A 57,671-nucleotide genomic window follows, 5' to 3' on the forward strand; every position below is an offset into this window, starting at 1 on the left:
TGATTTAGAAAAAGCGTACAATTTATCTGATGGCCTGAGGAAAATTTACAATCAAAACATTCAAAAATCCGTTGCACTGTTGAAATTGGCACATTGGTTTAAAGAGGTGGAAGAATCAGGATTTAAAGCTTTCTCAGTGCTCAGAAAAACCATAATGAATCATTACAATGAGATTCTCAATTATTTTGAAAGAAGAAGCACGAATGCTTCCGCCGAGTCTTTCAATGCTAAAATAAAAAACTTCAGAGTACAATTAAGAGGCGTGCGGGATAAAGCATTTTTCCTCTTCAGGTTGTCTAAACTTTTTGCCTAGTCCCCAAGTTTTGAGATTGATCCGCCACCATCCCTAAAATTCTAGCCCCGATTGAAGAGAAAATCCTTTTTTGAAAAAAAAGATTGTAACGGAAAGCGGGAAATAGCTTCAAATAAAAAGAGACTGCTCAAATATGAACAGCCTCTTTTTGTATGTATTGTTGTCTGAATTATTTCTTCTTGTAAGAAGCATCTTTAATTCTAGCTTTCTTACCTCTAAGATCTCTGAAGTAATAGATTCTAGATCTTCTAACTTTACCTTTTCTGTCAAGCTCAATTTTTTGAAGAGCCGGCATGTTGATAGGGAATACTCTTTCTACACCTACATCACCAGACATTTTTCTGATTGTGAAAGTTTTTGTAGAACCAGTACCTCTTAATTGAATAACTGTTCCTTTGAAGAACTGAGTTCTGGTTTTTTGACCTTCCTTAATTTCGTAATAAACAGTGATTGTATCACCAGCTTTGAATTCAGGAAATTCTTTTTTTGTAATGTACTTGTCTTGTACGTACTTTAATAAATCCATTTTTAATAAAATAAAATGTTAAGGCTAAGCAACTTACACGTTTTTCGTCAGAGGTTGAATAACAGGTTGCAAATGTACAAAATACTTTTTGAATATGCCAAATAATTTTTTGTTATTAAACTACATATTTTCAGAGTTTTTGGCTCCAAAAATTAACATATCCTTTACGCAGACGGCAGATTGAGTTTACATGGGAATTCTACTTTTGCCCGAAATAAAAACGACAGTAACCTTTTCCTCAAATCATTGACACACAATTTAAAACTTTATACACTACTTATTATGAAACACTACTTATTTTTTTTCTTTTTTGTCGTCCAGATGACATTTGGGCAGGCTTTGTATCCGTATTTACAAAATCCGACACCAAATTCTATGATTGTTAATTGGAAGACTTCTTCTAATAATGAAACAACCGTTATTTACGGAAATTCTCCGACAAGTTTGAATGTTACTGTTACAGGAACTACCAACATTTTTTCGGATACAGGATATAATAACAACTATTATTATCACACGGCAAAGATCACGAACTTACTGCCCAACACAAAATATTATTACAAAATAAAAACAGGAACCAGCGAATCTGCGGTTTACAACTTCAGAACATTGCCTTTGCCGGGGCAGCCTGTAACAGCGAATGGGAAGATCCGTTTCCTGATTATGGGAGACAACCAGATTAAAGCTGAGCCGAGATATGACACCTTAACTTTAAATGCCTATAAGAAGTTAAAACAAAAATTCGGAGCGACTTCAGATCCTTCTGATAACGTGGCTTTGACTTTTATGGTTGGAGATCAGGTAGATGTGGGGACATTGGATCATTACGAAAATGTGCATTTTAAGAAGAATATCAATTTGTCGCCTTATCTTCCAATTCAAACTACCGTTGGAAACCATGAAACATACGGAACGATGGGGATGAATTCTTATTACGCTCATTTCTATATTGATGAAATTAAATATAAAAACATCAGTTCAGGAAATGAGAATTATTATGCTCAACAAGCTGGAAATGTTTTATTTATCAGTTTAAGTTCTGAGCATACAGGTTCGGCTCAGCAAACTTGGCTTCAACAGATTTTAAATGAAGCAAATAACGATCCGACAGTAGATTGGATTATCTCGTTAAGCCACAGACCATATCAGGCTGAACAATATGTAGGAGATATCTCAACTTGGGTGAGGAATAATGCAGTTCCGCTTTTAACTACATCTAGCAAATATTTGATGCATGTTGGAGCGCACCATCATTTGTATCACAGAGGACAGTTGAAAGATTCACCGAATTATCAGCTGATTTCCGGGGGGGTGGCCTGGGATCAGTATTGGGGAATGTCTACCGAGCAGGATTTTGATGATGTTCAGAAAACATTGACGGATTGGACGTATCAGATCGTAGAAGTTGATGTTACCAACGGAAAAGTTGATGTTGAATGTTACTCAATCGGTGGCGTTTACAATAAAAAGAATAATGAATTAATTGATACATTCCACAGGTATAAAAATCAGCCAAAACCTGCAAAACCATCAATTACCAATACTTTTTCAGCACCGATGACGTTGCCTTTGACATTAAATGGAAGTGCTTTTTCGTCATCAAGCAACGAATTATTAAATACAACTCAGTTTTTAATAAGCAAAGCAGCCAATTTTTCTGTTATTGAAAAGGAATTTTACAGAGATTATGAAAACTGGTTTGGGAAAGACGGAAACGGAACGCCTGATAAAACTAAAAACTTAAATGCCGGAGTAGATATTACCAAAGCTACTATCGCAGCCAATTCAATTTCAAACGGAACTTATTATGTAAAAACCCGTTACAGAGACAGAAACCTAGAATGGAGCGACTGGAGTGATGTGAAACAGTTTGAAGTTACAGGAAGTGTGGTTTCTAATCCAACATTTGTTTTAGATAAAACTGAATACACGCAAAATTCACCGATCACAGCTACTTACACGGGAGGTCCCGGAAATCAGCAGGATTGGGTTGGCATTTATAAAAAAGGTCAAAGCCCTGCAGGAGTAACATCTCAAGGTTTTATCTATACAAACGGACAAACTGCCGGAACAGCTCTTTTCACGAATGGCTTGCCTAACAAGGGTCAATATTTCGCAGGATTTTTCGCCAATAACGGCTATACAGAAATTACACCTAGAAAAAATTTCTATGTAGGGCCAAAAGTAGTGTTACAGGCTTCTGCAGATACTTATCCTGTTGGCGGAACAGTAACTATTAATTTCAGTAATGGTCCAAATTTAGTAAAAGACTGGATCGGAATTTACAAAATGGGACAAACTCCCGGAACGAATACTTCGATCAAATGGGATTATGTAACGACAGCTTCAGGAGCGCTTAATTTCACAGGACTTCCGAAAGGATATTATTATGCTACTTACTTGCTTGAAGATGGATATACATCAATCGGTGAAAAGGTTTTCTTTAAAGTTGGAGACATTGTTACCGAACTTTGGACGAATAAACCTGTTTATACTTTAGGTGAAAGCATCACGGCTTCTTGGACGGATTCTCCGGGAATTATCAAGGATTGGTTGGGTATTTATCCTCAAAATATCCAGACGCCGGATGATAATTTTGTTTCTTATACGTATTTTGATGGGGTTACGCAGGGAACAAAAACAATTCAGGGGACTGCAATTCCTGCGACGCCTGGGAATTATTATATGGTCATGTTTACTAACGATTCTTATACAGAGGTTTCAAACAGAGTACAGTTTCAGGTTTCAGGCCCAACGTTAGGAACGGATGAAGTTCATAACAGCACAACTAAAAACGTAGTTTTATATCCAAACCCTACAAAACCGGGTGAACCGACATTCATTAAAAGTGATTATCCGATTGATAAAATTGAATTACTTTCTGCGAATGGAGATCTATTATATGAATCTAAAAACATCAACAATCAAAGATTTTCTTTGGTGAATGAAAACCTTCCAAAAGGAGTGTATTTCGTAAAAGTTCATACAAGAAAATTATTTACGTTGAAACTGATTATTCAGTAGGTGTTTTTAGCTGGAGTTTCCAGTCTTGAGCTTTTGCTTCTTTTATTATCAAGATAAAAGAACATGTAATTAACTTAAAAATTAAAAAAGCAGGAAATTATTTTCCTGCTTTTCTGTTATATATAAGGATCAGCTTTTTTTCGTTTAATAAATCTGTCAACACCAAAAGCTTTATAACCATAGAATGAAAATAATCCTAAGATCATAATGTATAAAACCTGCGGAAGATAGAAGAAATAGCTCAGCCAAGTAAAACTATCCATCGGACGATTTCCAACTTTAGCGTCTATAGGAATTAATTCTGTCGGGATAGAATGAATATCCTTTGTAAAAAGGGCAACAAGAATCACAACAATTAAAGCAAATGAACTTAATCTTGTCAGCAATCCTAAAAGCAGCAATAATCCCCAGAACATTTCGTTAAAAGCCACAAAATTGGCCATAAACTGAGGGTTTGAAAAGCCCAGACTTGTAATAGTCTTCAACATATATCCTTGAAAAACAGGATGAAATAGTTTGTTGAAACCTGTAATAAAAAAGAACAAACCGATGCTTATTCTGCAGATTACATAAAATACGTCTCCAACTTTAATTAGATTTTCTTTTTCCATTTTGTATTAATTATTAATTAAAAATTTTATGTTATAGAGGGACTTAACATAATGTATGATTGCCAAATGTATAAAAAGTTAGATGAAAATTCAAATAAATTCCTTGATACTGTAGTTATGAGAAAAATTATTAAATTTAGCCAACAGAAAAATCTAATGTTTCATGATAGATAAAAGAGTAAAAAATGCAAAGGAAGCCATCGACGGAATTAACGATGGAATGACTTTAATGTTGGGTGGTTTTGGACTTTGCGGAATTCCTGAAAACTCAATTAATGCTTTGGTAGAAAGCGATGTAAAAGATTTAACATGTATTTCAAATAATGCAGGAGTTGATGATTTCGGATTGGGATTATTGCTTCATAAAAGACAAATCAAGAAGATGATTTCTTCATATGTAGGAGAAAATGCAGAGTTTGAAAGACAAATGCTTTCGGGAGAATTAGACGTTGAACTGACTCCACAGGGAACTCTTGCCGAAAAATGCAGAGCTGCACAAGCTGGAATTCCTGCTTTTTACACGCCTGCAGGTTTCGGAACTGAAGTAGCGGAAGGTAAAGAAGTAAAAGATTTTAAAGGAAAACCTCATATTTTAGAACACGCTTACGAAGCAGATTTTTCTATCGTTAAAGCTTGGAAGGGAGATCACGCAGGAAACCTTATTTTCAAAGGATCTGCAAGAAATTTCAATCATCCGATGGCTGGAGCAGCAAAAATTACGATTGCAGAAGTGGAAGAATTGGTGGCACCGGGAGAATTAGATCCTAATCAGATTCACATTCCGGGAATTATGATTCAGAGAATTTTCCAGGGTGAAAAATTTGAAAAAAGAATTGAACAGAGAACGGTTAGAACGAAAGAATAGTCATCTTTAATCGGAAATATTTTAACCACAAAAGACACAAAAGATTTTAACACATGAGTTTATTTGAAGTTAAAATTTTCTTACAAAGAAGATCACATTAGTTTTTGAAAATCTTTGATTTTCTTCTTACGTGATCTTAATTATTTTCAAAGTTTTAAACTTTCTTAAGTGTCTAATGTATTAAAATCTTTTGTGTCTTTTGTGGTTAAACATAAACAAGGCGCTGAAATAATTCAGCGCCTTGTTTATGTTATGATTCTGGTGAAATAAGCATTTTTCTTTCCCCGATCTGTTGTCGCCACATGGCGTAATACAATCCTTTTTCGGCAATTAAATTATCATGAGATCCCATTTCTATGACTTGTCCGCGTTCCAACACATAAATTCGATCTGCATGCATAATTGTACTTAAACGGTGTGCAATAAGAACCGTAATTTGTTCCTTTTCTTTAGAAATATCTTTTATAGTAGAGGTTATTTCTTCTTCGGTAATGCTGTCCAACGCTGAGGTTGCTTCATCGAAAATCAATAAATGAGGCTTTCTTAAAAGCGCTCTGGCAATGGCGATTCTCTGTTTTTCACCGCCGCTTAATTTCAGTCCGCCTTCACCGATAACGGTTTCGATGCCTTTTTCTGCTCTTTCAAGCAACGCGGTACAGCTTGATTTCTGTAAAGCAATTTCCAGATCCGATTCTGTAGCGTCAGGATTTACAAAAAGTAGATTTTCTTTTATGGTTCCTGCAAAAAGTTGCGTGTCTTGGGTTACAAAACCGATTTGATTCCTCAGTTCATCAAAATCAAACTCTTTTCCGTTAATCGAATTGTAAAAAATATTTCCTTCCTGAGGTCTGTATAATCCAACAAGCAACTTCACTAACGTACTTTTCCCTGAACCGCTTGGCCCGACAAAAGCAATGGTTTCCCCGTTTTTAACATCAAAAGAGATGTTATTTAATGCTTTATATTGAGCGGATTGATGTTTGAAAGAAACGTGTTTAAATTCCAATTCTTCAATCGCACCAATTTGCTTTGGATGAAGTGGTTTTTCCTCTACGTCTTTTTTCATTAAATTATCAAAATTAAAAAGAGAAGCTTCTGCTTCACGGTAAGAAATGATGATATTCCCGATTTCCTGCATCGGACCAAAAATGAAGAATCCATAAAACATTAGGGACAAATATTGTCCGGGAGTTACAATGTTTTTAAAAATTAATAATAATAAGGTCATGGTAATCATCTGTTGAAGAAAATTCACCATCGTTCCCTGAATAAAACTTAAAGAACGGATACTTTTCACCTTTCTAAGCTCAAGTCCAAGAATTTTGTACGTATTATTATTCAGACGGATCACTTCCTGATTGGTTAGCCCTAAACTTTTTACAATCTCAATATTTCTTAAACTTTCCGTGGTACTTCCGGCTAAAGCTGTAGTTTCCGAAACAATATTTTTCTGAATACTTTTTATCCTTTTACTTAATAAATTGGTGATAAATGCGATCAGAAAAATCCCACAAATATAAACAGGCATAATCGACCAGTGCAGACGAATTGCGTACACGGAAACGAAAATAATACTCACCAAAATCCCGAAGAAAATATTAATAAAACTCGTAATAAACTTTACGGTGTCTTCTCTTACTTTAGTTAAAATGGACAGTGTTTCACCGCTTCTTTGGTCTTCAAATTGCTGATAAGGCAACGCCATTGAATGTTTTAAACCGTCCGTAAAGATTTTTGCACCAAACTTTTGAGTAATCACGCTTACTGCATAATCCTGAAAAGCTTTAGCTATTCGGCTGACCATTGCTGTTCCGATCAATAATGTTAAAAAGTAGAATACACCATGATAAATTCCTTCTCCATATAGATATTGATCCATATTTCTGGGTAGAAGTTTTTCTTTATCAAAAAAATTGGGATGTGTAACCAGTTTATCAAGAATATTACCTGTAATGGCTGGAGCAAATAAAGAGAAAACCTGATTGATGGTGGCCAAAAATAAAGAAAGGGCGATCAACCATTTATAAGGCTTTAAGTATTTTAAAAGTATTTTCATTTGTATAAATAATGTTGCAAAATTAAAGATATTATTTTGACTTATGATGTTAATAATTTTGAATAATAAGAGCTTTTGTATTCAAGTGAAAATATTTAAATTGCAGTCTAAGTTTTTAATATGCTCACAAAAGAACAAATTGCTAAAAGAATTTCAAAAGAACTCAAAGACCGTTATTACGTAAACCTTGGAATAGGGATCCCAACTTTGGTCGCTAACTACGTTCCAGACGGTATTTCCGTAGAATTCCAGAGTGAAAACGGAGTGCTGGGAATGGGGCCTTTCCCTTTTGAAGGCGAGGAAGATGCGGATGTCATCAACGCCGGAAAACAAACGATCACTATTCTAGAAGGTGGTTCATTCTTCGACTCTGCATTCAGTTTCGGGATGATCAGAGGTCAGAAGGTAGATCTTACTATTCTTGGAGCAATGGAAGTTTCAGAAAACGGAGACATCGCCAACTGGAAAATCCCTGGAAAAATGGTAAAAGGGATGGGTGGTGCCATGGATTTGGTAGCTTCTGCAGAAAATATTATCGTTGCGATGATGCACGTAAACAAAGCTGGAGAAAGCAAAATCTTAAAAAAATGTACCCTTCCTTTAACCGGAGTTAATTGTGTGAAAAGGGTAGTGACAGAATTAGCTGTTCTGGATGTTACTCCTGAAGGTTTCAAATTGGTGGAAAGAGCACCGGGAATCTCAGTGGAACATATTGTAAAATCTACAGAAGCAGATCTGATCATTGAGGGTGAGATTCCTGAAATGCAATTCTAAATAAAGCAAAAACCTTGTCACTGACAAGGTTTTTTTAGCTATATACTGTAATTAAGACAAATAAATTATTCTGATATTTTTACCATTATTTTCTCATGGCTATGCTTAAAATCTTTTATTGGAATTACCCATAATTTAAAATCCAAATCCGAACTATAAAGTTTACAGCTTTCATCTATAAATGATGATGGTGAATTTTTAAAATCGGTAATATATTTTGTAGCCTCTTCTTCTATTGTAGGAATTATTAAACAGTGATAAAGGGTTTGCATAAAATTACTGGAATTGGCAATGAATTTTTTCTTACTTCTTAAAGCTTCACTGAATGTCATAATGATTAGTTTGTGCAAAAATAAAGAATAAAATAAAAAGATACCTCATATAATTACCAATTTTCATGATTGATTTACTGATTGTTAACTTGTAAATTAGAATGTCTTTTATTCAATAAAAAATAAATAGTTTAGCACTAAATAATAAAAGTAATTTATCATTTTTAATAAATGCTTGAAAAATATTCAATATTATGTGATTTATTTTTAAGTTAAAATTTGTTAAACACCTTTCAAATGAATTCATTTTATAATAATCAAATGATGTTTCGTGGTATTTTGCAAGATGTAAACTTTAAAAAAAATAAAAAAACTCTGCCGGTATGAGCAGAGTTTATAGGTGTAAGATTTTATTAAATATAGAGAACTAGATTTATTTTCCGTCCTGCGCTCCAAAAACCTTCTGTAAAATAGAGGTTGTTCTCATGGCTGGAGTATCTCTGATTCCGCTTTCTTTTTGGGCTACCATTTTAAAAACTCCGTTAATAGTTTCTGTCGTAACGTATTCATTAATATCCGTGGTTACAGCTTGTCCGGTGAAAGTGTTGTATTTTGTAATGATACTTTTCCAAACCGAATCAGCACCCACTTTTCCTAACGAAGCCTTCACTTTCGGCTGAAAAGCAGTAAATAACTGATTTTGAGTTTTGCCTTGCAAATAAGTCGTTGCAGCATTATTAGATCCTAATAAAATATTTTTTGCATCTGTGATCGTCATCGATGTAATTGCATTGGCGAAAATAGGAGTAGCTTCTGTCACTGCATCTTCTGCAGCTCTGTTCAATAATTTCACACCTTGATCTGCTAAGCTTCCCAAACCAATGGCACGAAGTGTTGTATCAATTTTTCTGAGTTTTTCAGGCATTAAAATTTTTACGGCTTCATTTTTAAAAAATCCGTCTGTAACACCTAATTTTTTCACCCCTTCAGTTACTCCAAGATTTAAGGCTTCCTTTAATCCTGATGAAATTTGAGTAGAAGTTAGGCTGCCTAAATTGATAGGAGATGTAGAAGTTGATTTTGTAGGAGTTGTCGTGGTAGTTGAGGTTGACGTGTTTGTTTTTACAGGATTATTAAGGTCAATACCTGTTTTATCTTTTACTGTAGATTTTAGAATATCTAAAATTTGTGCCTGTGCAGAAACTGAAAATAGCAGTACGCCGGCTAATAAAATTGTTTTTCTCATTGTATATTTTTCTGCAAAATTAGATGTTTTATTTTTTAATAGGTTAAAAAGGTTGTTGAAGTTTTCAGAAAATAATTATATTAGCTAAAACCTTAATCAAATCCAATGATACGAGCTTTTTTACTACTTTTTATATTAGTTTCGACTACAATTTTTTCTCAAAAAAAACTGAATTTAATTCCATATCCTCAAAAAGTTCAGATAAATGAGGGAAATTTTACTATTCCGGACATCATTATGTTAAGTAGTGATTTGCCAAAAGAAGAAACAGAATATTTTAAAAAAAAGGAAGGCTCAAATCTGAAATTTCAAAATTCAGGGAAATCAGACGCCCATTTGGTATATTCCCAGTTGCCAAAATCGACTAATTCTCAACAAAATGATGAGTTTTACTCTCTGGAAATCAATTCAAAACAGATTGTAATTAAATCTTATACAAAACAGGGATATTTTTTAGCACTTCAAACTTTGAATCAATTATTTGAAGAGTTTAAAAATGATAAACAAATTCCAGCGTTAAAAATCGAAGATCAACCCAAATTTGCGTGGCGCGGAATGCATTTGGATGTTTGCCGTCATTTCTTCACGGTTGAGGAAGTGAAGCAGTACATTGATTACTTGGCAATGTATAAATTGAATATATTTCATTGGCACTTAACAGACGATCAGGGATGGAGAATTGAAATTAAAAAATATCCGAAATTAACGCAAATTGGTTCAAAACGTAAAGAATCAATGATCGGAGCATATGTTGATAATACCTTTGACGGAAAACCTTACGGACCTTATTTTTATACGCAGGATCAAGTAAAAGATGTTGTAAAATATGCTCAGGATCGTCATATTACGATAGTTCCGGAAATTGAAATGCCAGGTCATGCGTTGGCAGCGTTAGCTGCGTATCCTGAATTAGCTTGTACAAAAGGACCTTTCGAACCTGCGACAAAATGGGGCGTTTTTGATGATGTTTTTTGTCCGAAAGATGAGACTTTTAAATTTTTAGAAAACGTTTTAGATGAAGTTATTGCACTTTTTCCGTCAAAATATATTCACATCGGAGGTGATGAATGCCCGAAAACGAGATGGAAGGAATGCGCTCATTGTCAGGAATTAATCAAGAAAAATAATTTGAAGGATGAACATGGTTTGCAAAGTTATTTTATTCAGCGAATTGAAAAATATGTCAACAAAAAGGGACGAAAAATAATCGGTTGGGACGAAATTTTGGAAGGAGGATTGGCGCCAAATGCAGCCGTAATGAGCTGGACAGGCGTAAACGGTGGAATTGAAGCCGCAAAATCGAAACATTTTGCCGTAATGACTCCCGGATCTTTTTGTTATTTTGATCATTATCAGGGAGATCCGCAGTCTGAACCAAACGCTTTTGGTGGATTTACACCTTTGGATAAAGTTTATTCTTACAACCCGATTCCGACAGAATTAAATGCTGAGCAGACAAAATATATTTTAGGCGTTCAGGCCAATTTATGGACAGAATATATCGAAGATTTTAAACAGATTCAATACATGATTTTTCCAAGATTGATGGCACTTTCGGAAGTTGGTTGGGGAACGTCTGATCCTGAAAATTATAAAGAATTTGAAGGCCGTGTGATCAGCCAGTTCAAAGTTCTGGATAAAATGAATGTGAATTATGCTAAAAGTATTTACAACGTTTCCGGAAAAGTAATTTCAAATAATAGCGGTATGTTTTACGAGCTTTCAACCTCACAAAATCCAGGCGGAATTAGATATACTTTAGATGGAACAGACCCGAATGCAAATTCGCAGGCTTATCAAAAACCGATTCCTGTTTCAAAATCAATGACTATTAAATCTGCTTATTTTGAAAACGGACAATTGAAAAGCGCAATTTCTTCTCAACAATTTACAATCTCAAAAACTACAGGAAAAACTATTACGTTAGAACAACAACCAAGCGAAAATTATTCTTTCGGTGGAGCTTTTACTTTAATTGATGGAATTATTGGAAATCAAAGGCTGTTAGGGAAAACATGGCTAGGTTTTCTGGGAAAAGATGTTGTGGCAACGATCGATTTAGGAAATAAAACTCAATTTTCTGAAGTATATTTTAATACCTTAGAAAATAAAGGAAGCTGGATTCATATGGCAAAATCTGCACAGATTTTCGTTTCTGATGATAATAAAAATTTCAAAATGATTAAAGAAATAGGAAAAGACGAGATCCAAAATGCAAAAGGAAAGATTAAATTAAATGTAGGAAATCAAAACTCAAAATACATCAGAATAAAAATAGAAAATGCAGGAATTATTCCGGCAGGAAATCCTGGAGCAGATTCAAAAGCCTGGCTTTTTGTCGATGAAATTGGAGCAAATTAAAAATTCGAATTACCTACGCCCCAAATCCTGAAACCCAAACCCTGAAAATAACAATGAACTCACGCAGAAAATTTCTAAAAAATACAGCATTAGCATCTTCAGCTTTATTGTTGAATCCGTTGGATTTAATGGCTAAAAATGTACCTGAAGCAAATAATAAAATTGTAAATAAACCAATCGTACTTTCAACCTGGAACTTTGGATTAAAAGCCAATGAAGAAGCTTGGACAATACTAGGTAAAGGAGGACGAGCTTTGGACGCAGTGGAAAAAGGTGTTCGTTTGGTAGAAAATGATCCTACTGAAAGAAGTGTAGGTTACGGCGGTCGCCCTGACAGAGATGGAAGAGTAACATTGGATGCCTGTATTATGGATGAAAATTACAATATAGGTTCGGTTGCCTGTATTGAAAATATTAAAAATCCGATTTCTGTAGCAAGAGCGGTGATGGAAAAAACGCCACACGTCATGTTAGTTGGCGACGGAGCTTTACAATTTGCAGTTTCCCAAGGTTTTAAGAAAGAAAATATTTTAACTTCAGAGTCTGAAAAAGAGTGGAAAGAATGGTTAAAAGACAGTAAATATCAACCTATCGTAAACATTGAAAATCATGACACGATCGGAATGATCGCTTTAGATGCTCAGGGAAATCTTTCCGGAGCTTGTACAACCAGCGGAATGGCTTTCAAAATGCACGGCAGAGTAGGAGATTCACCAATTATTGGAGCAGGTTTATTTGTTGATAATGAGATAGGTGCAGCAACGGCTACGGGTCATGGTGAGGAAGTAATCAGAATGGTTGGAACTCATTTGGTGGTGGAGTTAATGCGACAAGGAAAAAATCCTCAACAGGCTTGTAAGGAAGCAGTTGAAAGAATTGTGCAAATTACGAAGAAGAGAAATAAAAACTTAAAAGATATTCAGGTTGGTTTTATTGCCATTAATAAAAAAGGGGAATATGGTGCATATTGCATTCAGGACGGATTTAATTTTGCTGTTTACGACCAAAAAGGAAACCGTTTGGAAAAACCTGAATTTGCTTTGAAATAGATTAAGAAATTAGAAATTAGAAATTAGAAATTAGAAATTAGAAATTAATTTTGCTAAACCCTAAACCCTAAACCCTAAACCCTAAACCCTAAACCTCAAATGTCAAAAATAGAAATAGCTTGCTTCAATCCCGAATCTGCAATCATTGCTTTCGAAAACGGAGCCGACAGAATAGAATTATGCGACGGATTAAGTGAAGGCGGAACAACGCCAGACTTCGAAACCGCAAAAGAACTTAGAGATAAAATAAACATCCCGATTTTTGTGATGATTCGTCCGCGTGGCGGAGATTTTATCTATTCTGATGCTGAATTTGAACAAATGAAGGAAGAATTAATTCAATTAAAATCTTTAAATGTTGATGGTTTTGTTTTCGGAATTTTAGATGAAAATGATGAGGTGAATATTAAACAAAATAAAGAAATGGTTGAACTGGCAAAACCTTATCAATGTACTTTTCACCGTGCTTTCGACAGAGCAACAAATTTAGAAAACTCTTTAGAAAAAGTAATTGAATGCGGTTTTAAAACAATTCTTACTTCAGGTCAAAAACCAAATGTTTCTGAAGGGAAAGAAAACCTTAAAAAATTAGTTGAATTATCCAACGGAAGAATCGAAATCCTTGTCGGTGGCGGTCTTCGCTCAACAAATATTGAAGAGGTCAGAGGATTTACAAAAGCTAAGTATTTTCATTCTTCTGCGATTACTGATGGTGGTGCTTTCGCGAATGCTGATGAGGTTGCAGCTTTGAAAAATAGATAATACTTAATAATTTTAACGCAAAGATTTTTATTGTTAGTGTAAATATTTTAAGGAAGCAAAGTATTGCGACAAAGTTGCTGATTAAGCGATATGGATAAAACGTTCGCTTCATCAAATCAATTTTAATTGATTAAACTCTTGGCTCACTTAAAAATATGGAATATAATAGAATAAAACTTTGCGTTGAAAATATATAAAAACACACAAATGAAAGAAAATGAATTATCCTACAAAATAATAGGATCAGCAATCGAAGTGCATAAGAATCTCGGAGTAGGTTTATTAGAAAGCACATACGAATTAGCCCTAGCCTTTGAATTGAAAAAGTTAGGATTCGATATAAAACAACAAATTAATCTGCCTTTACAATATAAAGAAGTGAATATTGAAAATGCTTACAAGATTGATTTGCTTGTGGAAAATAAAGTTATAATTGAAGTAAAGGCTGTATTAGAAATGCATTCAGTTTTTAAAGCTCAATTGCTAACCTATTTGAAATTGACAAATTTAAAACTTGGACTTCTGATTAATTTTAATACACCACTTATTAAAGATGGGATTCATAGAATTGTAAATAACTTATAATGAACAAAATTCTACTTTTTGCTTTCCTTTTCATTCAAAATATACTATTTGGGCAGTTTTCAGAACGAAATTTATCTTCTGAAAAGTGGCAATTCAAAAATGCAAAAGAAAATTCTTGGATGACTGCCACAGTCCCGGGAACAGTTCATTTGGATTTGATGAATAATAAAATCATTCCCGATCCTTATAAAGATGAAAATGAAAAGAAAGTTCAATGGATAGAAAATGAAGATTGGGATTATCAAACAACTTTCAAAGTTTCAAAAAAAGAACTACAGAGTCAAAATATAGAGTTGGTATTTAATGGATTAGATACTTTTTCAGAGATTTACCTGAACGGAAAATTATTGAAAAAAACGGATAATATGTTCCGGAAATGGGAAATTCCTGTTAAAGAATATTTGAACGCTGGAGATAATTTATTACAAATCAAATTCAAATCTGCTGTAAATGTTGGAAAAAAATTAGCAAAAAAAGTTCCTTTTATAATGCCGGAATCCCCGAGAAGCTTTGTGAGAAAAGCACAATATCAATTTGGGTGGGATTGGGGACCAAGATTAGTTACAGCCGGAATCTGGAAAGATGTTAAGCTGAATTTTTGGGACAATGCCAAACTTGGAAACATAAAAATCGAGCAAAAAAGTGTAACAAAACAAAAAGCAGAATTAAATATTGAGACAGAAATTTTTGCCAAGAAAAAAGGGAAATATGCTGTTTTAATTAACAATCAATCAAATAATTTTCAATTTAAAAAAGGAAAAAATACAATTCAGATTCCTTATACCATTAATAATCCGAAACTTTGGCAACCTAACGGCTGGGGCGATCCGAATTTATATGATATAAAGATTTCTCTACAAAAAGATTCAAAAATTATTGATGATAAAACTGAGAGAATTGGATTAAGAACTATTGAATTAATTCAGGAAAAAGATGCAAAAGGAAAATCTTTTTATTTTAAAGTCAATGGAAATCCGATGTATGCAAAAGGTGCAAACTGGATTCCGGCAGACAGTTTTTCACCAAGAATTACCAAAGAAAAATATCAAAAATTAATTAAAGATTCTAAAGAATCGAACATGAATATGATTCGTATCTGGGGTGGCGGAATTTACGAAGACGACGAATTTTACAAAGCCTGCGACGAAAACGGAATTTTGGTTTGGCAGGATTTTATGTTTGCAGGAAGTTTTTATCCGTCTGATGAAGCATTTTTAAATAATGTAAAAGAAGAAGTAAAAGATCAGGTTAACCGACTTCAAAATCATGCGTCGATTGCTTTGTGGTGTGGGAATAATGAAATAGATGAAGCTATCGTCAATTGGGGATATCAGAAACAATTTAAATATTCAAAAGAAGATTCTCTACAGGTTTGGAAAGATTATAAAAAAGTTTTCCATGAATTAATTCCCAATACGTTAAGAGAAAACTTAACGGCTGATAAAAATATCTATTGGCCAAGTTCACCATCGATTGGTTGGGGGCACAAAGAGAGCCTGACCGAAGGAGATTCCCATTATTGGGGCGTTTGGTGGGGCGAGCAGCCGTTTGAAATTTACAACGAAAAAGTTCCTAGATTTGCTTCAGAATATGGTTTTCAGGGAATGCCAACATTGGAAACTACAAAATCCATGTTTTCTGGAGTTCCTAATTTAAGCATAGAAAACGGAACAATTAAGGCTCACGAAAAACACGCCAGAGGGTGGGAAATTATTAACTCGTATATGAAACGAGACTATAATGTTCCGACAGATTTTGTGAAATATAACTATGTTTCTCAATTGCTGCAAGCCCGTGGAATGCAGATTGCCATTGAAGCTCACCGCCGTGCAAAACCTTACAATATGGGAACTTTATATTGGCAGTTAAATGATTGTTGGCCGGTTGTTTCATGGTCTTCGATTGATTATTTAGGTAATTGGAAAGCGTTACATTATCAAATTAAAAGGAGCTTTGAAAATCAGGTAATTTTGACGGAAGAAAAAGATGGAGATTTAAATTTTTCTTTAGTTAATGACGGATTGTATACATATAAAGATGTTCGTTTAGGAATTCAGGTGATCAAATTTAATGGTGAAATTATTAGGCATCAAGAGATAAACTTTTTTAGTAAAGATTTTGAAAGTATTTTAAAATCTGATCCCGTAAAAGTGCAGGATCTTCTTCAGAATTTGAATAAAAATGAAGTCTATTTAAAATTAGAATTATGGACTGGCAATAATATTCGTTTGTCGGAAAACCACTATTTTTTCAGAAAACCGAAAGATTTAAAATTAACAAAGCCAAATATCAAAATCAAAAAAATCTCCTCGCTTCAAATAGAGATTTCCACTGATGTTTATGCAAAAGATGTTTATTTAATGGGTGATAATCATTTCAGCGATAACTTTTTTGATTTGTTTCCTAATGATTCAAGAATAATCACTTTTTCCAAACCTATGGATAATTTTGAGGTGATAAGTCTTTGGGATACAATGAATAATTAATATGAATTGAAAATTTTATTCAATCAAAACAACAAAAAATACCAGTTTTCATCCTCAACTAAAAAATCAACAGTAAATTTGCATTATATTTCTCACGTATGGTAAATTTTGTTCTGATCGCAGTCTGCATTTTGGCGGGAATGATTTTCAAAGCAACAAAATCTATCCATCCTGATGCTCACAAAGGCATCAATACCTGGATTTTATATCTTGCGCTTCCTGCGGTTTCGTTTAAATATTTACCAAAAATTCATTGGACAGCAGAAATGCTTTTTCCGATTACAGCCACTTTTTTAACGGCAGTTTTTTGCTTCTTTTTCATGATGTTTTATAGTAAAAGCAAAGGGTATTCAAGGCGGTCCAGAAGTACATTGGAGCTGGTGAGCGGTTACAGCAATACTTCATTCATCGGATTTCCTTTGATCTCTGCTTTTTATGGAGAAAGTCTTTTGAGTATTGCGGTCATTTGTGACCAAACCATGTTTTTTTCCCTTTCAACATTAGGAATTATTGCTGCAGTAAGGGGGGGAAGCAGATCAGGACAAGTAAGTGCTAAATTTATTTTAAAAAGATTGATTACCTTTCCTCCGCTTGTTGGTTGTATTGCGGCTCTCATTTTGTCTCAGTTTATAGATTTTACTTTAGCAGAACCGTTTTTTGATAAATTGGCTGCTACTGTAAGTCCGCTGGCGTTATTTTCTGTCGGATTGCAGCTAAAATTCAATGGTTGGAAAAAATTAATTCCGCAAATGTCGGTTTCGATGTTATACAAATTGATTTTGGCTCCTGCAATCATGTTAGGATTAGCTTTATTAGTAGGAATAAAAGGAAATATTGCAAAAATCACCATTTTTGAAGCCGCAATGCCGGCAGTTGTTACGGCAAGTATTATTGCAGAGCAATTCAGGTTAAATACCAAACTGACGAATTTAACGATAGGATTTAGCATAATTGTAGGATTTTTTACAACAGCAATTTGGTATCAAATTATTGAATTCTTCTTCTGAAAAACTGATTCTTATTATTTTTTTTGAAGCTATTTGACTACGTCGAATTGCAGTTTTATTTTTTTTTGAAGCAATTTCCCGCTTTCCACTGTATCTTTTTTGTTACGGCCTCCGCTTCGCTCCGGCCGCAACAAAAAAGGATGTCGTTTCAATCGGGGCTAGGGTGTTTGTCGTCTTTTCAATTATTCCCGTCATTGCGAGGAGCGAAGCGATGAAGCAATCTCTTAATAATCTTAACAACTTAAATAAATCTTAATGTTTCAATTTTATAGCCATTAAGATTAAAAAAAAATTAAACATTGTTTCTTAGTCGAGATTGCTTCGTCGCTTCGCTCCTCGCAATGACTCCAACAAAAAATTGCAGTTCTCTAAAGAAACATTTAATTTTACACTTTAAATATTTTCCCTTGCGATACGCCCAGATTGTTTTACCGTTAAATTTAAAAGGTTCTTTCACCTATAAAGTTCCTGAAGAGCTGATGTCTGAAATTCAGACCGGAATGCGTGTGCTGGTTCCTTTTGGCGGGAAGAAAATTTATACTGGACTTGTATTTGAGCTTCATGACAACGAACCGGAAAATTTTGTTGCCAAAGAAGTAATAAGTCTTTTGGATGATGCTCCAATTTTACCGAAAGAGCAGATTAACTTCTGGAATTGGCTTGCCGACTATTATTTATGCGGTCTTGGCGAGATTTATCGTTTCGCATTTCCTTCTTCTTTGAAATTGGAAAGTGAAACCTATTTAAAATTAAGACCAAACGTAACGGTTGATTTTGAAAACCTGGATGTGAATGAAATGTATCTCATTCAGGCCTTAGAAGTAAGACAGCTCATCAATCTTACGGATATTGAGGCTTTCATTCAAAAAAAAGATATAATTAAAACCATCAATTCTCTGATTGATCTTCAATACATTGAAATTGATGAAAAAATAACGGAAAAATACAAAGCAAAGGAAGTTGCTTATGTAAGGATTAATCAATCGGTTTTAAATAATCAAAATCTTACGGAAATCCTTTCAAAGCTGAACAAAGCTCCAAAGCAAAAAGATCTTTTTCTTATTATTTTAGATAAGCAGACTGAAGATCCATCAGGTTTTATAAAGAAATCCGACTTGTTTGCAGATGGCAATTTTGGAAGTTCGCATTTCAAATCTTTAGCAGATAAAAATCTGATTGAAGAATATTACATGCAGAAAGATCGAATCGAAGGCTATGAAGGCGAAATTGAAGAGATTGAAGAACTTTCTGAACTGCAAAAAATTGCAAAAGCTGAGGTTGATGAAGCATTTGAAGCGAAAGAAAATGTTTTGCTTCACGGCGTTACTTCTTCCGGAAAGACCCACATTTATTTAGATAAAATTGAAGAGTGCATCAATGAAGGAAAAAATGTATTGTTCTTACTTCCTGAAATCTCTTTAACCAAGCAAATCACTCAAAGATTAGAAAAAAAATATGGGCGACAAATAGGTTTTTATCATCAGAAACTGACTGATTTTGAGCGTGTAGAAGTTTGGAGAAGAATCAAACAAAACGATATCCGAATTCTTATCGGAACGCGAAATTCATTGTTTTTACCATACCAAAATTTAGGATTAATTATTGTTGATGAAGAACACGATTCTGCTTATAAACAGTTTACTCCTTATTTTAATGGTAAAGATTCGGCGCTGGTTTTGGCGAATTTTTATGATGCAAGAGTGATTTTAGGATCTGCAACACCGTCTGTTGAAAGTTATTATCGGGCAAGAAAAGGGAAAATGAAGTATATTTTCCTGACAGAACGATTCGGAAATGTCAACTTACCTGAATTTGAGTTAATTAATTTTAAGGAAGCTCAGGATTCTAAAAAAGTAACAGGAAATTTTTCCTTACAATTAATTGAAGAACTCCAGAGAACATTAGACGATAAAAATCAGGCTATCATTCTTCACAATCGCCGTGGTTATGCCAATGTTATTGAATGTGAAAGCTGTGGTTACGTTAATTACTGCTCCAACTGCGATGTTGTAATGACGTACCACAAGGCAGCGAATGAGATGAAATGTCATTATTGTGGCCAAAGAGCATCGAAACCGAAAGCCTGCCCAAAATGTCACTCTGAAAAACTGAATGAAAAAGGAGTTGGTGTAGAACAGATTCACGAAGAAATCTCTAAAATTTTCCCTGAAAATGAAGTAGACCGAATGGATGTAGATTCTATGCGCAAGAAATTTGCGTACGAAAAATTATACGAAAAGATTGAAGACCGGGAAACTGACATTGTGGTTGGTACTCAGATGATTTCCAAAGGGTTAGATTTTGATCATATAGAATTGGTAGGAATTCCAAAGGCGGATTCCTTATTATATGTTCAGGATTTCAGAGCGGAGGAAAGAGCATATCAGTTGATTACTCAGGTTTCAGGAAGAGCGGGAAGAGTTTCCGGAAAAGGTAAGATTTTAATTCAGACTTATAATCCGGATCATTCTGTTTTTCAGTTGATTAAAATGAATAATACGGCTAAGATCTATAAATATTTCCTCACAGAACGTCAGAAATTCCATTATCCACCTTTCACAAAGCTGATTATGATTGAGATGAAACACAGGAGAGAAGATAAAGTAGACCGTGCTTCACAGTTTTTAGGCTCTATTTTAAGAAAATATCTTCCGGAAGACTGTGTTTTAGGTCCAGAAAGAGCGCAGATCGCAAGATTGAATAATCTCTATCAATTCCAAATTATGCTGAAGCTTCCGAGAGGGAAAAACTATGAAAAATTCAAGGCGATGGTTTTGCTAAGTTTGAAAGAATTTGACGAAATCACTGCTTACCAAAGCATTAAAAAAGACGTTTTAGTGGACTTTTAACAATTTTTAACATAATTTACGGTCTTTTATCACCAAAAAAAGCCCAACCTATGACAATAATTTCTACTTTTGGACGTTGATTAAATGTTTGAGTCTTATATTGAATGATTTTTAACAAATCGTTTTTATAGGAATCAGATAAGAAACAAAAACAAAATAGATGGTAAATTTCAGAAAATATGTTTCAAGTGCTGCAGTATTGGCTTCTGGTTTATTCCTCGCTCAATCTACTGTTTCTACCGTTCTTTATTCTCAGGCTTACGACAATCAAAAGAGTAGTTTAAACTTGCCTTCTCCCATTACTTCGGTTGTGGAGAAAACGGTTTTGTCGGCCAAAGAACTTGTAGATATTAATGTAAACACAATGATGGCAGATCCTGTGCTGAAAAATGCAACTTGGGGATTTGTAGTGTATGACCCGAAAACGAAGAAGATAATTTCTTCGTACAACGAAAATACTCCTCTGGTTCCGGCGTCTACAACGAAATTATTAACCACCGAAACAGCTTTGAACCTGTTGGGTGAAAATTATCGTTGGATGACTCAGTTGGAATATTCAGGAAATATTGACGAAAATGGAGTTTTAAATGGAAATCTGTATGTTGTAGGCAGTGGTGACCCGTCTTTGGGGACAAATAAAGCCGGAGCTTATTCTTACAGGGATATTATTTCAGACTTCATCAGTGGGATGTCTCGTGAGGGAATCAAAAAGGTAAATGGTGATATTATTATTCAGACAGCGCTTTTCAAAGGTAACATTTCGAGACTTCCGGAAAATGTTGTTTGGTTAGAGAACAATAATTACTACTTGCCGGTTGGTACAACTCGTGAAATAAATCCTGCCAACGAAAAACTGATCGTTAAAAAAGGAAACAGCTTCTCAGGAGAGAAGAAATATTTTTATGTTTCTCCTTACAACAGCCAAATGGTTTTTGCCGATAAATACGAAGGCGACGGAATTTTAACGACAAAATTACCCGATGCACCAGCTTATTTGGCAAATACTTTGAGAGCTACAATGGTAAAAAGTGGAATAGGCATTACTGGAAAAGTAACTCCAAAAATGACTGATGCCAATCCTGAAAGCCGAAAATTGGTTTCAGCGTACAAATCTCCGACGTTAGGTGATATTATTTATTATACAAATCAGCACAGTGATAATTCTTTAGCTGAGGCTTTATTGAAAACTGTAGGTTTCCAGAGTAAGGGTGATCAGACTTCTGAATCTGGCAGAGTAGTAGTAACCAATCACTTGAAAGCAGAAGGATTTGATATGATGGGATTAAATTACATCGATGGTAGCGGACTTTCAAGAAGCAATAATGTAACGCCGATTTCTCAGGTTAAATATTTAACATCTTTAATGGATGAAAAATATTATAAGACTTATTTAACTTCATTACCGATCGGAGGACAGTCAGGAACGTTGAAAAGAATGTTCGTAGGAACAGGAAACGGACAGATCTTTGCGAAGACAGGAACGTTAAATAAAGTAAAAGCTTTAGCTGGATATATGAAAACAAACTCAGGTAAGACTTTAGTATTTTCGTTATTAGTTAATAATTATTCAGGATCTGTAGATATGGTGAAGAAAAGAATGGAAAAAATTCTTGAGCCGGCATTAGATCTTTAAAAATATTCCTATTTTAAATAATATAAGAACCTTTTAATCAATGATTAGAAGGTTTTTTTTATCTTTGATATTGTAATAAACTGAATATGAAAAAATTTTATCTGTTAGTTTTGTATGCTTTAGCCTTCCAGCAATTCTATAGCCAGAATCAGAATATAGAAATGAAAGGTTTAATTGCAAAGGAAGCTAAATCTTTTGCGAGTAAAATGACTGCTTACAATATAAATCCTAATACTTTAAATTACGATCTGCAGTATCAGAGAATGGATGTTACTTTAAATCCAACTGTGTATAATATTTCGGGTTCGGTAACTTCCCATTTTAAGCCGACTCAAAGTATGAGCAGTATCTATTTTGATTTGGCTAATACTTTAACGGTTTCTCAGGTTCAGTATCACGGAACAAATCTTGTTTTTCAACAACTTCCCACAAAGGAACTGAAAATTGATTTTCAATCTACTCTTCCTGCTAATGTTCTGGATTCTTTAACGATACAATATGCAGGGCCTCCTGCAACGAATAATAACGCTTTTGCAACGGGTTCTCAAAACGGAACGCCAATTCTTTCAACATTAAATGAACCTTACGGCGCACAAGACTGGTTCCCGACCAAGCAAAGTATGAATGATAAAATTGACAGGTTTGATTTTAAAATTACAACACCTTCTCAATATAGCGTGGCTGCCAATGGAAAATTAATGTCAGAAACAGCGCTTTCAGGTGGTCAAAAATTGACATTCTGGAGAACAATGTACCCAACATCGGCTTATTTGGTTGCTCTTTCGATCACTAATTTTGTTAAATTGAACGATACAATGGGAAATCCGCCTTTTCCTTTTGTAAATTATTTGTATCCTACTTCCGCCAGCAATCCGTCTATTATGGCTGATATTGATTGGACGAAGCAAATCATGAATACTTTTGAAACTTATTTTGGATTATATCCTTTCAGAAATGAAAAATACGGCCATATGGAGTTTCAGTATGGAGGTACCTGTATGGAGCATCAGACGATGTCTTCTATGAGTGGCTGGAGTAAAATAGTCATTGCGCACGAGCTTGCTCATCAATGGTTCGGAGATAAAGTAACCTGCGGTGCATGGAATGATATTTGGCTGAACGAAGGTTTTGCAACATTTGGTGAGCATTTGGCTAATGAAAAATTATTAATGACGAATACTCAGTTTATGAATTATTTGTCTGGTCAGAAAGATTATATTACCAGTGCAACAGGTGGAAGTACGTATGTTCCGGATTCGAAATTAGGAAATATAGGAGATATTTTCAGTGGAAGATTGTCATACGCAAAAGGTGGATATGTTGTAAGAATGATCAAATGGATTTTAGGGGATACCGTTTTTTATCAGGCCTTGAAAGATTATCACGCAAGACCGAATTTAGCGTATAATTATGCGAAAACACCAGATTTGAGTGCCTCTTTATTACAATCTACAGGAAAAGATTTTACAGAATTTTTTAACGATTGGATTTACGGAGAAGGATATCCTACGTATGACATCAAATGGAGACAGGTTGGAAATCAGGTGACATTGAGAGCGTCGCAAACACAAAGTAGCCCTACAGTAAGCTTTTTTGAAATGCCTTTGCCTATAAAAGTAACAGGAACAGGAGGTGAAACAGCTTATTTTGCTTTAAATAATACAACAAACAATCAATATTTTACACAATCTGTTACTTTTCCGATAGCAAGTGTTCAGTTCAATTATGAATATCAGATATTGGAGAGGAATTCTACGGTAACACAAGATAATACGTTGTCTACAGCAGATCTTAACATTGATAAATTCTCATTATATCCAAATCCTGCGAAGAACGAATTGTATTTAAAAGGAATTGACAAGCCAACAGATTTCACAATCCATTTTGTAGATGGAAAATTAGTGAGAAAAGATACTTATCAGCCTAATAAAGCTATTAATATTTCAGAATTGGTTCCCGGAACTTATATATTTACGATAAAAGAAAAGAATATTAAATTTATTAAGCATTAAAATAAAATTTATTTTCCGAATCTATAAATAACAAAGCTGTTTCATAATAATGAAATGGCTTTTTTTCTTAAATTAGCGCATCTAAAAAATTACTAAAAATGATCTCTGAAAAATATCTTCAAAATTTACAGGATGAGCTTAAGAATATTGAGAATGACGGACTTTACAAAAGAGAAAGAATCATTACTTCTCAACAAAGTGCGGAAATTGAAGCCAACGGAAAAAAGCTGTTGAACTTCTGTGCCAACAATTATTTGGGATTATCAAACAATCCGGAAGTGATGAAAGCGTCTCAGGACATGATAGGATCTCATGGTTACGGGATGTCTTCTGTACGTTTCATCTGTGGGACTCAGGATATTCACAAGCAATTGGAAGAAAAAATTGCTGAATTCTTAGGCCTTGAAGATACTATTTTATATGCTGCATGTTTCGATGCAAACGGAGGTGTTTTCGAACCTTTATTCACAGAAGAAGATGCTATTATTTCAGATGAATTGAACCACGCTTCAATCATTGACGGTGTTCGTCTTTGTAAAGCGGCAAGATACCGTTACAAAAATAATAATATGGCTGATCTGGAAGCGCAGTTAATTGCTGCTTCTGAAAAGAATCACCGTTTCAAAATTATTGTAACAGACGGCGTTTTTTCAATGGACGGAATTGTTGCAGACTTGAAAGGAGTTTGCGACTTGGCGGATAAATATGATGCTTTAGTGATGGTTGACGACTCTCACGCAACAGGTTTCATCGGAAAAACAGGTCGTGGAACTCATGAAGCCAACGAAGTAATGGGTAGAGTAGATATTATAACTTCTACGCTAGGAAAGGCTTTGGGTGGTGCTTTGGGCGGATTTACTTCCGGTAAAAAAGAGATTATTGATATGTTGAGACAACGTTCAAGGCCATATTTATTTTCAAACTCATTGGCTCCGGGAATCGTAGGTGCTGCTTTGAAAGTATTGGAAATGATCTCAGACGACACCTCTCTTCGTGATCAGGTAATGGAAAATGCAGAATATTTCAGAGCAGAAATGAAAGCTAAAGGTTTTGATATTCCTGATGGTGATGCTGCAATCGTTCCTGTAATGTTGTATGATGCTCCATTAGCTCAAAAAATGGCCGAAAAATTAATGGATGAAGGAATTTACGTAATCGGATTCTTCTATCCGGTTGTACCAAAAGGAAAAGCAAGAATCAGAGTTCAGCTTTCTGCAGCGCATACAAGAGCGCATTTGGATAAGGCAATCGTTGCTTTTGAGAAAGTAGGAAAAGAACTAGGAGTTATTTCTTAATGATTATTAGCAATTTTATATTGTTGAAAAATCTTTATGAACTTAAAAATAAGCGAACTTATTTGCAAAAAACTTTGCGACCTTTGCGTTAAACAATATGAGCATTAAAAGCAGACAATCAAAAATTTCTTAATTATTAAAATTTAAAAAGCAGGTTATGAAAAAAATATTGCTGGTTATTGGTTTTGTTTGTTTTCAGAGCTTCTTTGCACAAAATATTATGGATCTTGATCTTAAAAATGTTGAACTGCAAGGCATGAAACCTGCTAAAATAAATAAGGAAATGAAAGACATCGGGATCACTCAGATCCCTTTTGTGACGGATAATCCCGATGTTATTTCTAAAATTGAGGAAAAGGAAGTTGGTTCTTCGATCAAGAAATTATATGCCTTTATTTATAATAATGGAGAAAGAGGTGATGGTGGAGTTATTATAAATGAATTTAAAACTAAAGACGATCTTGATGCTTACCTTGCTCAAACTTTCGAGCAATCGAATTACAGAGTTCTAGTGAAAGATCTATTTTTCATTCGCATCTGGAGTGATTACAGTTTGCATGTAGAGGGAAAAGAAACGAGCGAAGATCACTTAAATAAATTGGAAAAGTATTACACGAAATTAGGGGCAAAAAGAATACAATTAAAGCCTAATGAATCTATCATTACTGAGGTTGCTGATTCTGTAGCTGAATAATATATATGAAAATAAGGGTTTTGATTTTAATAAGTTGTTTCGTTTTAGTTTCATGTAAAACTAAAATGAATCAATACGTAAAAGATCAGAATAATTTGAATAAGAGAGACGGAAAGTGGAGAGAAGAATATTCTGCTGATGAAGGAACTCTTGTTGCTATAGGAAAATATAAACTAGGAGAAAAGGGTGGAACTTGGAAGACATTTCTTGATAAAAAGATGTATCAGAAAGATAAAGTCAGAAAAGATATCACAAGGACTAAAAAATATTATTCCAATGGAAATATCATGGAAAGAGGGCAGACAAAGTTAGATATTTCTAAAACTGAACGCCACTGGTATTACTTTGGAGAATGGAAATATTATAATGATCAAGGAAAACTGTTGTACATGAAAATATATGAACAGGGTAAAAAAGCCGATAGTATTTCCTATATAAAATAGAACGTTTAGAATGCTTTATACAATAATAAAAGCTTTACATATCATTTTTATGGTAAGTTATTTTGCGGGAATTTTTTATCTCGTAAGGATTTTCGTTTACTATAAAGATACCGATGAATTTTCCGAAGAAAAGAAGAGGATCTTAAGAGAACAATACACTTTCATGGCTCGCAGATTATGGAATATTATTACCGTTCCTGCAGGTGTTATTATGACGGTGTGCGGATTGGTGATGATCTTTTTGAACCCGGGTTTAATGAAAATGTCCTGGTTTCATTTAAAATTAACCTTTCTGATCGGTCTGGCAATTTATCATTATTGGTGCTGGAAAAAAGTTTTACAATTAAAAGAACTGAACGGGAATACATTAGAAACAGCCAATATAAAACTAAGACAGGCGAATGAGATCGCAACCTTTATTTTGTTTCTGGTGGTTTTCACAGTCATCTTAAAATCAATGGCGATTGAATACTGGTGGCAATTAATTGCCGGATTTTTCGCTCTGGTATTTTTAATTATGATGACCGTTAAGTTGGTTAATAAGAGCAAAAAAAAGAAATAATAGCTAATGGTGAATAGCGAATGGTCAATTGTGAATTTTTCCAATACCTGATTCCTAAACCCTATTACCTAAACCCTAAATAAAACTATGATTGCAATTTTTAAGAAAGAACTTTGGAGTTACTTTGGGAATTGGAGCGCGTGGATCATCATTGCGGCTTTCAGTTTGATAGCGACTCTTTTTCTGTTTTTTTTCGATAACGATTTTAATATTTTCGATATCGGAATGGCTTCTCTACAAAGCTATTTTGTGTTGGTGCCGTGGCTGTTGATGTTTATCATTCCGGCATTGTCTATGAAAACTTTTGCGGAAGAACAGCAGACAGGGACATTAAACTGGCTGTTTTCTCAACCGTTGAAAGTTTCAGATTTAGTTCTTGGAAAATTTCTTTCCGTTTGGATAGTTGGGATCTTGTGTTTGATTCCTTCATTAATTTACCTTTATACAGTCTATGTTTTGGGTGTTCCTGCCGGAAATATCGACCTTGGAATGACCTTCGGAAGTTATATTGGAATGATTATTTTGATCGCCGCTTTTTCAGGCGTTGGAATTTTAGCGTCTTCACTTTCTCAAAATCAAATCATGGCTTATCTGTTGGGTGTTTTTATGTGTTTCATCATGTATTTCGGGATCGAGCAGTTGGCAAGTTATAAATTATTGGGCGGAGCAGATTTCATCTTGCAGAATGTTGGTTTTTATCAGCACTTTTTAGGTTTCACAAGAGGTCTTATCGATTTCAAGGATGTAGCCTATTTTGTTTTTATCATTGGGCTTACGCTCGCCTTGTCTAATCATTTTATCAATAAAAAGAAGTAGAATTATGAAGAAGATACAATTTAAATCTCCATTAGGAATTTTACTTTTTGTTATTTTACCCTTAGTCATTATTCTGGCAATTTCCGGGATCAGATTAGATTTAACAAAAGAAAAAAGATACACTCTTTCTGAGAATACGATTAAAGTATTGAAATCAGTAAAGAAACCATTGACAGTTGATGTGTATTTGGAGGGTGATTTTCCCGCAAGTTTCAAACAGCTTCAGGGCGAAACGAAATTTATGCTGGAAGAATTCAGAAAGATCAATTCAAACATAGATTTTAAATTCATTGATCCTATTAAAACCAAAATGTCTCAGGACACGTTGATGGCAATGGGAATGCAGCCTTCTGTACTTCCGGACATCAAAGACGGCAAGGTTTCTCAGATCATGCTTTTCCCGTATGCGGTGATCAAATATAACAAAAGGGGAGTTTCTATTCCGTTGGTGGTACAGCAGGCAAATATCAACGCAGACGAGCAACTGACGAAATCCATTGAAAATCTTGAATATAATCTCGTTTCAAATATCAAAAATATTGCAGCCGATAAAAGAAAAAAGATTGGAATCCTGGTGAATCAGGATGAATTAAATCCGCGTGAATTTCATGGTTTTATGGAATTAGCCTCTGAAAGCTATGATGCAGGGCCTGTGATTCCTAAAAATCAGGTTGAATTGACTGTTGCTGATGTTCCTTTATTGAAACAGATGAGCGCCCTGGTGATTGCAAAACCTAGAAAAGCATTTACTGATGGAGAAAAGGTAATTCTTGATCAATACATCATGAATGGCGGAAAAACTTTATGGATGATCGATGCTGTGAACGCCGAAATGGATACTTTGATGAGGTCTCAAAAAGTAATGCCTTTCCCTGTGGATGTTAATATGACGGATTTCTTTTTCAATTACGGACTGAGAATCAATCCTGCTTTGGTAAAAGATTTGAAGAAATTCGCTTTGTTGAAATTGGTAACAGGAGAAGTAAGCGGAAACCCGCAATACACAAGCCTTCCGTGGCCGTATTATCCTCTTGGAATTGCTGAACACAATAATCCGATCACTAAAAACATCAATCCTGTAAAATTTGAATTCCCGACATCAATTGATACGTTAGGAAGAAAAAATATTAAGACTAATATTCTTTTTGAATCGAGTGAAAGAACTTTATTAAAGCAAGTTCCAAACTATGTTGATCTGAAAGAAATTGCAAGCGTAGACAGTCTTGGGCAAATGGAAAAACCAAGTACTCCGAAAATTTATGCTGTTGCATTGGAAGGGAAGTTCACTTCTGCTTACGGATCTAGAATTGAAAGAAAATCGTATCCCGGATTTAAAGCACAAAGCCCTGAAAACAAAATGATCGTCATTGCAGACGGTGATATCGGAAGAAATAAAGTGATTAAAGGCGAACCTTTACCTTTAGGCGTTGACCTGATGACGAATGAACAATTCGGAAACGAACAGTTTTTAAGAAATGCTTTAGATTATCTTTTAGACGACAGCAATCTTATGGAATTAAGAAACAGAAACATTGAAGAAAGACTTCTTGACCGACAAAGAATTACGGAAGAAAAAGGCAATTGGCAGTGGTTGAATCTGTTGCTTCCTTTAGCAATTATCGGATTGTTAGGAGGATTGTTCTTCTGGTTGAGGAAGAAGAAGTTTGGATAAATAAAATTGAAAAGAGAAACTGGAAGGTTTCTCTTTTTTTATTGTAAATAAATATATATTCAATTAAAATGCGAAAAATTTTAAACGGATGTTTGAGTTTATGGTTAAATTTTAATTAAAATTGCCTTTTGTTACCACATTTTGGACAAAAAGTAACTTCATTTGTTCTGTAAGGTTTTCCACAGTTTTCACAATCAGGGCCATATAAATCAATAATATGATGTAGGATAGCATTAGGTTCAGTTTCTCCAAAACCTGTTAATTCATTATAATAATCCAGAAGTTTTGTAAAGTTTTCCTTGAGAGGAACTTTTTTTGACCTTTTAAATTCCTGAAAACCTTCTGCATAAAGCTTTGAAGCAATTTCACTTTCTTCTTTATCGAGCATAGGAACTTCCATTCTGCATCTCCAGCAATATCTGATTTTCATTTAAACATCCTTTATAAAATCCTCATATTCATAATAAAACCTTTCAAAGCCGTCCATTTTTTCTACAAAGAATTCAAAAATTTCCTGCCATGTATTTTTATTGAAAACAGAAACGTTGTGTTTTTCAACCCAGATTTTAGCGATAACCTTTCCGTTTTCTAAAGTAAAATATTCTTCCTTTTGAAAATCTCCAATAAAATCTTTCAGAATATCTTCCAACGACCAGATCTTTTCATAATAGGCATTTCTGAAAATCTCATCTTTCATTTCTATATCTAAAGAAACTTCTGCTTTTTTACTGTCTGCATTGAATTTGAATGAAAAATCCTTAACCTTGGTATTATACAACAGCCATTTTCTTGGAAATGATTTCCCAAAAGCGGTCCAAAAGTCTTTTTTTATTTGTTGTGCCTCTTGTTTACTGAACATGGAGCAAATTTAGTGATTTTTAGTTGGAAGACAGAAAGAAGAATTTAGAGTTTTATCATCCGTATCGGCTTCCAGCTCCCATCTTCGAACTTCCAACCTTACTATTACACATCTCAAACTATTTTCTTATTTTTGCTGTAATGCTATCTAAAAAATCTCAATATGCTTTTAAGGCGCTTTCATATCTTGTAGAAAAAAGAAATGACGGCCCTGTTCTTATTTCCGAAATTGCGGAACGTAAAAAAATTCCATTAAAATTTCTGGAAAACATTTTGCTTGAATTAAAAAAAGCCGATGTCCTTGATAGTAAAAAAGGAAAAGGAGGCGGGTATTTTTTACGGGATCATCCTGAAACTGTAAAGCTTGCAAAAATCATTCGTTTAGTGAATGGCCCGATTGCGCTTTTACCTTGTGTAAGTTTAAATTTTTATGAAAAATGTGAAGATTGTAATGAAGAACACTGCAGTTTGCATGATGTTTTGATTGAAGTTCGGGATGCATCACTTAAAATTTTAGAAGAAAAAACTTTACTGGATTTGATCGATTGATCTGATCCATTTTTTTTGAATAATTAGTCTACTTATTTGGTAGGATAATTATTTTATTAGATATTTGCAAGACTTCAAATGAATAAATATGATTTCAACAGAAGATGCAGATACACTAAAACAGTTTACGGTAGAGGAAGGATTGAAATTTATTTCAGAAAAATTCTCGGAAGGAGTTGTTTTCTCAACATCGCTTGGTCAGGAAGATCAGGTCATTACGGATGTAATTTTTAGTCAAAAATTACCGATCAAAGTTTTCACATTAGATACAGGAAGACTTTTCTATGAGCATTACGAACTGCTTTCCAACAACAATTCAAAATATAAAGCAAAAACAGAAGTTTATTTTCCGGAAAGCTCTGATGTGGAGAAATATGTGAATGAAAAAGGGATCAATGCCTTCTATCATTCCGTTGAAAATAGAAAAGAATGCTGTTTTATCAGAAAAGTAAAACCTTTGAACCGTGCACTGGAAGGTGCAAAAGTGTGGATCACAGGGCTTCGTTCCGAACAATCTGAAAACCGTGAAAATATGCCGATCATCGAATGGGATGAAGACCGAAAATTATATAAATACAATCCGCTGATTCACTGGTCATATCAGGATGTTTTAGATTATTTAGATCAACATAAAGTTCAGGAATTGTCTTTACATAAAAAAGGGTTCATCAGTGTTGGATGCCAGCCTTGTACAAGAGCGATCGAAGAAGGAGAAAATCCGCGTGCAGGACGTTGGTGGTGGGAAAGTTCACACAAAGAATGCGGTCTGCATACGCATTAATTTAAATTTTAAGTAGTAAAAATGAGTACACATAAACTAGACTATCTGGAACAACTGGAAGCCGAAAGCATTTACATTATGCGCGAAATTGCAGCTCAGTTTGAAAAACCTGCGTTGCTTTTCAGTGGCGGAAAAGATTCAATTACATTGGTGCATTTGGCGAGAAAGGCTTTTGCTCCGATGAAGATTCCGTTTCCGTTGGTTCATATCGATACAGGGCATAATTTTCCGGAAGCTCTGCAATTCAGAGATTATTTGGCAGAAAATATCGGCGCGGAATTAATTGTAAGAAAGGTTGAAGATACCATTAAAGCAAAGAATTTAACGGAACCTAAAGGAAAATTCGCTTCCAGAAATTGGCTGCAAACGCATACTTTATTAGATACGATTGAAGAATTTCAGTTTGATGCCTGTATCGGAGGTGCGAGAAGGGATGAAGAAAAAGCCAGGGCAAAAGAACGTTTTTTCTCTGTCCGTGATGAATTTGGTCAATGGGATCCCAAATTACAACGCCCGGAATTATGGAACATCTACAACGGAAGAATCAATAAAAGTGAAAATGTACGAGTTTTTCCGATTTCCAATTGGACAGAACTTGATGTTTGGAGCTATCTTAAAAAAGAAAACATCCAGCTTCCACCGATTTATTTTGCGCATGACAGAGATGTGATTGAATATGACGGACAATTAATTGCAGTTTCCGATTTTATTCAAATTGATGAAAATGATACCATTGTCAATAAAAGAGTTCGTTACAGAACCGTTGGCGATATGACCTGTACTGCCGCGGTTGAAAGTTCTGCCGAGACTTTAGATGAGGTTGTGAAAGAAATTACTGCTTCCAAAATTTCTGAGCGTGGCGAAACGAGAATTGATGATAAAGTGACGGAAGCTGCAATGGAGGATAGAAAAAAAGGAGGATATTTTTAACATAAATGATAAAATATAATTGATAAATGATTTTAGGTATGCGTAAAGAAGGAATGATTTATCATTGATCAATTATCATTAATAAAATAAATATGGACATATTAAGATTCATCACTGCGGGAAGTGTAGACGACGGAAAAAGTACGTTGATCGGAAGACTTTTGTACGACAGCAAAAATATATTGATCGACCAACTTGAAGCGTTGGAAAAACAATCAAAAAATAAAAACGAGGACGGAATTGATCTTGCGATTCTTACAGACGGTTTAAGGGCCGAAAGAGAACAGGGAATAACGATTGACGTTGCTTACCGATATTTTTCGACTCCGAAAAGAAAATTCATAATTGCGGATGCTCCGGGACATATTCAATACACAAGAAATATGATTACGGGAGCTTCAAACTCGCAGCTGATCGTGATTTTGATTGATGCAAGACAAGGTGTAATCGAACAAACGAGAAGACATTCAATCATTGCTTCATTGTTAAAGATGAAAAATGTAGTCGTTGCGATTAATAAAATGGATCTGGTGGATTATTCTGAAGAAGTTTTTAATGATATTAAATCGCAGTATCAATTGGTTGCTCAGAAATTAGGGTTGCCGAATGTGAATTATTTCCCGATCTCAGCATTCAATGGAGATAATATTGTTGAAAAATCTGAAAAGACGAGTTGGTATAGTGGTTCGACACTTCTGGATTTCCTTGAAAATGTTGAAATTAATCAAGATAAAGACGTTGAAAAACCTAGATTTCAGGTGCAATACGTCATTCGTCCCCAAACTGAAGAGTTGCATGATTACAGAGGTTATGCGGGTGAAGTAATTTCGGGAGTGTATAAAAAAGGGGATGATATTACGGTTCTTCCTCAAAATATTCAGACCAAAATTTCAAAAATAGAAACGGGCGGAAAAGAAGTGGAATCTGTTTTCACCAATCAGCCTGCGGTTTTACATGTTGAAGATGATATTGATATCAGCCGAGGTGATTTTTTAGTAAAAACTGACGATCTTCCAAAGGTTGAAAATGAAATTGAAGCCGTTGTCTGTTGGCTCGATAAAAAAGAACTGAATGAAGGAAATAAATATTTCATTCAACATAAAAGCAAAGTTTTAAAAGCGATCATCAAAGAAATTGAATATAAAATAGATGTTAATACGCTTGAAAAAACACCGGTTAACGAAAGTATTAAGCTTAACGAAGTGGTAAAAGTACGTTTGAAAACGGCTTCCCCTTTGGTTTTCGATAGTTTTGAAGATAGTCGTGATACCGGAAATGCTGTTTTGATCGACGAAACAAGCAATTCAACGGTTGGAGCTGTAATGATCTTATAACATGGTAATTTCCAGGAAAGTTCAGATCAGGTTAAATGTCCTGTTGATAACCGCTGTAATAGTTGCTATTGCAGTTTTTTCCATGTATGAATTTGGTTACCTGGACGAACTTTTAACCATTTTAGAAAAGGATAATCATATTTTTTACTGGATGCTTTTAGTTGGTGTTGTGGCTGAAATTGTAGCCGGATCAATGGGGATGGGCTATGGCGTGATCTGTACGACGACGCTTTTATTTCTGAATATTCCGCCGCATATTGTGAGTGCAAGTATTCATTCTGCCGAAAGTTTTACAACGGCTGCGGGAAGTGTAAGTCATATTAAGCTTAAAAATGTAAGCAAAAGTCTGGTTAAAAAGTTAGCAATTCCAGCGATCATCGGAGCAGTTATCGGAGCTTTAAGTCTGACGTATGTTGGCGAATATTATTCAAAAATTACTAAAACCGTTATCGCTTTTTATACCTTATATCTTGGAATCCAGATTTTGTCAAATGCTTTTAAACCTAAACAAAATAAAGCTTTGAAAAGAAAAACCAACTTAACAAGATTAGGATTAATTGGCGGTTTTATAGATTCTTTTGCCGGTGGGGGATGGGGACCTTTAGTGACAGGAACTTTAATTAAAAATGCTTTTACGCCAAGATTTGCTGTTGGAAGTTCAACGGTTGCTAAATTTATTTTAACCATAACCGCTGCGGTCACTTTCTTTTTTACATTAGGAATTCAACATTGGAATATTATTTTAGGACTTTTGATAGGTGGAATTATCACTGCGCCATTTTCGGCGATGCTTACCGCGAAACTTCCGGTGAAAAAAATGTTTATTGTAATAGGAACTTTGGTGATTGTGATGAGTTCTATTACAATTTATAAATCTGTTTTCAGTTAAAAAAAACTGTTGATTGTGGAAAAATAAAATAGGTAAAAATGTATTTCAATTTTGAAAATACTTTACTTTTACACCATAAAAAACAGAACATGAATTTACACGTTGTTGCGCTTTTTAAGTTGAATGAAAATTACTTAATGGATGCGGTAGAATTATTTCAAACTTTGGTAAGAGAAACCAGAAAAGAAGAGGGTTGTCTGCAGTATGATCTTGTTGAAGATAAAGACAATAAAGGAACTTTTCTAATGGTCGAATTATGGGAAAGCGAAGAACACTGGAGCCGTCATAACGGGCAGGATCACCTTTTGAATTTCAGAAAAGATATTTCTAAAATGCTGGAAAGCTCAACTCAGGTATATAGAGGACGCAAGATTTTGTAGCAGATTTGTAAAGATTTTGCGGATAGTTTTAAAACTAATTTCTAATATCTAGCTTCTAATATCTAAATTAAAATAAATTTTAAAAGGCTGCTTACAATTTGTAGGCAGCCTTTTATTAGAAAAAATAGAAAGTATTAAAATTTTATTTTTGAGAATGAATTGTAAATTAGTCTGTCATCAAGTTTAAAAAATTCACTATTGACAGTTCACCATTCACTATTTTACAATAAGTTTCTTCGTTTCTGTGCTTCCTCCGAAAGTTATTTTCACAAGATAATTTCCTGCGGTAAGGTGAGAAAGATTCAAGTCTTGCTTGTAGAAACCTGTCTGATTGGTTAATTCTGCCGTGTATACTTTTTTACCTGAAAGGTCGTATACTTCTACAATACCTTTATTATTCGCTTTTTCTTTAACATCGAATAAAACAGTAACGCGTTTATCAGCAGTTGTCGGGTTTGGATAAACACCGAATGAAGCTTTTTTATTGGCCATATCAGTAACTCCCAACGTTGAAGTGATATTTTTGTATTTAAAATACATATTGCCCGTAGATTGACCTCCGTTTGATACAAAATACATTCTGTAATAATCGCTTCCTTTTTTAATATAATAAACTACATCACTGTAAACTCCGGAAACAGGCTTCCATGAGTGACCTATTGATGTAATATTAGCTGAGAATGCAGTAGAAGCAGGAGCCGTAAAAGTAGATGTTGCCTGAGTTTCCGGCTGTACTTTTGCAACTGTGATGCTCGGATTCTGAATCACTCCCGAAAGCGGATACATCATAATGTTATTATAGAAAGTATAATACTTTGTAAACATCAGATCCCATGCAGTTTTTGCAGGCTCAAGATTAGCTACTTTGTCATTTGTTGTGAATGAGAAATAGTTGAAATAAGCATCGTCTGATCCGTTTGCCAACGTTTTTGTTTGGGTAGCGTCCCAGGTTGTTCCGTTCCATTTAGAATATTTGAAAGTATAACCTCCAAAATAATCCTGAATGGCAAATTTTATGTAGGTGTCATTTGGATATTTTAAAACAAATATAATTGTTCCTTCAATATGATGAGTTGCACCGTTGTATTGTCCCCACCCGTATGGAGCAGACCCCTGTTCAAAAGCACCTTCCTGAATAGTTGCTGTATTATCCGGATTATAAAGCGGCTCTCCCCAAGTCGATATATTAGCAATATTGATATTATCCCAATCTGCAAGGTTGTTTGAAGCTTGATAGACTAAAATATCTTTAGCATCATTAATTCTTGTTCCGAAACTCATTGTTGAATTTCTGTAAAAAGCAACATCCCATGAATTGGCAGGTTGAGAAACAATATTATTTCCGGGTAAACTAAAAAATACACGGTTCTGGTATCCTGAACCCATAGAAAGATCTACCTGTGTATATCCGTTAGCATCTGTTTGAGCCAACATGGTTTGCTGAACTGATAAAGCAAATAGTGAAGCTAAAAGTAGTTTTGTTTTCATAATATCTTAATGTTTATTTTTTTTGTTATTTAGAATTGTTCTACAAAACTATATAATTATTTTTAATTGTTCTAAATAAAAACATGATATTTGTCGTGTTTATAAATTATTACATATGAAAACTCTTTTAATAATGAGCTTTTACAACGTATTTTAATTTTTGTTCATAAAAAAAGCTGATCTATGAATTTCATAAATCAGCTATTTTAAATGTAAGTTCGTCTAATAAATCTTACTTTTTGATAAATTTTGATTTCATTATTGAACCTTCTGCAGTTTCAATAATGATATAATAAACGCCTGTTTGAAGAGCGCTGACATCAAATGACTGTCCTTTCAATTTACCTTCAGCAACTTTTTGACTTCCAGCAGAATAGATTTGAATATTCTTAGGAGCTTTCTTAGCTACGAACTGTAGCGCAGTGTTTTCAGCGTTAACAGCGAATTTAACTTCTTCATTAGATTTTGAAGCATCAGAAACTGCTAGAGTAGCAGTTGTGTTATAAATTACATTATCAATTTGTAACGCTGTGTGAGCAGCAGTCGGAGTAAATTTAAAAACAATATAGGTTGAAGAAGATGCGGGAATCGGTACCGATACATTCTGATACGTTTCACTTGTTAATGAGATTGGAGTTCCTAAAGATACGAATGTTGTCATATCTGTCGGGCTTGATGCTAAACCTACTTCAAGAGTTCCGTTACCACCCGAACCTGTAGCTTTTGCAGCAACAAAAGTTAAAGTTTTGTTTCCTGTTGGAGCAACGATCTGTGGGGCAATCAAATATGAAGGTACACTTGTATTGTTTCCAGAATATGCCTGAACAGCTTTATCAGTTCCTGTCGTAACAATCATTAATGGTCCTGGAGGAAATGGTAAAGGATTTGGAGCTAAAGAAGCACTCCACCCATTTTGTGGAAAAGTAGTATTTCCTGCTGTAAACCCTTCAAAGTTCTCATTAATTGTAGCTACTTGTGCATGAGCCGTCATAGCCGTAAGCATTAAAGTTCCAAAAAGTAGTCTTAATTTCATAACCTTATTTTTATTTAGAATTATTATACAAAAATAGTAAATTATTTTTAATTGTTCTAAATAAAGTATTATATTTGTCGAAAATTTTGCATCTATGAAGAAGAAAGTGCTATCTATACTGTCATTATCCACTGTTTTTTGGATCAATGCACAGGAAAAAGATTCTCTTAATCAGACAAAAATAGAAGAAGTTGTCATTACCGGACAGTACATGCAGCAATCTATTAATAAATCTATCTATAAAGTTGAGGTTATTGATGCACAACAAATTAAAAATATGGCTGTTACAAACGTAGCAGAAGTTCTTAATCAGAGTTTAAATGTTTTAATTGTACCGGATCGTAATTCGGGAAATTCAACAGCAAGTCTTATGGGGCTTGGCGGAGAATATACCAAGATATTAATTGATAATATTCCGGTTGTAGGAGATATAGGCTTAGGAAACAATATTGATCTTACAAAGCTTAACGTAAATAATATCGAAAGAATTGAGTTGGTAAGAGGTTCAATGGGAGTAGATTACGGGAGTAATGCCGTTGCAGGTGTAATTAATATCATCACAAAGAAAAACAGCCAGAAAAAATTAACTCTAAACGCTTCTTTACAGGAAGAAACAGTTGGAAAAGAGTATAATTGGTATAAAAAAGGTGAAGGAAGACATATTCAAAACCTTAATATTGGATATAATCTTAATGAAAACTGGTATATCGGAGCTAATATTAACCATAATGATTTTCAAGGATTTAAAGGGAATCAGGAAGGCTATAAATATTTTGCCGAAAATAATGACGGAAAGAGAGGGTATAATTGGCAACCGAAAGATGTTCTGAATGTTGACGGGATTTTGCGATATAATAAAAATAAAACTTCAGTATTTTATAAATTCGGTTTCCTAAATGAAAAATTAAACTATTACAATCCTTTGGTAACTGAGCTTTACCTAGGAGGTGGTAATAGAACTTATATTGCCAGAGACAGGGATTATCTTACGACAAAATATTTACATCAACTTAATATTCAGACAAAATTTGGAACGATCAACTATACAGGAGATTTTTCATACCAAACTCAGGATAGAAAATTCAGAGATTTTGACTATGATGTTCCCAATAGAAGCGCTGCACCAAAAGATGAATATAAATCATACAATAAAGCAGATGTAATGTATTCAAGAGGGGTATTCAGTAACTTTTTGAATAATGATAAGATTGATTTCCAATTAGGATATGAATTAGACCATACATCTGGTTTTGCGGGAAATGGGGCAGGAACTTTTGAAGGAATTAACGATGTTAAAAGAAAAATCTTCAATTACGCCAATTTCATATCAGCAGAATGGACTGCAAATAACTGGTTATCAATTCGTCCGGGTTATCGTTTAGCACTTAGTGATAAATTTGATACACAGCACAATTACTCACTGACAATGAGGGCAAAGATTACTGAAAACGATAATATCCGATTAGTAATTGGAAGTGCGAATAGATTTCCAAACTTTGATGAGCTCTACACGTACATGGTAGATAGTAATCACAATATTCAGGGAAATCAGGATCTTGTTCCGGAAGAAGGAATGACTTTTTCATTAAATGCAGACAAAAAAATCAATACAAATTCCGGCTGGAATTTTAAAGCAGGAGCAAGTGCAACTTACTTGAATTTGAAAAATAGAATAGAATTATCCCTTATTAATCAATCACCTTTACAATATAAGTATATCAATATAGATAGTTTTAAATCTTATTTGTTTGAGGGGAATTTTAAGGCTCAGAAAGGTAGTTTCAGTCTTGCTGCCAATGCTTCATATTATGGCACTTCAAAGGAATTAAGAGCAGGGGGCATCACTTCTCCGGATGATTTCTTTTACACATTTGAAGGTAATTTGGCAGCAAATTACATCATTCCAAAAATCAATACCACACTTTCCTTATTTTATAAATATACTGGGAAAACGCAAATGTTTGTATTGGTATCGCCAAATATCACAACATCTTACTACGAAATTGGGCAGCGTAACGATTTCAGCATGATGAATTTTATTGTTACCCAGCCATTCTATAATAATCATCTGGAAGTAAGCGTAGGTATAAAAAACATTTTTGATGTTTCATCTGTAAGAGATACAACAATAGGTGGCACAGCCCATAATGCAGCAGATTCAGACGCTAATCTTTTCTATGGCAGAAGTTATTTCGCCAGATTAAATTATAATTTTTAAATAAATTAAAATGAACAAAATACTTTTTTGCTTGTTAATAGGCGCTTCTTCTATATCTCAATCTTGTATTAATGATAATGAAGATCCTGTTGCTATAGCTCCGTCAGACGGAGCAAGAGTTGATCCGAATGTTGGTGGGGCAACGCAGCCTAATCAGGTTTGGTTTGATTTGGGAACGGATACTGAAATCGTAACAAAAAGAACAGATTGGGATCTTGCTTTTTATTCAGGAAGTTCATTTAAGGTAGTTTTAAATTCATCGATTATGATGGCAGCGGGAAAAGTTCCTAATGCTACAAATATAGATCAGGTTACGGAAGCTGGTCTTACTACATTGAAAGACCAGGTTCAGGTAGCTAATTTTAACCCTTCAAACATTACTTTTATAGATGACGTGAACGGAAATTTCCCTACAGGTTATACGGCAATTGAAGAAATTAAACCAACGGATGCTGAAAATGCAGTCTATTTGGTGAATATGGGTAAAGAAATTTTCACAGGTTCAGTAGCAAACGGTTCCGTAGCAACGGGAGGAGATAACAGAGGTTGGATGAAAGTTCAAATCGTAAGATCCGGTGATGGATATAAAGTAAAATATGCAGCATTGAATTCTACAACTCATAACGAACTTACCATTACAAAAAATGCAGCTTACAATTATAATTTTGTGAGTTTAAAGAATAATAAAGAAGTATTTATTCAGCCTGAAAAAAAGAGATGGGATATTTGTTTTACGGTATTTACAAATACAATTGCAGGAGCCGGAAGCTACATTTATGCTGATTTTGTTACTCTGAATAATGTAGGAGGAGCCGGAGCCTATGAAGTATTGGTTCCCGCGCCAGCATCAGGAGTGGAAGCTTATACTAATTTCAAAGCTTCTGATATCGATCAGTCTAAGTTCATTTACAACGACCAGCGTGTAATTGGTGCTAATTGGAGAAATCCTGTCGGAACCAATGGACTTGAGGTTTACGGAGATCGTTTTTATGTCATAAAAGATGCTCAGGGGTATTATTTTAAACTAAGATTTACAAGATTGACAAGCACTTCCGGAGAACGTGGAAGACCTCAGTTCGAATACAAGCCTTTATAAAATAAATCAAATAATAGTATATCATGAAAAAATTCATTCTTGCAGCTTCTGTGCTTGTTGCAGTGTATTCTTGCAAAAAAGAAGAAGGTGCTAAAAAAGAAAATTCTACAGAAGTAAGTTCTGAAACTCCAAAATCTACTCATAAAATTGTTACTCTTAATGGAGGAATTACTGAAATTGTAAGCGCTCTGGGTCACGAAAAAGAAATCGTAGGAACAGACGTTACAAGTACTTACCCAGAATCTTTGAAAGCTACAGCTAAAGATCTTGGTCACGTAAGATCAATGACGATTGAGCCGATCATGGCGGTATCTCCAACATTAATTTTAGCTTCTGATAAAGATATTAATCCGGATTTAATGGGTAAAATTAAGTCTTCAGGAATCAAAGCTGAAGTTTTTAAACAGGAATTTACAGTTGACGGAACCAAAAAACTGATCGCTGAGGTAGCAAAAGCAATCGGTAATACAGATTATCAAAAATTAAACGATAAAATTGATGCTGATCTAAAACAAGTTCAGCCAATAGCTAAAAAACCAAAAGTATTGTTCATCTACGCAAGAGGAAACATGTTGATGGTTTCAGGTACAAAAACTCCGATGGATGCATTGATTGGCCTTGCAGGAGGTGAAAATGCCGTGAAAGATTTCGAAGACTTCAAGCCATTAACTCCGGAAGCGGTTGTTAAAGCAAATCCTGATGTTTTATTCTTCTTCTCAAGCGGATTACAGGGTGCAGGAGGAAACGAGGGTGCTCTTAAAATGCCGGGTGTTTCACAAACAAATGCTGGTAAAAACAAAAAGATCATTGCTATGGATGGAGGCCTGGTTTCAGGTTTCGGACCAAGATTAGGAGAGGCTGCTGTTGGATTAAACAAATTATTAATTGAAAGCACAAAGTAAACTATACTTTTATCTTACTATAAGTGCCCTATTGCTGGTTATTCTGGCAATTGTGGCACTTTATATAGGCGTTTACGATTTTAATGGTGCTTCGCCATTTACGGTTTTAGGTCAGTTCATTAAAGATGATCCCAACTTAGCGTTGAGCGATAAATATGTGATCTGGGATGTGAGAGCATCCAGAATTATTATGGCGATCCTGGTAGGAAGTATGCTTGCCGTTTCGGGAACGACTTTGCAAGGGTTATTTAAAAATCCTTTGGCGACCGGTGAGGCAATCGGTTTAACCTCCGGAGCAACGTTACTTGCTGCAATTGCCATTGTTTTGGGAGGGCATTTCAAACAATATCTTCCTGAAATGGTACAATTTTCATTAGTAGGTATTTCAGCTTTTGTGGGAGCTTTATTAGCGATGATGCTGGTGTACAGGATTTCTACAAGTGCAGGAAAAACAAACGTTGTCATGATGTTGTTAAGCGGTGTTGCTATCACATCAATCGGATTTTCGATTACCGGATTTCTAATCTATATTTCAAAAGATGAGCAGCTGAGAGATCTTACCTTCTGGAATATGGGAAGTCTTGCAGGAGCAACCTGGGCCAAAAATATCGTTTTAACCGTAGTTTTGATCATTGCCTACATCATTTTACTTCCAAAAGGGAAAGCGTTAAATGCAATGATGTTAGGTGAAAAAGATGCACAGCATTTAGGAATAAATGTGGAGAGACTGAAAAAGCAGATCGTAATTATCACTTCTTTAATGGTGGGAACTTGCGTTGCGTTTTCAGGGACGATTGGGTTTGTAGGTCTTATTGTACCTTATATTTTAAGGCTTTTATTTAAATCGAATTATGTGTTCATTCTACCACTGTCAGCGGTTTTGGGAAGTATTTTACTGTTGATTGCCGATACATTCAGCAGAAGTATTGTAGCTCCTTCAGAATTGCCAATTGGTATTTTGACTTCATTGATCGGTGGACCAATCTTTATTGCTATTTTAATTAAATTCAAAAAATCATTATAATGATAAAGGCGCATCAAATCAGCTATAAACATAAAAAATTCCATATTTTGGATGGGGTTGATGTTTCTTTAGAATATGGTGAGTTTTTAGCAATTGTCGGTCCGAACGGAGCCGGAAAATCAAGTTTATTGAGCGTTCTGGCGAATGAGGTGAAATCAAAGCAAAAAATTATATTTAAAGATAAAGAATTGAATGACTGGGAAGTAAGAGAACTTTCAAAACATAAGGCAAAATTTTCTCAACATAACAGCAACGATATTACGCTTGAGGTAAAAGATGTCGTTATGATGGGAAGGTATCCATATTTTGATGCTCAGCCAAGACAGGAAGATATAGATGCTACCAACGACAGAATGCACGAAACTGAAGTTTTTAATCTAAAAGACAGAGAGTACAATACCTTGTCGGGTGGGGAGAAACAGCGTGTACATCTTTCAAGAGTAATGGCGCAGTTGGAGAATGAAATTACTCATAAATTGGTTTTTCTTGATGAACCTTTGAATAATTTAGATGTAAAACATCAATACAAAGCTTTAGAAATCATTAAAAAATTTACTCAGAAAGTCAACTCTGCGATTGTTGTTCTGCATGATTTAAATCTTGCAGCTCAGTTTGCCGATAAAATATTATTAATGAAATCTGGAAAGGTTTCTGCTTATGGAACGCCACAGGAAGTTTTTACTGCTGAAAATATCAGTGAAGCTTATAATTTCCCGTGTACCATTTGCGAACACCCGATTACGAATAACCCAATGATTATTTTTGGATAACATGGAAAAAGATGAACTGAAGATTCTGGCTCAAAACCTTGCCAATCCACAAGGAGAAAAAGGTAAAGAGATTGGCGAAATGATGAATGCCACCAACATCGGAATGACATTAGAAAGTATCAAAACTCTTTTAATAGAAGACGATGAACACATCCTTGAAATAGGACACGGAAATGCCGGACACCTGAAAAGTATTTTGAATGTTGCTAATAATTTAAAATATACAGGAATCGATATTTCGAAAACAATGCATCATGAAGCGATAAATTTAAATAAAAAATTTGAAAGCCAAGCCGATTTTGTATTGTACGAAGGAAAAAAACTTCCTTTTGAAGATGAAATTTTCGATAAAATATTTACCGTAAATACCGTCTATTTTTGGAAAGAACCTGTTGAATTTTTAAATGAAATTTACAGAGTATTAAAAGATAAGGGAACTTTTGTTCTCACTTTCGGACAGAGAGATTTCATGGAGAAACTGCCTTTCACACAATTCGATTTTACATTGTATAATACGGATGAAATGGTAGAAACGGTTTCCAAAAGTCATTTTAAAATAATGAGAATCTCTGAAAAAGAAGAAGAAGTGAAAAGCAAAACAGGAAACGAAACAATAACAAGAAATTATACAGTTTTAACCATAAAAAAATAAAATAATGAGCACATTAGTAAACGATTTAAAAGGAAAATGGGACGCTCTGAAAGCTGAAAATCCGCATTTAAGAATAAGAAATGCTGCTGCAGAGCTTGGCGTAAGTGAGGCTGAATTATTAGTAACGAACGTGGGAGAAGGCATTACCCTTTTAAAGCCGGAATTTAAAGATATTTTAACCGAAGCAGAAATGCTGGGAAAAGTAATGGCTCTTACACGTAACGACGAATGCGTTCACGAGAGAAAAGGGACTTATCTTAATGGAGATTTCAGCAGTCCTCATGCACAGCTTTTCGTTGGAGAAGATATCGATTTAAGAATTTTTCTTAATCACTGGAAGTTCGCTTTCGGAGTAGTAGAAGGAGATAAAAAAAGTCTTCAGTTCTTCGGAAAAGACGGATTGGCTTTACACAAGATCTATTTGACAAAAGACAGCAACACGGAAGCTTTTGATACAATTATTGAAAAATTCAAGGCTGAAGACCAGTCTCAGGCTTTGGAATTTGAAGCAGTTGCTCCAAAAGCTACGGAGAAAGCTGATTCTGAAATTGATGCTGAAGGTTTCAAAAAAGCATGGACAGAATTAAAAGATACTCACGATTTCTTCATGATGACAAGAAAATTCGGAGTAAGCAGAACGCAGGCGTTGAGGTTAGCTCCTGAAGGATATGCTAAAAAAATAGACAGTGCTAAAGTAGTTAACGTTCTTGAAGACGCTTCTGAAAAGAATTTACCGATCATGATTTTCGTTGGAAACAGAGGAATTATCCAGATCCACACGGGAGAAGTTAAGAAAACGCTTTGGCACCAACAGTGGTTCAATGTAATGGACCCGGATTTCAATTTACACCTTGATGTAACAAAGATCGCTGAAACTTGGATCGTGAAAAAGCCAACGGAAGACGGTGAAGTTACAGCTATCGAAGTATTCAACAAAGAAGGAGACTTTATTGTTCAGTTCTTCGGCAAAAGAAAACCAGGAATTCCTGAGCTGCAAGAGTGGAAAGACCTTGTAGCAGAATTAGAAAAATAATAATTAGATGATTTTTTATAAGGCCGTTTTGTATTTTTCAAGGCGGTCTTTTTTAGGTAAATATGTAAATTTTTAGCGTATAATTGTCATTCTGACGAAGGAAGAATCTCAGCTTTAGTTTTAGAGATTCTTCACTCCATTTTATTTCGTTCAGAATGACAACCATACGTTTAATTGCTGGGTGTTAAAGCTTTTGTGAGCGTAAAAATTTGCGATATTTGTGTAAAACATTAGTGTAATTTGTGTTTAAATTTAAATAAAAATGAAAAATATTTTCATAGCCATATTGCTTGTAAGTTTCTGTTCATTAAGTGCTCAGAACTTCAAAGCGTATCAATTTTATGATCAAAAAGGAAAAGAGATCAATACAGAAAAATTAGTCAAAGAATTGGCGGATTATGATGTCGTTTTCTTTGGCGAAAATCATAACAGTTCGATCAATCACTGGCTGCAATTAAAGATTACCGAAGCTTTATATCAACAGAAAAACGGTCAGATTATCTTAGGTGCTGAGATGTTTGAAAGAGATAATCAGTCACAATTAAATCAATATTTAAGCGGAAAATTTGATGCTAAAACATTGAAAGATTCAGCGCGTTTATGGAATAATTATGCAACAGATTACAAACCGTTGGTTGATTTCGCTAAGGATAAAAAGCTGAATTTTATTGCTACAAATATTCCGAGAAGATATGCTTCACAAACTTCAAAGGAAGGCTTGGAATCATTAAATAACCTGACCTCAAAAGAGAAAACCTACATCGCTCAATTGCCGATCAAAGTAACATTGGACACTCCGGGTTATCCCGAAATGAAAAAAATGATGGGTGATCATGCAGAAGAAATGAAAGTGATGAATTTTATCTCAGCGCAGGCAACAAAAGATGCTACAATGGCGGAGTCTATCTTAAAAAATATTCAGTCCGGAAAGACTTTTATTCATTACAACGGAAATTATCACAGTAAAGAATTTGGAGGAATTTATTGGTATATCAAACAGAAAAATCCAAACCTGAAAATGGCAGTAATCTCTGTTTTTGAATCTGAAGATCCTGAATTGAAAGTTCCCGAGAAAGATTATATTCCAACGAATTTTAATCTGATTATTCCGAGTGATATGACGAAAACTTTTTAAGGTTTATAATTAAGGCTTCGACTCCGCTCAGCCTGACAATGCTAATACTATCTGCTAAATTGTGTATTGTCAGGCTGAGCGGAGTCGAAGCCTTCATATGTAAATGACATTATTTATATTTGTAAAACAATCAATAAAAAATGAAAAAACTATTTCTTCTATTCATATTTTTCGTCGTTATAATCAACGCTCAGAAATTAACTTCCAACGAAATTTCGATCATCAATCAAGGCGATAAAAATTCTGCGTTGCCAATTTATCAAACAACTGATGAAAATCAACATAAAACTTTACTAAGCCTTTCATCAGAAATAGATCCCAAAGATCCAAACACCACAACTTTGGTTAAAAGAATGAAAGAATCGCTACTTTCAACAGACGGTGGAGTAGGAATTGCCGCTCCTCAAGTCGGGATCAACAGAAAAGTAATTTGGGTGCAACGTTTTGATAAACAAGGTGAGCCGGTGGAATATTTTATTAATCCCGTAATTGTCTGGAGATCCGAATTACAGAATCTCGGTCCGGAAGGTGATTTGTCGATTCCTGAATTTAGAGATCAGTTTTACAGAAGTAAGGTGATTCAATTAGAATATGTTGATTTAAAAGGGCAGAAGTATTCAGAAATTGTGGAAGGTTTTACAGCGGTGATTTTTCAGCATGAAATAGACCATCTTTTCGGAATTTTAATCTCAGATAAAAAGGAAAAAGAGAAAAATAATTCTTATAAACCGGTTGATGCTTATAAGAAAAGTGATTCGATGACGAGATAATTTTTATCATAGGGTTATTTAAATTATTGAAAATTTAACCACAAAAGAGACAAAAGCTATTTGAATATTATTGTTGTTTAATTATTAGAAAATAAAAGCTCTCAAAAGAATAAAATCAAAGATTTCACCAATTTATGTGTTCTTAATTATGTTTTGTTCGTTAGCTTAAAATACAGAATGCATTATCTTTTGTGACTTTTGTGGTAAGAAAAGCTTAATTATACTTTCTTATCTGTACACAAGACGCACTTTTAATTTTAATTTTTTCACCCACTTTTTTCAATAAACCTGTTTCTGAGTTTCGTTTGAATACAACAATATCTCCACTTCCGGCATTGGTCGTAATTAGAAATTTTCCGGTTGGATCAAGAGCAAAAACTCGCGGATGTTTTCCTTTTGTGGCTTGATAGCCGATTGTTTTTAAGGTACCGTTATTTTGAATCGAAAATATAGCAATATTGTCCTCATTTCCGCGGTTAGAAGCATACAGAAATTTCCCGTCAGGAGAAATGTGAACATCAGAGCTTTCAAAATCTTCTTTATATTTATTTGAATGAGTGTTGATTCTTTGAATACTGTTTAATTTTCCGTCTTTATATGAATAAGCACTAACTGCACCGCCCATTTCTTCAATACAGTAAGCAAATTTTCCGTTGGGATGGAAGGTGAAATGTCTTGGTCCGCTTCCTAAAGTTGTTTTAGTAAAAGGAATTTCGGCATCTTGTAATGGTTGTTTTTTTTCATCTTCAAACTTATATGTTCTGATTTTATCCGCTCCCAAATCTGGCAGGAAAATGTAATCAAAATCTGGTGAAAAAACCGTTGAATGTATGTGAGAACGCTCCTGCCTTCCAGGATTTATACTTCCTTCAGAAAACTGAAAGTTTTGAACAGCGGGTTCAATCGTTCCGTTATCTAAAATTGGGTAGACGGAAACACTTCCCTCTGTGTAATTTCCATTCACCAGCCATTTTCCGTTTTTGTGAGTGGTTAAATAAACGGGATTTTCACCGCCACTTTTTTGACTGTTAATGAAAGTAAGAGTTTTATTTTCAGGTTTAAATTCAAAACTGCTTACTTTCCCTCCATTTGGAGTTTTACTTTCTGTACAGGCAAAAACATATTTTCCGTTTGGAGATAAAGTGAGGAATGATGGATTTAAAATTCCTGTTACGGTGGTGACTTTAGATAAATTTCCGCTGATCGTATCTAATTCATAAACGAAAATTCCTTCTATATTTTTATCCCGATTGAATGATCCGAAAAATGCGTATGTATTTTGAGCGTAGAAGTTAAGGCAGACACAGATCGTGAAAATTAATATTAGAAGTTTTTTCAAGATATTTTAATTGAAAGTGTTGATAAGTAAAGATGAAAGAAGTTTAATTTAATTCAATCAGAATTTCATGAGTTTTTTATTCTTGCCTTAAATTTCGGGATTTAATTTCCTTTTCAAGCTCTTTGCTTTCATTTTGGTTTTTTACAATAAAGTAAACGAAAAGTAATGGCAAAAATGTGACAAATCCGAAACCGTTTTTTAGGACACTGTAAATTACAACTCCTATTAATACACCAATAATTACAGCATTTATTATATTGGTAGATTTTAGTTGTTTCTTTTTTTCTAATAATTGTTGATCACTTAATTGGGCAAATTCATTTTCTTTCATTTATCTAAATGTTTAATTGTTTTGGGTTATTTGTTTTTTAATTTTTGCTAAAAAAGCTCCATAAAATTAATTATTTTCCACATAACATCAGTTTTTATTTCTCCTTTTGTATTTAAAAATAAAAAAATCTGTTTAGAAAAGAAACAGATTTAATTGATAATATAAGAAACCGATCTTAGTTATTGGTAACTGAAATTTTTACTTCGATATTATTTCTTGTTGCATTAGAATAAGGGCAGATTTCATGAGCCCTTTCAGTAAGAGACTGAGCTTCTTCAATAGAAACTTCAGGAATGTTTACGTCCAATTCCACAGCAAGACCGAAGCCTCCATTTTCCAATTGTCCGATGCTAACCTGAGCCTTAACGGTTGTTTCGCCGGTTTTTGTTTTTGATAAACTGATCACTCTATTTAAAGCACTGTCAAAACACGCTGAGTAACCTGCTGCGAAAAGCATTTCAGGGTTGGTGTAATCTTCATTGGCACCGCCAAGAGCTTTAGGCATTCTCACTTCAAGATCAAGAACTCCGTTTTCGCTTTTTATATGTCCGTTTCTGCCACCTTTAGCAGTAACTTTTGTGGTGTATAATGTTTTCATTTATTTTTCTATTTTGCTTAATATTTTTTGGATGGTATCTTTAAGCTGAATGAGATCTTCAGGCTCAATACCAATTTTTTGTTGAATCTTATGAGGAATTTCACATGCTTTTTGCTGTAGCTGTTTTCCTACCTCGGTTAAGAATGCTTCAACCACTCTTTCATCTTCTTTTTTCCTTTTTCTTACGATAAATCCTTTTGCCTCAAGCCTTTTCAGCAGAGGAGTAAGAGTACCGCTGTCGAGGAATAATTTATCCCCGATATGGCTTACGGTAAGCCCGTCATTTTCCCAAAGCACCATCATTACAAGGTATTGAGAGTAGGTAATATCCAGCTCATCAAGAAAAGGTCTGTACAATCCGGTGATCTCTTTTGCAATCACATACAAAGGAAAGCAGATTTGATTTTCCAGTTTTAGCTGTTTTAAATTTTCCATAAGATAAGGTTGAATAAGGTGTTATTTTGTAATGATAAAGTCTTCCATTGGAACTCTAACTTTTTTCATTGTTGAAAGCCAATCTTTTTCTGCATCTCTGTAACCAAGATATAGAAGGCTTACACTTTTTAAACCTAATTCTTTCAAATTAAGAATTTCATCAACTACTGCATTACTGAAACCTTCCGCAGGAGTACTGTCGATTTTCGATTCGGCAGCCTGAGCCATTGCCAAACCTAATGCAATATAAGTCTGACGTGCCGTGTGTGCAAAATGCTCTGCAGGAGTCTGAGATCCATAAAGCTTTTTCAGCATATCGGTATAACTGTTGAAACGTCCTTTAGCAAGGTCTCTTACATCAGTATGGTGATCGTAAACTTTATCAATTTTTTCGTTAGAATAGCTATCCCAAGCCGCAAATACCAATACGTGAGAAGAATCTCTCATAACTTCCGGATTCAATGCTCCGGCAACCATTTTTTCTTTCAATTCCTGATTTTCGACAACAATAATCTTGAAAGGCTGTAATCCTGATGAAGTAGGAGCCAATCTCGCCGCTTCTAAAATTTTATATAAATCTTCCTGTGATACTTTTTTAGTTGGGTCGTATGCTTTTACTGCATGTCTCCAGTTTAGATCTTCTATTAATGACATTGTTTGTTCTTATTTTAAATTTCTGATACAAAGGTATAACAAAATTAAATTGCACGCAATTTAATTTTAATAAATATATTTTTGATGAAATCTATAATGTGTATAGAACTAATGTTGTTGCAGAAAAAGTATAAGCCTAACATGTTTAGACAAAAAGAAAACCCATTGTAAAAATGGGTTTAAATATTATTTTTTGAATTTTAATTCCGCCTCAAAAACATCTGCAAAATGCTTTCTGATCTTACTTTTAATATCTTCCATTTCTTCGGGCGTCAGTTCTCTTTCAAGCTCTCTTTTTAAAGAAGTCACCTGTTTGTCTTTGATACCGCAAGGAACAATGTATTCAAAATAACGCATATCAGTGTTAACATTCAAGGCAAAACCATGCAATGTCACCCAACGGGAAGCTTTTACGCCCATTGCACAGATCTTTCTTGCGTAAGGTTTCCCCACATCCAGCCAAACGCCTGTTTCTCCGGGAGAGCGCTCACCTTTCAAACCATATTCATTGATTGTTCTGATGATCACTTCTTCAAGATTTCGCATATATTTGTGAATATCCGTAAAGAAATTTTCAAGGTCTAAAATAGGGTAGCCAACGATCTGTCCGTAACCGTGATACGTAATATCTCCGCCACGATTCACTTTTACGAAAGTAGCATCAATTTCCTTTAGCTGATCTATTCCGGCCAGCATATTTTCTTCATGTCCGCTTTTTCCTAACGTATAGACGTGAGGATGCTCCACCAAAAGAAAGTGATTGGAAGTGGTGATATGTTGTTCAGCAGGTAAATCGCGGTTTTTGATTTTGGTATCAATAATATCTTTCATCAGTTTTTCCTGATGATCCCAGGAAGGTTGATATTCTTTTACGCCAAGATCTTCAAATTCTACTACTTTATTTTGATGTGTATTCATGCTGTCGATGTCTGTTTTCTTCTAATGATACGGTGTCGTGATTTCATATCATTTTTTACATACAAATTTAGTGAATTTTAGCCTTTTATGGAATTAATAAAATCTATGGCATTTATCTTCCAATCTTTATTTTGTAAAAGAATATTTACGAAAGCAGTCCCGATAATTCCGCCATCGGCTTTTTCAGTGACGTTTTCGAAATCTTGCTTTGATTTAATCCCAAAACCGATCATAACAGGATTTTTTAATGGAAGAGAAGCTAATCTTGAGAGATAATCTTCATTTTTCAATACAGCATTTTCATTTCCTGTTGTAGATGAGGAACTTACCGCGTATAAAAATCCTGAACTTAAAGAATCGAGATAAAGAATTCTTTCGTCAGAAGTTTCCGGAGTTACCAGAAATGTGAAATTAAGATTGTATTTTTCTAAAATTTTCTGATAATTTTTTTCGAATTCAATAGGCGGAAGATCAGGAATAATTAATCCCGAAACACCACTTTCTGAGCATTCTCTACAGAAATTTTCAAATCCAAAACTTAAAACAGGATTGATATATCCCATTAAAATTACCGGAATTTTGATTTCATTTTTGATCGATTTTAACTGTGATAAAAGTTTTTCGATGGTCATTCCGTTTTGTAAAGCCAGTTCATGAGCTTTTTGTATGACGGGTCCGTCTGCAACAGGATCAGAATAAGGCATTCCGATCTCCATCATATCTGCTCCGGCGTCCTGAATTAGTTGTATAATATCAGCGGTATCTTCCAGTTGCGGAATTCCTGCTGTGAAGTATATGTTTAGTTTTTTCATATTTTTAAAATGTTTAATAATAATCCCATTCCCTCTTGAGCCAGCATCAATAAAAATAAAAGGACGAGGATTAGGAATATTTGTAAGACTATTTTTTTTCTCTGAAAATTGAAGTTTATTGATGAACTTTTAATCATTGCAATCAGTTTTTCTTTATTCATAAAAAAGACTACAATGATAAGAATTTGATAGGTTACAGCATTTGCCATGGCTCCTCTGTGAACGTCATAAAAATAGTCTTGTAAAATGATATTGATCAAAATACTTGATAATAACAATCCTCCAATAATTCTAGTTTTTGGAATCAAGAATAGTAACGAGCCGAGTATTTCAAATAATCCTAAGATGATCGCATATGTTTTTGAATAAGAATAAAATGCCCACATTATATCCATTCCCTGATAAGAAAAAAGAGGTCTTGAATATTCCGAAATTTCTCCAAATTGTGTAAATTTTGCGGCTCCATAAGTAATCATATACAGCGCTACAAAAATAACCAAAGACCATTGTAAAATATTGAAAAAGTCCTTTTTAGTCATTATTTAAATTCTTCAAATAGGTCTCCATATCCTTGTCACCACGACCGCTCAGGCAGATCACAACTACATCATTTTCATTGAATTTCTTCTTGTCTAAAACCGCCAAAGCATGGGCGCTTTCCAAAGCTGGAATGATGCCTTCTAATTTTGTCAGTTCAAAAGCACATTTTAAGGCTTCATCATCATTAATACTAAAGAATTCAGCACGGTTTTCTTTGAATAAATGCGCATGAAAAGGCCCGATTCCCGGGTAATCTAATCCTGCAGAAATAGAGTGGGGCTCGATGACCTGTCCGTCCTCCGTTTGCATTACCAAACTTTTGCTACCATGTAAAACGCCTAAAGTTCCCAGAAAAGTTGTCGCTGCCGACTTTCCTGAATTGACTCCTAAACCTCCGGCTTCTGCGGCGATAATTTTTACATTTTCTTCATTCACAAAATGGTAAAAAGTTCCTGCTGCATTGCTTCCGCCGCCAACACAGGCAATTACGTAATCGGGATTTTGCCTTCCGATTTGTTCGTTAAGCTGTTCTCTGATTTCTTTTGAAATAATACTTTGAAATCTCGCTACCAAGTCCGGAAAAGGATGTGGCCCGACCACACTTCCGATCACGTAATGAGTGGTTACGGAATTATTGATCCAGTCTCTTAAAGCTTCATTTACAGCGTCTTTTAATGTTTTTGAACCTGAAGTTGCGGGAATGACTTCTGCCCCCAACATTTTCATTCTGGCAACATTAGGAGCCTGTCTTTGAATGTCGATTTCACCCATGTAAACGATACATTCCAAGCCTAATAAAGCGCAGGCTGTAGCGGTGGCAACGCCATGTTGACCGGCGCCGGTTTCCGCAATAATTCTATTTTTTCCGAGACATTTTGCCAGTAAAACCTGCCCTAAAGCATTGTTGATTTTATGCGCTCCGGTATGATTAAGATCTTCTCTTTTCAGGTAGATCTTGGTATTGTATTTCTGACTTAAATTCTTAGCAAAATAAAGTGGAGTAGCACGTCCTACATAGTTTTTCAAAAGATCCTGATATTCAGTCTGAAAATCTTCTGATTCTATGATTTCAAGGTAGTTTTTTTGTAATTCTTCTACATTTGGGTAGAGCATTTCTGGGATGAAAGCACCTCCAAATTCTCCATAATATCCGTTTTCATCGGGGTTTTTATAATTCATTTTGTAAATTATTTATAAATGACAAATTATATTCAAATTGTTGTTTGGTTATCAGTTTTTTATGATGTAATAAATTGATTTTACCGAGTAAATCAATTAAAGTGGTCGTGTCCAATTTTGAGTTGTACATCGTAATCGCAATCTCCAGATTATCAATTAAAAAATAGGAATCAAAGTTTTCATACAGTAAAAAGATCTTAGCATAAATATTTCCAAAATCGTAGGTAACATTCGATTTTACTCTATTATCTAAAAACTTATCGGAAATAATAACAAGATAATAACTGTTCCATAAATTGATTGTATCAAAAAAATGCTGTGTATCTTTTTCGTCATAATGCTTAATGATATTGATAAAATCAGTTAATAAACCATCGAGTTCCCAATGCTCGAAATTATTATCATTTTTAGACACAAAATTATACAAAGTCTGAACTCTTTCGTTTTCAAACTTTGGCGGAAATAATCTTTTGTAGAAATTTTTTCTTATTAAATTGATGTTTATCATCCCGTTTTTTACATTTTAGCTTTAAAGAAGCTTATTTTATCTAAATCTTTATTCCCTGCGTTCAATTCAAACTTTGAATTAATATCTAATGCAAAAGGCTTTTGATTTAAAATTTTAATATTATCTATATTTTCTTCTGAAATTCCGCCGCTTAAAAAATAGGGAAGCGGAATTTCAAATTCATTTAATAGAGTCCAATCGAACTGTTTTCCTGTTCCTCCGAAAGCTTTTGAATCGGTATCAAAAAGTAAATAGTTGCTGGTTTTCAGTTGTCGGGTGATGGTTTCCTGAATGCTACTTGCGCCTTCCGGTTTCTCACTTCCAATCCTTATAACTTTTATAATTCCAATTTCAGGATTCAGTTTTTCTTTTAATTCTGAAATAAAATTTTCGCTTTCGTCGCCGTGAAGTTGTATAAAATTCAGATTTGCTTTTTCGGCCGTTTCTAGTATTTTGTTTAGATCTTCATTCACAAAAACTCCAACTTTCCCTTGATGGTTAACTTTTGAAATATCTTCTAAACTTAAATGATTCAAAACATATCTTGGTGACTTTTCATAGAAAATAAAACCAATAAAAGCCGTATTCATGGAAATTAATTCCTGAATCTGATCCAATTTCGTTAATCCACAGACTTTAAGTTTTGGTTTCATCATTATATATTCAAATTATTTTGTAACCACATTAATAAATTCTTCAAACGTATTTGCAGGGTTTTTATTTTTCATAAAATATTCGCCCATTAAAAATCCGTCAAACCCTTTTTCTTTTAAATAATTGAAATCTTCAATATTATAAATTCCGCTTTCTGCGATCGATAAAACGTCTTTTGGAAGCAGATTTTTCAAGTTCACAGAATGCTGTAAATCAACTTTAAAATCTTTTAAATTCCTGTTATTAATTCCAACCAGATCGATTTTTGGATTGAAATGATTAAGCTCTTCTTCGGTATGAATTTCCAATAAAACTTCTAACCCTAACTCATGAGATAATTCCGTAAACTCCTGAACCTGATTAGCTGAAAGACAAGACGCAATTAATAAAATTACATCAGCTCCCAGACTTTTTGCTTCATAAAACTGATATTCATCTACCATAAAATCTTTTCGTAAAATTGGAATATTGATATGATTTCTTACACTTAAAATATCTTCAAAACTTCCTCCGAAAAAATCTCTATCCGTCAAAATAGAAATTCCGCTCGCATCGAATTTTTCATACGCTGAAACAACTTCTAAAGGGGAAACCTGATCGTTAATAATTCCTTTTGACGGAGATTGTCTTTTGAACTCGGCAATAATTCCGGTTTTACTTTTTACAGATTCTTGTAATGAAAAAGTTTTTCTTCCAAAAAACTCGGAATTTTTCAATTTTTGAATAGAAATTTTTGATTTCGAAGCTGTAATTTCTCCCTTTTTTCTTTCTATGATTTTGTCTAATATTGTCATCATTCTACATTTTAAAAGGTGATTATTGTAGTAATAATTCCAAGCTTTTCAATGCTTTTCCGCTTTCTAAACTTTCCTGAGCCAACAAAAGACAGTCGTCATAACTTCCGAATTTATTGGTATGATGCAAAGCAACTGCAGCATTAGCTAAAACCACGGAATTTTGCTGTTTTGTTCCTCTTCCTTCCAAAATATCTCTAAAAATTCTCGCAGATTCCTGCGTTGTTTCGCCAGCTTTTATACTTTCCTGAGAAATGGAATCAAAACCTAGATCTTCCGTTGAATAGATTTCTTCTCCTTTTTTTGTTATAATTTTGGTGTCGTGAGTCAAGCTTATTTCATCATATCCGTCTAAACTGTGAACCAAAATGAAATCTCGCTCATCTTTTTGCAATAGATATTGATAAATTCGGGCAATTTCAAGATTGTAAACTCCGATCATTGAAAATTGTGGCTTCGCAGGATTTACCAACGGGCCTAACAAATTGAAAAATGTTCTTAACCCTAAAGATCTTCTCAATGCTCCAACAGATTGAAGAGCAGGATGAAAATAGGGCGCATGCAAAAAGCAGATATTGGCTCTTTCAAGATCTCTATTCAGCATTTCAGAGTCATTTTTAAAAATATAACCCAATTCTTCCATAACATTGGAAGACCCGGTGATGGTAGACGCTCCGTAATTTCCATGTTTGGTAACTTTCTGACCTGCTCCGGCTATCACAAAACTTGCTAAAGTTGAAATGTTGATGGTGTTTTTACCATCACCTCCGGTTCCGACGATATCTATTGCGTCATCGGCATCCAGATTTACGGTAGCGGCCATTTGTAACAAAGCTTCTCTGAAACCTTCCAATTCCTTCAACGTAATATTTCTCATCAGAAAAACACTGATAAAAGCAGTTACTTCAATCACATTGAATTTATTTTGAGCGATCTCAATCATAATTGCCTTAGCTTCAGATTTTGATAAGGTGTGATGATTGAACAGGTATTCCAGGATTTCTTTCATTTGTGGGATTTTTATGGTTGAAGGAATTTCTATTGTTTTCAATTTAAAAGGAAATTTTTAATGATTGCTTCTCCGTCTGGAGTTAAAATACTTTCGGGATGGAACTGAACACCGTGTACATCATATGTTTTATGTTGTAATGCCA

Annotated in this window: 57 protein-coding genes (1 of these 57 running past the window's edge); 34 read left to right on the forward strand and 23 right to left on the reverse strand. The window is 34.4% G+C overall.

Annotated elements, in window-relative coordinates:
* A partial coding sequence (locus BT156_RS18695) for a transposase (RefSeq protein ID WP_072412457.1) occupies window positions 1–313 on the forward strand: 313 nt, incomplete at its 5' end.
* 169 nt (window positions 314–482) lie between these two features.
* On the opposite strand, the gene rplS is transcribed toward BT156_RS18695, so the two are convergent.
* Complete coding sequence (rplS, locus tag BT156_RS18700; RefSeq protein ID WP_047398112.1) at window positions 483–839, reverse strand: 50S ribosomal protein L19; 357 nt, start codon at window positions 837–839, stop codon at window positions 483–485.
* 282 nt (window positions 840–1,121) lie between these two features.
* On the opposite strand from rplS, the gene BT156_RS18705 reads away from it, so the two are divergent.
* A complete protein-coding gene (locus BT156_RS18705) occupies window positions 1,122–3,863 on the forward strand; it encodes a fibronectin type III domain-containing protein (RefSeq protein WP_072412458.1) in 2,742 nt (913 codons plus the stop codon).
* Between the two features lie 116 nt (window positions 3,864–3,979).
* On the opposite strand, the gene BT156_RS18710 is transcribed toward BT156_RS18705, so the two are convergent.
* Window positions 3,980–4,474: a DoxX family protein gene (locus BT156_RS18710; protein ID WP_072412459.1), complete on the reverse strand. Its 495-nt coding sequence runs from the start codon at window positions 4,472–4,474 to the stop codon at window positions 3,980–3,982.
* A 163-nt stretch (window positions 4,475–4,637) separates the two neighbouring features.
* Here BT156_RS18710 and BT156_RS18715 point away from each other — a divergent pair, with 163 nt between their 5' ends.
* Window positions 4,638–5,339, forward strand: a complete 702-nt coding sequence (locus BT156_RS18715; protein ID WP_072412460.1) for a CoA transferase subunit A — start codon at window positions 4,638–4,640, stop codon at window positions 5,337–5,339.
* A 250-nt stretch (window positions 5,340–5,589) separates the two neighbouring features.
* On the opposite strand, the gene BT156_RS18720 is transcribed toward BT156_RS18715, so the two are convergent.
* A complete protein-coding gene (locus tag BT156_RS18720; protein WP_072412461.1) occupies window positions 5,590–7,395 on the reverse strand; it encodes an ABC transporter ATP-binding protein in 1,806 nt (601 codons plus the stop codon).
* A 120-nt stretch (window positions 7,396–7,515) separates the two neighbouring features.
* Between BT156_RS18720 and BT156_RS18725 the strand changes: the two genes are divergently transcribed.
* On the forward strand, window positions 7,516–8,169 hold the full coding sequence (locus BT156_RS18725; RefSeq protein WP_072412462.1) for a CoA transferase subunit B: 654 nt from the start codon (window positions 7,516–7,518) through the stop codon (window positions 8,167–8,169).
* Window positions 8,170–8,234: 65 nt separating this feature from the next.
* Here BT156_RS18725 and BT156_RS18730 read toward each other — a convergent pair whose 3' ends face one another.
* On the reverse strand, window positions 8,235–8,501 hold the full coding sequence (locus BT156_RS18730) for a hypothetical protein (RefSeq protein WP_072412463.1): 267 nt from the start codon (window positions 8,499–8,501) through the stop codon (window positions 8,235–8,237).
* A gap of 373 nt (window positions 8,502–8,874) precedes the next feature.
* Entirely contained in the window at window positions 8,875–9,687 is an 813-nt protein-coding gene (locus BT156_RS18735; protein ID WP_072412464.1) for a DUF4197 domain-containing protein, read from the reverse strand.
* A 105-nt stretch (window positions 9,688–9,792) separates the two neighbouring features.
* Between BT156_RS18735 and BT156_RS18740 the strand changes: the two genes are divergently transcribed.
* From BT156_RS18740 to gldG, 15 genes are all read left to right on the forward strand, one after another.
* On the forward strand, window positions 9,793–12,048 hold the full coding sequence (locus BT156_RS18740) for a glycoside hydrolase family 20 protein (RefSeq protein WP_072412465.1): 2,256 nt from the start codon (window positions 9,793–9,795) through the stop codon (window positions 12,046–12,048).
* 53 nt (window positions 12,049–12,101) lie between these two features.
* On the forward strand, window positions 12,102–13,097 hold the full coding sequence (locus tag BT156_RS18745) for an isoaspartyl peptidase/L-asparaginase family protein (RefSeq protein WP_072412466.1): 996 nt from the start codon (window positions 12,102–12,104) through the stop codon (window positions 13,095–13,097).
* A 99-nt stretch (window positions 13,098–13,196) separates the two neighbouring features.
* Entirely contained in the window at window positions 13,197–13,859 is a 663-nt protein-coding gene (locus BT156_RS18750; RefSeq protein ID WP_072412467.1) for a copper homeostasis protein CutC, read from the forward strand.
* A 207-nt stretch (window positions 13,860–14,066) separates the two neighbouring features.
* Window positions 14,067–14,444 carry a GxxExxY protein gene (locus tag BT156_RS18755; protein WP_072412468.1) on the forward strand — a complete coding sequence of 126 codons (378 nt, stop codon included), beginning with the start codon at window positions 14,067–14,069 and terminating at the stop codon, window positions 14,442–14,444.
* Window positions 14,444–16,930 carry a beta-mannosidase gene (locus BT156_RS18760; RefSeq protein WP_072412469.1) on the forward strand — a complete coding sequence of 829 codons (2,487 nt, stop codon included), beginning with the start codon at window positions 14,444–14,446 and terminating at the stop codon, window positions 16,928–16,930. The genes BT156_RS18755 and BT156_RS18760 overlap by 1 nt, the downstream gene beginning before the upstream one ends.
* Window positions 16,931–17,028: 98 nt before the next feature.
* On the forward strand, window positions 17,029–17,937 hold the full coding sequence (locus BT156_RS18765) for an AEC family transporter (RefSeq protein WP_072412470.1): 909 nt from the start codon (window positions 17,029–17,031) through the stop codon (window positions 17,935–17,937).
* 407 nt (window positions 17,938–18,344) lie between these two features.
* On the forward strand, window positions 18,345–20,786 hold the full coding sequence (priA, locus tag BT156_RS18770; protein ID WP_072412513.1) for a replication restart helicase PriA: 2,442 nt from the start codon (window positions 18,345–18,347) through the stop codon (window positions 20,784–20,786).
* A gap of 160 nt (window positions 20,787–20,946) precedes the next feature.
* On the forward strand, window positions 20,947–22,419 hold the full coding sequence (gene dacB / locus BT156_RS18775) for a D-alanyl-D-alanine carboxypeptidase/D-alanyl-D-alanine endopeptidase (RefSeq protein WP_072412471.1): 1,473 nt from the start codon (window positions 20,947–20,949) through the stop codon (window positions 22,417–22,419).
* A gap of 86 nt (window positions 22,420–22,505) precedes the next feature.
* Window positions 22,506–24,431 (forward strand): M1 family metallopeptidase, encoded by a 1,926-nt coding sequence (locus tag BT156_RS18780; protein WP_072412472.1) that lies wholly within the window; start codon window positions 22,506–22,508, stop codon window positions 24,429–24,431.
* A 98-nt stretch (window positions 24,432–24,529) separates the two neighbouring features.
* Entirely contained in the window at window positions 24,530–25,726 is a 1,197-nt protein-coding gene (kbl, locus tag BT156_RS18785; RefSeq protein ID WP_072412473.1) for a glycine C-acetyltransferase, read from the forward strand.
* Window positions 25,727–25,883: 157 nt separating this feature from the next.
* Entirely contained in the window at window positions 25,884–26,420 is a 537-nt protein-coding gene (locus BT156_RS18790) for a hypothetical protein (RefSeq protein WP_072412474.1), read from the forward strand.
* Window positions 26,421–26,485: 65 nt separating this feature from the next.
* Entirely contained in the window at window positions 26,486–26,863 is a 378-nt protein-coding gene (locus BT156_RS18795; RefSeq protein WP_083582405.1) for a hypothetical protein, read from the forward strand.
* 10 nt (window positions 26,864–26,873) lie between these two features.
* Window positions 26,874–27,425 (forward strand): CopD family protein, encoded by a 552-nt coding sequence (locus tag BT156_RS18800; RefSeq protein ID WP_072412476.1) that lies wholly within the window; start codon window positions 26,874–26,876, stop codon window positions 27,423–27,425.
* A gap of 87 nt (window positions 27,426–27,512) precedes the next feature.
* Window positions 27,513–28,241 (forward strand): ABC transporter permease, encoded by a 729-nt coding sequence (locus BT156_RS18805; RefSeq protein WP_072412477.1) that lies wholly within the window; start codon window positions 27,513–27,515, stop codon window positions 28,239–28,241.
* Window positions 28,242–28,245: 4 nt separating this feature from the next.
* The gene (gldG, locus tag BT156_RS18810; protein WP_072412478.1) at window positions 28,246–29,913 is read left to right on the forward strand and encodes a gliding motility-associated ABC transporter substrate-binding protein GldG; all 1,668 of its coding nucleotides are present in this window, start codon (window positions 28,246–28,248) and stop codon (window positions 29,911–29,913) included.
* A 115-nt stretch (window positions 29,914–30,028) separates the two neighbouring features.
* On the opposite strand, the gene BT156_RS18815 is transcribed toward gldG, so the two are convergent.
* Complete coding sequence (locus tag BT156_RS18815) at window positions 30,029–30,343, reverse strand: hypothetical protein (protein ID WP_072412479.1); 315 nt, start codon at window positions 30,341–30,343, stop codon at window positions 30,029–30,031.
* On the reverse strand, window positions 30,344–30,772 hold the full coding sequence (locus tag BT156_RS18820) for a DUF4268 domain-containing protein (protein ID WP_072412480.1): 429 nt from the start codon (window positions 30,770–30,772) through the stop codon (window positions 30,344–30,346). It lies immediately after the preceding gene.
* Between the two features lie 140 nt (window positions 30,773–30,912).
* On the opposite strand from BT156_RS18820, the gene BT156_RS18825 reads away from it, so the two are divergent.
* The 6 genes from BT156_RS18825 (at window position 30,913) to BT156_RS18850 (ending at window position 35,634) form a co-directional block, all read left to right on the forward strand.
* On the forward strand, window positions 30,913–31,320 hold the full coding sequence (locus BT156_RS18825; protein WP_072412481.1) for an RrF2 family transcriptional regulator: 408 nt from the start codon (window positions 30,913–30,915) through the stop codon (window positions 31,318–31,320).
* Between the two features lie 88 nt (window positions 31,321–31,408).
* A complete protein-coding gene (locus BT156_RS18830; RefSeq protein ID WP_072412482.1) occupies window positions 31,409–32,101 on the forward strand; it encodes a phosphoadenylyl-sulfate reductase in 693 nt (230 codons plus the stop codon).
* 21 nt (window positions 32,102–32,122) lie between these two features.
* Entirely contained in the window at window positions 32,123–33,031 is a 909-nt protein-coding gene (cysD, locus tag BT156_RS18835; RefSeq protein WP_072412483.1) for a sulfate adenylyltransferase subunit CysD, read from the forward strand.
* Window positions 33,032–33,123: 92 nt separating this feature from the next.
* Window positions 33,124–34,365: a sulfate adenylyltransferase subunit 1 gene (locus BT156_RS18840; RefSeq protein WP_072412484.1), complete on the forward strand. Its 1,242-nt coding sequence runs from the start codon at window positions 33,124–33,126 to the stop codon at window positions 34,363–34,365.
* A 1-nt stretch (window position 34,366) separates the two neighbouring features.
* Window positions 34,367–35,254, forward strand: coding sequence for a sulfite exporter TauE/SafE family protein (locus tag BT156_RS18845; RefSeq protein WP_072412485.1), 888 nt, complete (start codon window positions 34,367–34,369; stop codon window positions 35,252–35,254).
* Window positions 35,255–35,343: 89 nt separating this feature from the next.
* Window positions 35,344–35,634, forward strand: a complete 291-nt coding sequence (locus BT156_RS18850) for a putative quinol monooxygenase (protein WP_072412514.1) — start codon at window positions 35,344–35,346, stop codon at window positions 35,632–35,634.
* 216 nt (window positions 35,635–35,850) lie between these two features.
* Here BT156_RS18850 and BT156_RS18855 read toward each other — a convergent pair whose 3' ends face one another.
* On the reverse strand, window positions 35,851–37,122 hold the full coding sequence (locus BT156_RS18855) for a T9SS type A sorting domain-containing protein (protein ID WP_072412486.1): 1,272 nt from the start codon (window positions 37,120–37,122) through the stop codon (window positions 35,851–35,853).
* 232 nt (window positions 37,123–37,354) lie between these two features.
* Window positions 37,355–38,155, reverse strand: coding sequence for a T9SS-dependent choice-of-anchor J family protein (locus tag BT156_RS18860; protein WP_072412487.1), 801 nt, complete (start codon window positions 38,153–38,155; stop codon window positions 37,355–37,357).
* 94 nt (window positions 38,156–38,249) lie between these two features.
* On the opposite strand from BT156_RS18860, the gene BT156_RS18865 reads away from it, so the two are divergent.
* The 9 genes from BT156_RS18865 to BT156_RS18905 all read left to right on the forward strand — a co-directional run bounded on the left by BT156_RS18865 (window position 38,250) and on the right by BT156_RS18905 (window position 47,755).
* Window positions 38,250–40,373 (forward strand): TonB-dependent receptor plug domain-containing protein, encoded by a 2,124-nt coding sequence (locus BT156_RS18865; protein ID WP_072412488.1) that lies wholly within the window; start codon window positions 38,250–38,252, stop codon window positions 40,371–40,373.
* 10 nt (window positions 40,374–40,383) lie between these two features.
* Entirely contained in the window at window positions 40,384–41,469 is a 1,086-nt protein-coding gene (locus BT156_RS18870) for an HmuY family protein (protein ID WP_228430190.1), read from the forward strand.
* A gap of 23 nt (window positions 41,470–41,492) precedes the next feature.
* Window positions 41,493–42,371, forward strand: coding sequence for a heme/hemin ABC transporter substrate-binding protein (locus BT156_RS18875; RefSeq protein WP_072412490.1), 879 nt, complete (start codon window positions 41,493–41,495; stop codon window positions 42,369–42,371).
* Window positions 42,355–43,395 (forward strand): FecCD family ABC transporter permease, encoded by a 1,041-nt coding sequence (locus tag BT156_RS18880; protein ID WP_072412491.1) that lies wholly within the window; start codon window positions 42,355–42,357, stop codon window positions 43,393–43,395. The genes BT156_RS18875 and BT156_RS18880 overlap by 17 nt, the downstream gene beginning before the upstream one ends.
* Entirely contained in the window at window positions 43,395–44,165 is a 771-nt protein-coding gene (locus tag BT156_RS18885) for a heme ABC transporter ATP-binding protein (protein WP_072412492.1), read from the forward strand. Before BT156_RS18880 ends, BT156_RS18885 begins: the two co-directional genes overlap by 1 nt.
* Before the next feature lies 1 nt (window position 44,166).
* Window positions 44,167–44,817 (forward strand): class I SAM-dependent methyltransferase, encoded by a 651-nt coding sequence (locus BT156_RS18890; protein WP_072412515.1) that lies wholly within the window; start codon window positions 44,167–44,169, stop codon window positions 44,815–44,817.
* 4 nt (window positions 44,818–44,821) lie between these two features.
* Entirely contained in the window at window positions 44,822–45,850 is a 1,029-nt protein-coding gene (locus tag BT156_RS18895) for a hemin-degrading factor (protein ID WP_072412493.1), read from the forward strand.
* 262 nt (window positions 45,851–46,112) lie between these two features.
* The gene (locus BT156_RS18900) at window positions 46,113–46,985 is read left to right on the forward strand and encodes a ChaN family lipoprotein (RefSeq protein WP_072412494.1); all 873 of its coding nucleotides are present in this window, start codon (window positions 46,113–46,115) and stop codon (window positions 46,983–46,985) included.
* A gap of 140 nt (window positions 46,986–47,125) precedes the next feature.
* Window positions 47,126–47,755, forward strand: coding sequence for a peptide deformylase (locus BT156_RS18905; protein WP_072412495.1), 630 nt, complete (start codon window positions 47,126–47,128; stop codon window positions 47,753–47,755).
* 214 nt (window positions 47,756–47,969) lie between these two features.
* Here BT156_RS18905 and BT156_RS18910 read toward each other — a convergent pair whose 3' ends face one another.
* The 14 genes from BT156_RS18910 to BT156_RS18975 form a co-directional block, all read right to left on the reverse strand.
* Window positions 47,970–49,094 (reverse strand): lactonase family protein, encoded by a 1,125-nt coding sequence (locus tag BT156_RS18910; protein WP_072412496.1) that lies wholly within the window; start codon window positions 49,092–49,094, stop codon window positions 47,970–47,972.
* Between the two features lie 76 nt (window positions 49,095–49,170).
* Window positions 49,171–49,425: an FUSC family protein gene (locus BT156_RS18915; protein WP_072412497.1), complete on the reverse strand. Its 255-nt coding sequence runs from the start codon at window positions 49,423–49,425 to the stop codon at window positions 49,171–49,173.
* Window positions 49,426–49,600: 175 nt separating this feature from the next.
* Window positions 49,601–50,023: an organic hydroperoxide resistance protein gene (locus BT156_RS18920; protein ID WP_072412498.1), complete on the reverse strand. Its 423-nt coding sequence runs from the start codon at window positions 50,021–50,023 to the stop codon at window positions 49,601–49,603.
* Window positions 50,024–50,458, reverse strand: a complete 435-nt coding sequence (locus tag BT156_RS18925) for a MarR family winged helix-turn-helix transcriptional regulator (RefSeq protein ID WP_072412499.1) — start codon at window positions 50,456–50,458, stop codon at window positions 50,024–50,026. It lies immediately after the preceding gene.
* Between the two features lie 21 nt (window positions 50,459–50,479).
* A complete protein-coding gene (locus BT156_RS18930) occupies window positions 50,480–51,112 on the reverse strand; it encodes an NAD(P)H-dependent oxidoreductase (protein ID WP_072412500.1) in 633 nt (210 codons plus the stop codon).
* Window positions 51,113–51,298: 186 nt separating this feature from the next.
* Window positions 51,299–52,030, reverse strand: a complete 732-nt coding sequence (gene lipB / locus BT156_RS18935) for a lipoyl(octanoyl) transferase LipB (RefSeq protein WP_072412501.1) — start codon at window positions 52,028–52,030, stop codon at window positions 51,299–51,301.
* Between the two features lie 77 nt (window positions 52,031–52,107).
* Window positions 52,108–52,842, reverse strand: a complete 735-nt coding sequence (trpA, locus tag BT156_RS18940) for a tryptophan synthase subunit alpha (RefSeq protein ID WP_072412502.1) — start codon at window positions 52,840–52,842, stop codon at window positions 52,108–52,110.
* Window positions 52,839–53,381: a hypothetical protein gene (locus BT156_RS18945; protein WP_072412503.1), complete on the reverse strand. Its 543-nt coding sequence runs from the start codon at window positions 53,379–53,381 to the stop codon at window positions 52,839–52,841. The genes trpA and BT156_RS18945 overlap by 4 nt, the downstream gene beginning before the upstream one ends.
* Window positions 53,374–54,561 carry a tryptophan synthase subunit beta gene (gene trpB / locus BT156_RS18950; protein ID WP_072412504.1) on the reverse strand — a complete coding sequence of 396 codons (1,188 nt, stop codon included), beginning with the start codon at window positions 54,559–54,561 and terminating at the stop codon, window positions 53,374–53,376. The genes BT156_RS18945 and trpB overlap by 8 nt, the downstream gene beginning before the upstream one ends.
* Window positions 54,551–55,069 carry a hypothetical protein gene (locus BT156_RS18955; protein WP_072412505.1) on the reverse strand — a complete coding sequence of 173 codons (519 nt, stop codon included), beginning with the start codon at window positions 55,067–55,069 and terminating at the stop codon, window positions 54,551–54,553. The genes trpB and BT156_RS18955 overlap by 11 nt, the downstream gene beginning before the upstream one ends.
* An 8-nt stretch (window positions 55,070–55,077) precedes the next feature.
* Window positions 55,078–55,722 carry a phosphoribosylanthranilate isomerase gene (locus tag BT156_RS18960; protein WP_072412506.1) on the reverse strand — a complete coding sequence of 215 codons (645 nt, stop codon included), beginning with the start codon at window positions 55,720–55,722 and terminating at the stop codon, window positions 55,078–55,080.
* A gap of 15 nt (window positions 55,723–55,737) precedes the next feature.
* A complete protein-coding gene (trpC, locus tag BT156_RS18965) occupies window positions 55,738–56,517 on the reverse strand; it encodes an indole-3-glycerol phosphate synthase TrpC (protein ID WP_072412507.1) in 780 nt (259 codons plus the stop codon).
* A 22-nt stretch (window positions 56,518–56,539) separates the two neighbouring features.
* The gene (gene trpD, locus BT156_RS18970) at window positions 56,540–57,526 is read right to left on the reverse strand and encodes an anthranilate phosphoribosyltransferase (protein WP_072412516.1); all 987 of its coding nucleotides are present in this window, start codon (window positions 57,524–57,526) and stop codon (window positions 56,540–56,542) included.
* A 38-nt stretch (window positions 57,527–57,564) separates the two neighbouring features.
* On the reverse strand, window positions 57,565–57,671 hold the final stretch of the coding sequence (locus BT156_RS18975; protein ID WP_072412508.1) for an anthranilate synthase component II. Its footprint extends 487 nt past the window's final position; only the last 107 of its 594 coding nucleotides appear in the window; its start codon lies off the right edge, out of view; it ends in the stop codon at window positions 57,565–57,567.

Source organism: Chryseobacterium limigenitum (assembly GCF_900114875.1).
GTDB lineage: Bacteria > Bacteroidota > Bacteroidia > Flavobacteriales > Weeksellaceae > Chryseobacterium > Chryseobacterium limigenitum.

Excerpts from the sequence above, each read along its gene's own strand:
- BT156_RS18820 (WP_072412480.1), bottom strand. The coding sequence starts at position 30,772 with ATGTTCAGTAAACAAGAGGCACAACAAATAAAAAAAGACTTTTGGACC.
- BT156_RS18735 (WP_072412464.1), bottom strand. The coding sequence starts at position 9,687 with ATGAGAAAAACAATTTTATTAGCCGGCGTACTGCTATTTTCAGTTTCT.
- BT156_RS18715 (WP_072412460.1), top strand. The coding sequence starts at position 4,638 with ATGATAGATAAAAGAGTAAAAAATGCAAAGGAAGCCATCGACGGAATT.
- BT156_RS18780 (WP_072412472.1), top strand. The coding sequence starts at position 22,506 with ATGAAAAAATTTTATCTGTTAGTTTTGTATGCTTTAGCCTTCCAGCAA.
- BT156_RS18710 (WP_072412459.1), bottom strand. The coding sequence starts at position 4,474 with ATGGAAAAAGAAAATCTAATTAAAGTTGGAGACGTATTTTATGTAATC.
- BT156_RS18705 (WP_072412458.1), top strand. The coding sequence starts at position 1,122 with ATGAAACACTACTTATTTTTTTTCTTTTTTGTCGTCCAGATGACATTT.
- BT156_RS18725 (WP_072412462.1), top strand. The coding sequence starts at position 7,516 with ATGCTCACAAAAGAACAAATTGCTAAAAGAATTTCAAAAGAACTCAAA.
- BT156_RS18860 (WP_072412487.1), bottom strand. The coding sequence starts at position 38,155 with ATGAAATTAAGACTACTTTTTGGAACTTTAATGCTTACGGCTATGACG.
- BT156_RS18745 (WP_072412466.1), top strand. The coding sequence starts at position 12,102 with ATGAACTCACGCAGAAAATTTCTAAAAAATACAGCATTAGCATCTTCA.
- BT156_RS18815 (WP_072412479.1), bottom strand. The coding sequence starts at position 30,343 with ATGAAAATCAGATATTGCTGGAGATGCAGAATGGAAGTTCCTATGCTC.
- BT156_RS18945 (WP_072412503.1), bottom strand. The coding sequence starts at position 53,381 with ATGACTAAAAAGGACTTTTTCAATATTTTACAATGGTCTTTGGTTATT.
- BT156_RS18855 (WP_072412486.1), bottom strand. The coding sequence starts at position 37,122 with ATGAAAACAAAACTACTTTTAGCTTCACTATTTGCTTTATCAGTTCAG.
- BT156_RS18755 (WP_072412468.1), top strand. The coding sequence starts at position 14,067 with ATGAAAGAAAATGAATTATCCTACAAAATAATAGGATCAGCAATCGAA.
- BT156_RS18800 (WP_072412476.1), top strand. The coding sequence starts at position 26,874 with ATGCTTTATACAATAATAAAAGCTTTACATATCATTTTTATGGTAAGT.
- BT156_RS18850 (WP_072412514.1), top strand. The coding sequence starts at position 35,344 with ATGAATTTACACGTTGTTGCGCTTTTTAAGTTGAATGAAAATTACTTA.
- BT156_RS18890 (WP_072412515.1), top strand. The coding sequence starts at position 44,167 with ATGGAAAAAGATGAACTGAAGATTCTGGCTCAAAACCTTGCCAATCCA.
- BT156_RS18740 (WP_072412465.1), top strand. The coding sequence starts at position 9,793 with ATGATACGAGCTTTTTTACTACTTTTTATATTAGTTTCGACTACAATT.
- BT156_RS18840 (WP_072412484.1), top strand. The coding sequence starts at position 33,124 with ATGGACATATTAAGATTCATCACTGCGGGAAGTGTAGACGACGGAAAA.
- BT156_RS18900 (WP_072412494.1), top strand. The coding sequence starts at position 46,113 with ATGAAAAATATTTTCATAGCCATATTGCTTGTAAGTTTCTGTTCATTA.
- BT156_RS18905 (WP_072412495.1), top strand. The coding sequence starts at position 47,126 with ATGAAAAAACTATTTCTTCTATTCATATTTTTCGTCGTTATAATCAAC.
- BT156_RS18795 (WP_083582405.1), top strand. The coding sequence starts at position 26,486 with ATGAATCAATACGTAAAAGATCAGAATAATTTGAATAAGAGAGACGGA.
- trpC (WP_072412507.1), bottom strand. The coding sequence starts at position 56,517 with ATGACAATATTAGACAAAATCATAGAAAGAAAAAAGGGAGAAATTACA.
- BT156_RS18750 (WP_072412467.1), top strand. The coding sequence starts at position 13,197 with ATGTCAAAAATAGAAATAGCTTGCTTCAATCCCGAATCTGCAATCATT.
- BT156_RS18805 (WP_072412477.1), top strand. The coding sequence starts at position 27,513 with ATGATTGCAATTTTTAAGAAAGAACTTTGGAGTTACTTTGGGAATTGG.
- BT156_RS18720 (WP_072412461.1), bottom strand. The coding sequence starts at position 7,395 with ATGAAAATACTTTTAAAATACTTAAAGCCTTATAAATGGTTGATCGCC.
- lipB (WP_072412501.1), bottom strand. The coding sequence starts at position 52,030 with ATGAATACACATCAAAATAAAGTAGTAGAATTTGAAGATCTTGGCGTA.
- BT156_RS18830 (WP_072412482.1), top strand. The coding sequence starts at position 31,409 with ATGATTTCAACAGAAGATGCAGATACACTAAAACAGTTTACGGTAGAG.
- rplS (WP_047398112.1), bottom strand. The coding sequence starts at position 839 with ATGGATTTATTAAAGTACGTACAAGACAAGTACATTACAAAAAAAGAA.
- BT156_RS18960 (WP_072412506.1), bottom strand. The coding sequence starts at position 55,722 with ATGAAACCAAAACTTAAAGTCTGTGGATTAACGAAATTGGATCAGATT.
- BT156_RS18760 (WP_072412469.1), top strand. The coding sequence starts at position 14,444 with ATGAACAAAATTCTACTTTTTGCTTTCCTTTTCATTCAAAATATACTA.
- trpA (WP_072412502.1), bottom strand. The coding sequence starts at position 52,842 with ATGAAAAAACTAAACATATACTTCACAGCAGGAATTCCGCAACTGGAA.
- BT156_RS18790 (WP_072412474.1), top strand. The coding sequence starts at position 25,884 with ATGAAAAAAATATTGCTGGTTATTGGTTTTGTTTGTTTTCAGAGCTTC.
- BT156_RS18865 (WP_072412488.1), top strand. The coding sequence starts at position 38,250 with ATGAAGAAGAAAGTGCTATCTATACTGTCATTATCCACTGTTTTTTGG.
- BT156_RS18895 (WP_072412493.1), top strand. The coding sequence starts at position 44,822 with ATGAGCACATTAGTAAACGATTTAAAAGGAAAATGGGACGCTCTGAAA.
- BT156_RS18915 (WP_072412497.1), bottom strand. The coding sequence starts at position 49,425 with ATGAAAGAAAATGAATTTGCCCAATTAAGTGATCAACAATTATTAGAA.
- BT156_RS18845 (WP_072412485.1), top strand. The coding sequence starts at position 34,367 with ATGGTAATTTCCAGGAAAGTTCAGATCAGGTTAAATGTCCTGTTGATA.
- trpB (WP_072412504.1), bottom strand. The coding sequence starts at position 54,561 with ATGAATTATAAAAACCCCGATGAAAACGGATATTATGGAGAATTTGGA.
- BT156_RS18870 (WP_228430190.1), top strand. The coding sequence starts at position 40,384 with ATGAACAAAATACTTTTTTGCTTGTTAATAGGCGCTTCTTCTATATCT.
- BT156_RS18825 (WP_072412481.1), top strand. The coding sequence starts at position 30,913 with ATGCTATCTAAAAAATCTCAATATGCTTTTAAGGCGCTTTCATATCTT.
- gldG (WP_072412478.1), top strand. The coding sequence starts at position 28,246 with ATGAAGAAGATACAATTTAAATCTCCATTAGGAATTTTACTTTTTGTT.
- BT156_RS18875 (WP_072412490.1), top strand. The coding sequence starts at position 41,493 with ATGAAAAAATTCATTCTTGCAGCTTCTGTGCTTGTTGCAGTGTATTCT.
- kbl (WP_072412473.1), top strand. The coding sequence starts at position 24,530 with ATGATCTCTGAAAAATATCTTCAAAATTTACAGGATGAGCTTAAGAAT.
- dacB (WP_072412471.1), top strand. The coding sequence starts at position 20,947 with ATGGTAAATTTCAGAAAATATGTTTCAAGTGCTGCAGTATTGGCTTCT.
- BT156_RS18885 (WP_072412492.1), top strand. The coding sequence starts at position 43,395 with ATGATAAAGGCGCATCAAATCAGCTATAAACATAAAAAATTCCATATT.
- BT156_RS18925 (WP_072412499.1), bottom strand. The coding sequence starts at position 50,458 with ATGGAAAATTTAAAACAGCTAAAACTGGAAAATCAAATCTGCTTTCCT.
- BT156_RS18920 (WP_072412498.1), bottom strand. The coding sequence starts at position 50,023 with ATGAAAACATTATACACCACAAAAGTTACTGCTAAAGGTGGCAGAAAC.
- BT156_RS18765 (WP_072412470.1), top strand. The coding sequence starts at position 17,029 with ATGGTAAATTTTGTTCTGATCGCAGTCTGCATTTTGGCGGGAATGATT.
- BT156_RS18955 (WP_072412505.1), bottom strand. The coding sequence starts at position 55,069 with ATGATAAACATCAATTTAATAAGAAAAAATTTCTACAAAAGATTATTT.
- cysD (WP_072412483.1), top strand. The coding sequence starts at position 32,123 with ATGAGTACACATAAACTAGACTATCTGGAACAACTGGAAGCCGAAAGC.
- BT156_RS18930 (WP_072412500.1), bottom strand. The coding sequence starts at position 51,112 with ATGTCATTAATAGAAGATCTAAACTGGAGACATGCAGTAAAAGCATAC.
- BT156_RS18730 (WP_072412463.1), bottom strand. The coding sequence starts at position 8,501 with ATGACATTCAGTGAAGCTTTAAGAAGTAAGAAAAAATTCATTGCCAAT.
- trpD (WP_072412516.1), bottom strand. The coding sequence starts at position 57,526 with ATGAAAGAAATCCTGGAATACCTGTTCAATCATCACACCTTATCAAAA.